General features: G+C 63.2%; 55 protein-coding genes and 1 tRNA gene (2 of these 56 running past the window's edge). 22 read left to right on the top strand and 34 right to left on the bottom strand.

Going from position 1 to position 57,671, the window contains the following annotated elements; translation table 11 throughout:
- A protein-coding gene (locus tag IWX88_RS07265) for a polyprenyl synthetase family protein (protein ID WP_196828693.1) crosses the window boundary here: on the top strand, positions 1-144 show its 3' portion. The gene continues 978 nt to the left of window position 1, outside the view; the window shows 144 of its 1,122 coding nt (coding positions 979-1,122); its start codon lies off the left edge, out of view; the stop codon is at positions 142-144.
- A gap of 26 nt (positions 145-170) precedes the next feature.
- On the opposite strand, the gene IWX88_RS07260 is transcribed toward IWX88_RS07265, so the two are convergent.
- On the bottom strand, positions 171-512 hold the full coding sequence (locus tag IWX88_RS07260) for an Rv2175c family DNA-binding protein (RefSeq protein ID WP_370568229.1): 342 nt from the start codon (positions 510-512) through the stop codon (positions 171-173).
- 281 nt (positions 513-793) lie between these two features.
- Between IWX88_RS07260 and IWX88_RS07255 the strand changes: the two genes are divergently transcribed.
- The 4 genes from IWX88_RS07255 to IWX88_RS07240 all read left to right on the top strand — a co-directional run bounded on the left by IWX88_RS07255 (position 794) and on the right by IWX88_RS07240 (position 6,781).
- The gene (locus tag IWX88_RS07255) at positions 794-2,134 is read left to right on the top strand and encodes a LysM peptidoglycan-binding domain-containing protein (protein WP_196828691.1); all 1,341 of its coding nucleotides are present in this window, start codon (positions 794-796) and stop codon (positions 2,132-2,134) included.
- 147 nt (positions 2,135-2,281) lie between these two features.
- Positions 2,282-4,228 carry a Stk1 family PASTA domain-containing Ser/Thr kinase gene (gene pknB, locus IWX88_RS07250; protein WP_196828690.1) on the top strand — a complete coding sequence of 649 codons (1,947 nt, stop codon included), beginning with the start codon at positions 2,282-2,284 and terminating at the stop codon, positions 4,226-4,228.
- 154 nt (positions 4,229-4,382) lie between these two features.
- Entirely contained in the window at positions 4,383-5,744 is a 1,362-nt protein-coding gene (locus tag IWX88_RS07245; protein WP_196828689.1) for a hemolysin family protein, read from the top strand.
- Positions 5,741-6,781 (top strand): hemolysin family protein, encoded by a 1,041-nt coding sequence (locus IWX88_RS07240; protein WP_196828688.1) that lies wholly within the window; start codon positions 5,741-5,743, stop codon positions 6,779-6,781. The genes IWX88_RS07245 and IWX88_RS07240 overlap by 4 nt, the downstream gene beginning before the upstream one ends.
- An 84-nt stretch (positions 6,782-6,865) precedes the next feature.
- Here IWX88_RS07240 and IWX88_RS07235 read toward each other — a convergent pair whose 3' ends face one another.
- From IWX88_RS07235 to IWX88_RS07225, 3 genes are all read right to left on the bottom strand, one after another.
- The gene (locus tag IWX88_RS07235) at positions 6,866-8,194 is read right to left on the bottom strand and encodes a class II 3-deoxy-7-phosphoheptulonate synthase (RefSeq protein ID WP_196828988.1); all 1,329 of its coding nucleotides are present in this window, start codon (positions 8,192-8,194) and stop codon (positions 6,866-6,868) included.
- Positions 8,195-8,391: 197 nt separating this feature from the next.
- The gene (locus IWX88_RS07230) at positions 8,392-9,081 is read right to left on the bottom strand and encodes a 1-acyl-sn-glycerol-3-phosphate acyltransferase (protein ID WP_196828687.1); all 690 of its coding nucleotides are present in this window, start codon (positions 9,079-9,081) and stop codon (positions 8,392-8,394) included.
- Between the two features lie 51 nt (positions 9,082-9,132).
- Positions 9,133-10,080, bottom strand: coding sequence for an ROK family glucokinase (locus IWX88_RS07225; RefSeq protein WP_196828686.1), 948 nt, complete (start codon positions 10,078-10,080; stop codon positions 9,133-9,135).
- A 178-nt stretch (positions 10,081-10,258) separates the two neighbouring features.
- Here IWX88_RS07225 and IWX88_RS07220 point away from each other — a divergent pair, with 178 nt between their 5' ends.
- Entirely contained in the window at positions 10,259-12,079 is a 1,821-nt protein-coding gene (locus tag IWX88_RS07220) for an AMP-dependent synthetase/ligase (protein WP_196828685.1), read from the top strand.
- A gap of 52 nt (positions 12,080-12,131) precedes the next feature.
- Here IWX88_RS07220 and IWX88_RS07215 read toward each other — a convergent pair whose 3' ends face one another.
- The 3 genes from IWX88_RS07215 to IWX88_RS07205 form a co-directional block, all read right to left on the bottom strand.
- Positions 12,132-12,620, bottom strand: a complete 489-nt coding sequence (locus IWX88_RS07215; protein ID WP_196828683.1) for a peptide deformylase — start codon at positions 12,618-12,620, stop codon at positions 12,132-12,134.
- A gap of 69 nt (positions 12,621-12,689) precedes the next feature.
- Positions 12,690-14,018 (bottom strand): MinD/ParA family protein, encoded by a 1,329-nt coding sequence (locus IWX88_RS07210; protein WP_196828681.1) that lies wholly within the window; start codon positions 14,016-14,018, stop codon positions 12,690-12,692.
- A gap of 151 nt (positions 14,019-14,169) precedes the next feature.
- A complete protein-coding gene (locus IWX88_RS07205) occupies positions 14,170-17,574 on the bottom strand; it encodes a pyruvate carboxylase (RefSeq protein ID WP_196828678.1) in 3,405 nt (1,134 codons plus the stop codon).
- A 122-nt stretch (positions 17,575-17,696) separates the two neighbouring features.
- Between IWX88_RS07205 and IWX88_RS07200 the strand changes: the two genes are divergently transcribed.
- The gene (locus tag IWX88_RS07200; protein ID WP_196828676.1) at positions 17,697-18,503 is read left to right on the top strand and encodes a ParA family protein; all 807 of its coding nucleotides are present in this window, start codon (positions 17,697-17,699) and stop codon (positions 18,501-18,503) included.
- An 85-nt stretch (positions 18,504-18,588) separates the two neighbouring features.
- On the opposite strand, the gene IWX88_RS07195 is transcribed toward IWX88_RS07200, so the two are convergent.
- The 5 genes from IWX88_RS07195 to IWX88_RS07175 form a co-directional block, all read right to left on the bottom strand.
- Positions 18,589-19,137, bottom strand: coding sequence for a MerR family transcriptional regulator (locus IWX88_RS07195; protein ID WP_196828674.1), 549 nt, complete (start codon positions 19,135-19,137; stop codon positions 18,589-18,591).
- A gap of 164 nt (positions 19,138-19,301) precedes the next feature.
- On the bottom strand, positions 19,302-20,003 hold the full coding sequence (locus IWX88_RS07190) for a MerR family transcriptional regulator (protein ID WP_196828672.1): 702 nt from the start codon (positions 20,001-20,003) through the stop codon (positions 19,302-19,304).
- On the bottom strand, positions 20,004-20,453 hold the full coding sequence (locus tag IWX88_RS07185) for an FHA domain-containing protein (protein ID WP_370568248.1): 450 nt from the start codon (positions 20,451-20,453) through the stop codon (positions 20,004-20,006).
- Positions 20,454-20,607: 154 nt separating this feature from the next.
- Complete coding sequence (locus IWX88_RS07180; protein WP_370568228.1) at positions 20,608-21,228, bottom strand: CDP-alcohol phosphatidyltransferase family protein; 621 nt, start codon at positions 21,226-21,228, stop codon at positions 20,608-20,610.
- Positions 21,225-21,419 (bottom strand): hypothetical protein, encoded by a 195-nt coding sequence (locus IWX88_RS07175; protein WP_196828670.1) that lies wholly within the window; start codon positions 21,417-21,419, stop codon positions 21,225-21,227. Before IWX88_RS07175 ends, IWX88_RS07180 begins: the two co-directional genes overlap by 4 nt.
- 17 nt (positions 21,420-21,436) lie before the next feature.
- Between IWX88_RS07175 and IWX88_RS07170 the strand changes: the two genes are divergently transcribed.
- Both IWX88_RS07170 and IWX88_RS07165 read left to right on the top strand, forming a co-directional pair.
- Positions 21,437-21,820, top strand: coding sequence for an RNA-binding S4 domain-containing protein (locus tag IWX88_RS07170; RefSeq protein ID WP_196828668.1), 384 nt, complete (start codon positions 21,437-21,439; stop codon positions 21,818-21,820).
- Positions 21,821-21,956: 136 nt separating this feature from the next.
- The gene (locus IWX88_RS07165) at positions 21,957-22,181 is read left to right on the top strand and encodes a hypothetical protein (RefSeq protein ID WP_196828666.1); all 225 of its coding nucleotides are present in this window, start codon (positions 21,957-21,959) and stop codon (positions 22,179-22,181) included.
- A 96-nt stretch (positions 22,182-22,277) separates the two neighbouring features.
- Here the strand turns inward: IWX88_RS07165 and IWX88_RS07160 are convergent, their stop codons facing one another.
- From IWX88_RS07160 to IWX88_RS07150, 3 genes are all read right to left on the bottom strand, one after another.
- Entirely contained in the window at positions 22,278-22,679 is a 402-nt protein-coding gene (locus IWX88_RS07160; RefSeq protein ID WP_196828664.1) for a fasciclin domain-containing protein, read from the bottom strand.
- A 159-nt stretch (positions 22,680-22,838) separates the two neighbouring features.
- Positions 22,839-23,816 (bottom strand): malate dehydrogenase, encoded by a 978-nt coding sequence (locus IWX88_RS07155; RefSeq protein WP_196828662.1) that lies wholly within the window; start codon positions 23,814-23,816, stop codon positions 22,839-22,841.
- A gap of 105 nt (positions 23,817-23,921) precedes the next feature.
- Positions 23,922-24,698 (bottom strand): spermidine synthase, encoded by a 777-nt coding sequence (locus IWX88_RS07150; protein WP_196828660.1) that lies wholly within the window; start codon positions 24,696-24,698, stop codon positions 23,922-23,924.
- A gap of 206 nt (positions 24,699-24,904) precedes the next feature.
- On the opposite strand from IWX88_RS07150, the gene adhP reads away from it, so the two are divergent.
- The 7 genes from adhP to dhaK all read left to right on the top strand — a co-directional run bounded on the left by adhP (position 24,905) and on the right by dhaK (position 31,558).
- On the top strand, positions 24,905-25,915 hold the full coding sequence (adhP, locus tag IWX88_RS07145; protein ID WP_196828658.1) for an alcohol dehydrogenase AdhP: 1,011 nt from the start codon (positions 24,905-24,907) through the stop codon (positions 25,913-25,915).
- A gap of 226 nt (positions 25,916-26,141) precedes the next feature.
- Positions 26,142-27,023: a PHB depolymerase family esterase gene (locus IWX88_RS07140; protein WP_196828656.1), complete on the top strand. Its 882-nt coding sequence runs from the start codon at positions 26,142-26,144 to the stop codon at positions 27,021-27,023.
- A gap of 227 nt (positions 27,024-27,250) precedes the next feature.
- Entirely contained in the window at positions 27,251-28,114 is an 864-nt protein-coding gene (locus IWX88_RS07135) for a LuxR C-terminal-related transcriptional regulator (RefSeq protein WP_196828654.1), read from the top strand.
- A 69-nt stretch (positions 28,115-28,183) separates the two neighbouring features.
- Positions 28,184-29,044 carry a class II fructose-bisphosphate aldolase gene (locus tag IWX88_RS07130; RefSeq protein WP_196828652.1) on the top strand — a complete coding sequence of 287 codons (861 nt, stop codon included), beginning with the start codon at positions 28,184-28,186 and terminating at the stop codon, positions 29,042-29,044.
- A gap of 1 nt (position 29,045) precedes the next feature.
- Complete coding sequence (locus tag IWX88_RS07125) at positions 29,046-29,873, top strand: HAD-IA family hydrolase (RefSeq protein WP_196828650.1); 828 nt, start codon at positions 29,046-29,048, stop codon at positions 29,871-29,873.
- Complete coding sequence (dhaL, locus tag IWX88_RS07120; RefSeq protein WP_196828648.1) at positions 29,870-30,514, top strand: dihydroxyacetone kinase subunit DhaL; 645 nt, start codon at positions 29,870-29,872, stop codon at positions 30,512-30,514. The genes IWX88_RS07125 and dhaL overlap by 4 nt, the downstream gene beginning before the upstream one ends.
- Before the next feature lie 48 nt (positions 30,515-30,562).
- Entirely contained in the window at positions 30,563-31,558 is a 996-nt protein-coding gene (gene dhaK, locus IWX88_RS07115; protein ID WP_196828646.1) for a dihydroxyacetone kinase subunit DhaK, read from the top strand.
- Between the two features lie 30 nt (positions 31,559-31,588).
- Here dhaK and IWX88_RS07110 read toward each other — a convergent pair whose 3' ends face one another.
- The 5 genes from IWX88_RS07110 to IWX88_RS07095 form a co-directional block, all read right to left on the bottom strand.
- Positions 31,589-32,779 carry an acyltransferase family protein gene (locus tag IWX88_RS07110; RefSeq protein ID WP_370568227.1) on the bottom strand — a complete coding sequence of 397 codons (1,191 nt, stop codon included), beginning with the start codon at positions 32,777-32,779 and terminating at the stop codon, positions 31,589-31,591.
- A 194-nt stretch (positions 32,780-32,973) separates the two neighbouring features.
- The gene (locus IWX88_RS14210) at positions 32,974-33,087 is read right to left on the bottom strand and encodes a hypothetical protein (RefSeq protein WP_370568247.1); all 114 of its coding nucleotides are present in this window, start codon (positions 33,085-33,087) and stop codon (positions 32,974-32,976) included.
- Positions 33,044-33,469, bottom strand: coding sequence for a hypothetical protein (locus IWX88_RS14205; protein ID WP_370568246.1), 426 nt, complete (start codon positions 33,467-33,469; stop codon positions 33,044-33,046). Before IWX88_RS14205 ends, IWX88_RS14210 begins: the two co-directional genes overlap by 44 nt.
- Positions 33,470-33,618: 149 nt before the next feature.
- Positions 33,619-34,281 carry a 3-oxoacid CoA-transferase subunit B gene (locus IWX88_RS07100; RefSeq protein ID WP_196828642.1) on the bottom strand — a complete coding sequence of 221 codons (663 nt, stop codon included), beginning with the start codon at positions 34,279-34,281 and terminating at the stop codon, positions 33,619-33,621.
- Positions 34,282-34,297: 16 nt separating this feature from the next.
- Positions 34,298-35,008, bottom strand: coding sequence for a CoA transferase subunit A (locus IWX88_RS07095; RefSeq protein ID WP_196828640.1), 711 nt, complete (start codon positions 35,006-35,008; stop codon positions 34,298-34,300).
- A 194-nt stretch (positions 35,009-35,202) separates the two neighbouring features.
- Here IWX88_RS07095 and IWX88_RS07090 point away from each other — a divergent pair, with 194 nt between their 5' ends.
- The 3 genes from IWX88_RS07090 (at position 35,203) to IWX88_RS07080 (ending at position 39,012) form a co-directional block, all read left to right on the top strand.
- Positions 35,203-35,991, top strand: a complete 789-nt coding sequence (locus tag IWX88_RS07090) for an IclR family transcriptional regulator (protein WP_196828638.1) — start codon at positions 35,203-35,205, stop codon at positions 35,989-35,991.
- Between the two features lie 202 nt (positions 35,992-36,193).
- Positions 36,194-37,111: an SDR family oxidoreductase gene (locus tag IWX88_RS07085; protein WP_196828636.1), complete on the top strand. Its 918-nt coding sequence runs from the start codon at positions 36,194-36,196 to the stop codon at positions 37,109-37,111.
- A gap of 209 nt (positions 37,112-37,320) precedes the next feature.
- Positions 37,321-39,012, top strand: a complete 1,692-nt coding sequence (locus IWX88_RS07080) for a formate--tetrahydrofolate ligase (RefSeq protein WP_196828634.1) — start codon at positions 37,321-37,323, stop codon at positions 39,010-39,012.
- Between the two features lie 88 nt (positions 39,013-39,100).
- Here IWX88_RS07080 and IWX88_RS07075 read toward each other — a convergent pair whose 3' ends face one another.
- The 3 genes from IWX88_RS07075 to IWX88_RS07065 form a co-directional block, all read right to left on the bottom strand.
- On the bottom strand, positions 39,101-40,108 hold the full coding sequence (locus IWX88_RS07075) for an alcohol dehydrogenase catalytic domain-containing protein (protein WP_196828632.1): 1,008 nt from the start codon (positions 40,106-40,108) through the stop codon (positions 39,101-39,103).
- Positions 40,109-40,730: 622 nt separating this feature from the next.
- A complete protein-coding gene (locus IWX88_RS07070) occupies positions 40,731-42,497 on the bottom strand; it encodes a DUF2075 domain-containing protein (RefSeq protein ID WP_196828630.1) in 1,767 nt (588 codons plus the stop codon).
- Complete coding sequence (locus tag IWX88_RS07065) at positions 42,484-42,804, bottom strand: nucleotide pyrophosphohydrolase (RefSeq protein ID WP_196828628.1); 321 nt, start codon at positions 42,802-42,804, stop codon at positions 42,484-42,486. The genes IWX88_RS07070 and IWX88_RS07065 overlap by 14 nt, the downstream gene beginning before the upstream one ends.
- Positions 42,805-43,257: 453 nt before the next feature.
- Between IWX88_RS07065 and IWX88_RS07060 the strand changes: the two genes are divergently transcribed.
- From IWX88_RS07060 to IWX88_RS07050, 3 genes are all read left to right on the top strand, one after another.
- Positions 43,258-45,846 (top strand): excinuclease ABC subunit A, encoded by a 2,589-nt coding sequence (locus IWX88_RS07060; RefSeq protein ID WP_370568245.1) that lies wholly within the window; start codon positions 43,258-43,260, stop codon positions 45,844-45,846.
- Between the two features lie 252 nt (positions 45,847-46,098).
- Positions 46,099-48,006, top strand: coding sequence for an ABC transporter ATP-binding protein (locus IWX88_RS07055; RefSeq protein ID WP_196828624.1), 1,908 nt, complete (start codon positions 46,099-46,101; stop codon positions 48,004-48,006).
- A gap of 308 nt (positions 48,007-48,314) precedes the next feature.
- Positions 48,315-48,674, top strand: coding sequence for a hypothetical protein (locus IWX88_RS07050; RefSeq protein ID WP_196828622.1), 360 nt, complete (start codon positions 48,315-48,317; stop codon positions 48,672-48,674).
- A 233-nt stretch (positions 48,675-48,907) separates the two neighbouring features.
- On the opposite strand, the gene IWX88_RS07045 is transcribed toward IWX88_RS07050, so the two are convergent.
- The 11 genes from IWX88_RS07045 to IWX88_RS06995 all read right to left on the bottom strand — a co-directional run.
- Positions 48,908-48,981 (bottom strand) — tRNA-Pro (locus tag IWX88_RS07045).
- Positions 48,982-49,167: 186 nt separating this feature from the next.
- Complete coding sequence (locus tag IWX88_RS07040; RefSeq protein ID WP_196828620.1) at positions 49,168-49,713, bottom strand: MOSC domain-containing protein; 546 nt, start codon at positions 49,711-49,713, stop codon at positions 49,168-49,170.
- Positions 49,714-49,770: 57 nt separating this feature from the next.
- Positions 49,771-51,105: an HNH endonuclease signature motif containing protein gene (locus IWX88_RS07035; protein WP_196828618.1), complete on the bottom strand. Its 1,335-nt coding sequence runs from the start codon at positions 51,103-51,105 to the stop codon at positions 49,771-49,773.
- Positions 51,106-51,348: 243 nt separating this feature from the next.
- Positions 51,349-51,837, bottom strand: coding sequence for an NUDIX hydrolase (locus IWX88_RS07030; RefSeq protein ID WP_196828616.1), 489 nt, complete (start codon positions 51,835-51,837; stop codon positions 51,349-51,351).
- A gap of 126 nt (positions 51,838-51,963) precedes the next feature.
- A complete protein-coding gene (gene der, locus IWX88_RS07025; RefSeq protein WP_196828614.1) occupies positions 51,964-53,487 on the bottom strand; it encodes a ribosome biogenesis GTPase Der in 1,524 nt (507 codons plus the stop codon).
- Between the two features lie 43 nt (positions 53,488-53,530).
- Positions 53,531-54,223, bottom strand: coding sequence for a (d)CMP kinase (cmk, locus tag IWX88_RS07020; protein ID WP_370568244.1), 693 nt, complete (start codon positions 54,221-54,223; stop codon positions 53,531-53,533).
- Between the two features lie 26 nt (positions 54,224-54,249).
- Positions 54,250-55,356 carry a prephenate dehydrogenase gene (locus IWX88_RS07015; RefSeq protein ID WP_231368935.1) on the bottom strand — a complete coding sequence of 369 codons (1,107 nt, stop codon included), beginning with the start codon at positions 55,354-55,356 and terminating at the stop codon, positions 54,250-54,252.
- Between the two features lie 72 nt (positions 55,357-55,428).
- Positions 55,429-55,791, bottom strand: coding sequence for a chorismate mutase (gene aroH, locus IWX88_RS07010; protein WP_196828612.1), 363 nt, complete (start codon positions 55,789-55,791; stop codon positions 55,429-55,431).
- Entirely contained in the window at positions 55,791-56,618 is an 828-nt protein-coding gene (locus IWX88_RS07005) for a pseudouridine synthase (protein ID WP_196828610.1), read from the bottom strand. The genes aroH and IWX88_RS07005 overlap by 1 nt, the downstream gene beginning before the upstream one ends.
- On the bottom strand, positions 56,608-57,267 hold the full coding sequence (locus tag IWX88_RS07000) for an SMC-Scp complex subunit ScpB (RefSeq protein ID WP_196828608.1): 660 nt from the start codon (positions 57,265-57,267) through the stop codon (positions 56,608-56,610). Before IWX88_RS07000 ends, IWX88_RS07005 begins: the two co-directional genes overlap by 11 nt.
- A protein-coding gene (locus IWX88_RS06995; protein WP_196828606.1) for a ScpA family protein crosses the window boundary here: on the bottom strand, positions 57,257-57,671 show its 3' portion. Its footprint extends 416 nt past the window's final position; only the last 415 of its 831 coding nucleotides appear in the window; its start codon lies off the right edge, out of view; its stop codon occupies positions 57,257-57,259. Before IWX88_RS06995 ends, IWX88_RS07000 begins: the two co-directional genes overlap by 11 nt.

The raw sequence follows: 57,671 nt of genomic DNA, 5'->3' as shown, positions 1-57,671 counted from the left end.
AGCGGTGCGGTCGAACATGTGGAGCGCATCATCGATCACAACGTGGCACTCGCGATTACCGCAATCGAAGATGCCCCGCTCAGTCAGGCATCGAAGCAGCAGCTCGTGCAGCTTGCCGACACTGTCATCAAGCGTTCCGCCTGACGGACCCTGCCGTCTCGGGCGGGACCTTAGAAACCGAGGGCCTGAGCCACCCGACGCACCTCGGCCTTGCGCCCGGCGCGCAGCGCGTCGATGGGGGCGATGCCGATGCTCTCTTCAACGGTGAGCAGCCACCGCATTGCCTCATCGTCGCTGAAACCGCTGTCATGCAGCACCAGAATGGTGCCACGCAGTTCGGACAGCGGCTCCGCATCCCGGATGAAGACCTCCGGCACTTTCCACACTCCGTCGACCTGGGAGGCCAGCAGGGTGTGATCCTCAATGAGTCGCCGCACCTTGGACACTCCTATTCCGAGCAGGTCCACAAGTTCCGGGAGGGTAAGCCAGCGAAAATCTGAAGCAGTAGTCACGGATCCAATGCTGCCAGACCCGCGCCAACACGCAAACCTCGAAGCCCATTTCATCCGCACATTTCGTCGTCTTATTTCGACTGTGTTAATTCAAATAACATGACTAACCTGAACAACATTGTTAACCCAAGCAACATTGTTAACTAAAGCAACATACTGAACTCAAGCCACATCCGTCTCACTAATTGACACTGCTATCGATCTGTGTCAGCGTTCTCCTGACAGTTCGAGTGTCTTCCCGGCTGGGATGTCTCGGGGCGGGTGACAATCGAGGTGTGGCGATGACGAAGACTTTCGACCAGGACAACGGCGGCGCCAGTCGTCGGCAGCCCATTCGGCCCGAACCCAACAAAATCGTCCGTGGCCTGTTCACCACTCTCCCGATCGTGCTCGTCGGCTCGATCGCGATGAGCCTCAACGCCACCGGTCCGATCCACACGACCGACCTGCGCCGCGATAAGCCGCGGGCCACTCCCGCTGAACTCGGTAAGAGCATCCGTGACGCCTTCACTGCCGCCGCTCGCGCCACGACCAGCCCGGAAGTCTCCTCGGTGTCGCACGGCACCGTCACTGCTGCAGTCGCTGCAGCACCTGCCACCTACCGCGTGGTCGCGGGCGATACCGTGTCGGGAATCGCCGGACGGTACGGCCTCGCCACCGCATCCGTTCTCGCCCTCAACGGCCTCAGCTGGAAATCCGTGATCTTCGCCGGACAGACTCTGAAACTTGGCACGAGCGGGGTGGTCGCCACAGCGGCTCCCGCCATCGCCGCCCCCACCGGTCGATACACGATCCAAAAGGGCGATTCGATCGGCGGAATCGCTGCGAAGTTCGGCCTCGCCACCCAGACGCTTTTGAGCGCCAACGGACTGGCCTGGACGAGCATCATCTACCCGGGCCAGACCATCGCGATCCCGGGATCTACCGGTGTGGCATCCGCTGCACCAGCAAGCCAGGTGCGGGTAGTCGAGGCTCCTTCCGCTCCCGCCGCGGCCAGGACGCCGGTGACCTATACGATCGCAAGCGGCGACTCCATCACCAAGATCGCCGCGAAATTCGGCGTGACAGTTCAGGCCATTCTCACGGCGAACAACCTCACCTGGTCGAGCATCATTTACGGAGGGCGCACACTCACCATCCCGAGCGCTCCCACTGTCGTGCCTGCCTCATCGAACAGCTCGGCTGTCGTGCCGGCTTCGCCGAGCGTCGTCGTTGCTCTCACCAGCGAGATGGCCACCAACGCGCGCACCATCGTGACGGTCGGTCGCTCACTCGGCGTGCCGGAGTACGGCCTGGTTGTGGCCCTCGCGGCAGCAGCCCAGGAGTCCGGGCTCCGCAACCTCAACTATGGCGATCGCGACTCGATCGGCATCTTTCAGCAACGCCCGAGCACCGGATGGGGCACTCCCGAGAAGATTCTGGACCCCACGTACTCAGCCCGGCTGTTCTTCGGTGGACCGAAGAACCCCAATGCCGCATTCACCCGTGGACTTCTCGACATCCCCGGATGGCAGACCAAGTCGGTGACGGATGCCGCCCAGGCGGTTCAGCTCTCCGGCTACCCGGCGGCCTACGCCAAGTGGGAAACCTCGGCGCGTTCCTGGCTCGCCACCATCCGCTGACCTACCGACCACCGCATCTGCTCGCCACCGCATCTGCCCGCCACCGCATCTGCCCAACATAACGATTGCACCACTGCACCCGACCGACGTGGCGCACGGCCGGTGTTTTAGCCAGATGATTCGGCAGTCGATCCCTAGACTTGACTCGTGACAACCAGCAGTACTGACCCCCTGATCGGGCGTCTTGTCGACGGTCGATACCAGGTGCGCTCACGCATTGCGCGCGGCGGGATGGCGACGGTGTACCTCGCCACCGACCTGCGGCTGGAACGACGGGTTGCGATCAAGGTCATGCACGGTCACTTGGCCGACGATTCACAATACAAAGCGCGTTTTATTCAGGAAGCGCGGTCGGCGGCCCGACTGGCACATCCGAATGTCGTGAATGTCTACGACCAGGGACAGGATGGCGAGACCGCCTATCTGGTCATGGAATACCTGCCGGGCATCACGCTGCGAGACCTGCTCATGGAGCACAAGGTGCTCACCACGATGCAGACGATGGACATCATGGAAGCCATCCTGTCCGGGCTCGCCGCCGCCCACAAAAATGGCATCGTGCACCGCGACCTGAAGCCCGAGAATGTATTACTCGCGGACGATGGTCGGATCAAGATCGGCGACTTCGGGCTCGCGCGCGCGGCATCCGCGAACACCGCTACCGGTAATGCACTGCTCGGCACGATCGCCTACCTCTCCCCCGAGCTGGTGACCCGTGGAGTGGCCGACACCCGGAGCGACATCTATGCCGTCGGCATCATGCTCTACGAGATGCTGGCCGGTGAGCAGCCGTTCAGGGGTGAGCAGGCGTTCCAGATCGCGCACCAGCACGCCAATGACACCGTGCCGACCCCGAGTACCAAGAACCCCCGGGTGCCGGCCGAGCTCGATGAGCTCGTGCTCTGGGCCACAGCGCGGGATCCCGAACAGCGCCCACGGGACGCCAAGGCCATGCTCGACCAGCTGCACGAGACGGAAGCACTACTGCGACTCGATGAGCCGACCACCGCGACTGTTGCCCAGCGCACGATGATCATGCCCTCTGCGGTGGCTGTGCCCTCGAACACCGGCGATACCCAGATCCTCTCGACCAAGCCCCGTCACCGCACCGGTCCGATCCTGACGGAATCGGCCACCCAGCTCGCGGGAAATAGTGACCGGAGGCGACGGAAGGGGTTCTGGCTGTTCGCGCTGGTCATTCTCATCGCGGCGCTTGCTGGCGGCACCGGGTGGTACTTCGGTGCGGGGCCGGGCTCACAGGTGGTGATCCCCGACCTTGCCGGGCAGTCGCCAGCGGCAGCATCCACCACCCTGACCGGTCTCGGATTTACGGTGAATCCCTCGATCGGACAGGCACCGTCAGTGAAGATCGCGAAAGGTGCGGTGGTTCGCACGACGCCCGCTATCGGCACCAGAGTGGCTAAGGCCAGCCAGGTGACGCTGCTGATCTCGACCGGGCCGCAGTTGCTTTCTGTGCCAGAGCTGGTTGGTCAGACGGAGAAGACTGCGATCCAGAAGATCGGCGATGCGCGCTTCACCTATGACCCGAAGGGCTCGAGCCGCCAGTTCGATGCGAAGGTCGCGAAGGACACCGTGATCGCGGCATTCGGCACCGGCGGCGTTGATCTGTCGACCGCCGCGACCTATAGCGAACAGGAGCCCATCACGCTGGTCGTCTCGGCCGGAGCAATACCGGACGTGGCCGGCCTCAGCGTCGCGGATGCCACCCAGAAACTCAAGGTTGTGAACATCACCGCCACCTCTGGCCGAAACACCTTCAGCGATTCGATCCCAGCGGGAAACGTGATTGGCATCGAGCTCGCCGACGGGCAGGTGGTGCGCCCCGGAAACTCCGTGTCCCTCACCGTGTCGAAGGGCAAGGAGCAGGTTGCGGTGCCGGATGTTGTCGGCCAGACCTGGGCAGTGGGGAAGAAGATGCTGACAGACGCCGGTTTTAAGATCAAATTCGGGGATGGGATTAGCGAACTTATCTCCGCGGCGCCGAACAGCGCGATCGTGAAATCGGTTCAGCCGGGAACGGGAACTCAAGTAGATAAGGGCTCGACAGTTGTTGTCACCCTCAAGATCAATTAATAGTTGACGCCCGATAGCCGGAGTTCGCAGGCGGTTCCCGGGGGGACCCAGCTTCGATCCCGTACCCTAATTGGACGATGGACGACTCCCACCAACCCAGGCCCCCGTATTCTGCCCGCCGCACACCCGGCGTGATCAGGACAGGGGGCGAGAAATGAACGAGTGGATCATGGTCGGTATCGGCCTGGTTCTCACCGTCGGCACCGGGCTCTTTGTAGCATCCGAATTCGCCCTCGTGAATCTGGACCGCAACGACCTCGAGGGTCGACGTGACCGGGGTGAGACACGGCTCGGCCCCACGATCCGGGCTCTCAAGATCACCTCGACCCACCTCTCCGGCGCACAGCTCGGCATCACACTGACGACGCTGCTCACCGGGTATACCTTCGAGCCGGCGATCAGCTCCCTGCTGGCCGGGCCGCTGAGGGGCATCGGTGTTCCCGAGGCCATCGTGCCGGCCATCGGTGGGGCGATCGGAATCCTCCTTGCGACGCTGTTTTCCATGGTCATCGGCGAACTCGTGCCGAAGAATTTCGCCCTCGCGGTGCCACTCGCGACAGCGAAACTCGTTGTGCCGTTTCAGACCGCATTCACCACCGTGTTCAAGCCGGTGATCGTTGGATTCAACAACACCGCAAACGCGATCATCCGTGGCTTCGGCATCGAGCCAAAAGAGGAGCTCTCCGGTGCGAGGACGGCAGAGGAACTTGGCTCACTCGTTCGGCGGTCCGCTCTCGAAGGTCTGCTCGACCAGGATCATGCAACGCTGCTCGGGCGCACCCTGACCTTCTCCGAGCATTGTGCAGCCGACGTCATGACACCGCGCGTGCGCATGTCCTCGGTAGCGACCACCGACACTGCGGAAGCGGTTGTGGCGCTCGCGCGCGCCACCGGATACTCCCGCTTTCCTGTCACGGACGACGGTGTCGACGACATCGTCGGCGTCGTGCACGTGAAGCAGGCCTTCGCCATCGCCCTCGATGAGCGCGCGAGTGTCGTCGCAGCCGACATCATGATCGAGCCACTGCGCGTGCCAGAGAGCATGGGTGTCGATACCCTGCTCGGCCTCCTGCGCCGCAGCGGATTCCAGATCGCTATCGTGAGTGACGAATACGGCGGAACCGCGGGCATCGCGACCCTCGAGGACCTCGTCGAAGAACTGATCGGCGAGCTGGAAGACGAACACGATCGCTCCCGTGCCGGTGTCATCCGCTCCGGCGGATCGATCTCATTCGACGCCGGTCTTCGCCCCGACGAGCTCCTCGATCGCACTGGCCTTGTCGTTCCGGACAACGCCGAATACGAGACCGTCGCTGGTTTTCTGACCGACGAACTCGACCGGATCCCCAAGGTGGGTGACGAGGTGAGGATTGCGACCGGCGCCATTCGGGTGGAACGCGTCGATGGTGCCCGCGTGCTCCGTCTCAGGTACACGCCGACGGCTGAAGAGGCCGACCCGTTGGCCGACAGCTCCCCTGACCACATCGTCTCCGACCTGAAAGCAGACCTCCGATGAGCGAGTATCTTCCCGGAATTATCTGGCTCGTCGTGCTGCTGCTCGTCAACGCGTTCTTCGTCGGAGCAGAGTTCGCTGTCATCTCCGCCCGTCGTTCGCAGATTGAACCGCGGGCCGATGCCGGCAGTAAATCAGCTCGGACGACACTGTGGGCGATGGAGCACGCGACGCTCATGCTCGCCACGAGCCAGCTCGGCATCACTGTGTGCTCACTGCTGATCCTCAACGTCTCGGAGCCCGCGATCCACCACCTGCTCGAGATTCCCCTCGGCCTTACCGCCCTCACCGCGGATGCCATCAGCGTCATCGCCTTCACCGCCGCTCTGCTGCTCGTCACTTTCCTGCACGTCGTGATCGGCGAGATGGTGCCAAAAAACCTGGCATTCTCAGTGCCTGACCGCGCAGCACTCATCCTTGCTCCGCCACTCGTGTTCGTCGCGCGGGTATTCAACCCGATCATCTGGACTCTCAACGGAGTCGCGAATCTCATCCTCCGGCTATTCCGGGTCACCCCGAAGAGTGAGGCGACCAGTTCGTATACTCTCGACGAGGTGGCCTCGATCGTCGAACAATCGACGCGGGAGGGCATCCTGAGCGATGCGACAGGCACCCTCGCGAAGGCCTTCGAGTTCACCACCCGCAAGGTGTTCGACGTGCAGGTTCCGATCGGCGACATGGTTGCGCTCGGTTCGCAATCGTCGCCCGCAGACATCCAGCGCGCCGTATCGGCGCACGGCTATTCCCGCTACATCCTCACGAACGACGAGGGTGACCCGACCGGCTACCTTCACCTCAAGGACGTCATGGACCTCACCGCACCGGATACGTTCACCGCTCCCGTGCCGGCCAAGCGCATCCGCCGACTCTCGGCGGTGCTTGCCAGCTCCGACCTCGAGGATGCCCTTGCCAGAATGCGCCGATCCGGCTCGCATGTCGCGCGCTCCCTCGACGAGAAGGGTATGACGGTCGGCGTGCTCTTCCTTGAAGACATCATCGAGGAACTCGTCGGCGAAGTCGAAGACATCACAAGCCGCTGAGGCCGGACCGCGCGCCCGTTCGTCAGCCGTGCGGCACAACGTCCGGCAGCACGGCTGACGAACGGGCGCATGGTGGTTGCGGGACTAGCGCGCTCCGAGTTCCTCTGCCACGAGGAACGCCAGCTCGAGCGACTGCATGTGGTTGAGCCGCGGGTCGCACAGGGACTCGTAGCGTGTCGCGAGAGTTGCCTCGTCGATCTGCTCCGAGCCGCCGAGGCATTCGGTGACGTCGTCACCGGTCAGCTCGATGTGGATGCCGCCCGGGTAGGTTCCGGCGGCACGGTGCGCCTCGAAGAAGCCCTTGACCTCGTCGACGACATCGTCGAACCGTCGCGTCTTGTAGCCGTTGGGAGTGGTGAGGCCGTTGCCGTGCATCGGGTCGGTGACCCAGAGCGGATTGGCTTCCACCTGGCTGATCGCTTCGAGCAGCGGCGGCAGAGCATCTCGGACTTTGCCTGCGCCCATCCGGGTGATGAAGGTGAGACGCCCCGGTTCGCGGTTCGGATCGAGTTTGTCGATGAGCCGAAGCATGTCGTCGACCTTGGTCGTTGGGCCAAGCTTCACACCGATCGGGTTGCGTACCCGGGACATGTAGTCCACGTGGGCACCGTCGAGATCGCGGGTGCGCTCCCCGATCCACAAGAAATGAGCCGAGGTGTTCAGCGGTGTCCCATTGCGCGAATCGATCCGCGTCATCGGTCGCTCGTAGTCCATCAGCAGGCTCTCGTGGCTCGTGTAGAAATCCACTCGCTTGAGTTCGTCGAAGTCGGCGCCAGCGGCCTCCATGAACTTGATCGCCTTGTCGATGTCGTGGGCCATCTGCTCGTAGCGCACGTTCGCCGGGTTGCGCGCGAACCCCTGATTCCAGCGGTGTACCTCGCGCAGGTCGGCGAAGCCACCCTGGGTGAAGGCGCGCACCAGATTGATGGTGGACGCCGAGGTGTGGTACCCCTGAACCAGGCGCCGCGGGTCCGCCTCGCGCGACTCCGGCGTGAAGTCGAAACCGTTGACGATGTCACCGCGGTAGGCCGGAAGGGTCACATCTCCGCGCGTCTCGGTGTCGCTCGAGCGCGGCTTGGCGAACTGCCCCGCCATTCGCCCCATCTTGATCACCGGGGTCGACGCGCCGTAGGTGAGCACGACGGCCATCTGCAGCACCGTCTTCACGCGATTGCGGATGGCGTCGGCTGTGGCACCGGCGAACGTCTCGGCGCAGTCACCACCCTGCAGGAGGAAGGCCCGTCCGCGCGCAGCTGCGGCGAGGTGCCCGCGCAGCACGTCAACCTCACCGGCGAAAATGAGGGGCGGGAGCGTCGCGATCTCGGCGGACGCAGCCTGAACTGCCGACGCATCCGGCCACTGGGGTTGCTGCTTGATCGGCAGTGTGCGCCAGTGGTCAAGGCCCGCGATCACGGAGGGATCTGCGAGTACAACCGGATCATCATTGCTGGCAAACACGGGGTGATTCCTCAATGCAACGGGCCTGATCAGTTGGGCGTATCGGGCGGGCGTGAGCGGATGGTAAGCGGATGAGCGTGAGCGGACGGTGAGCGGGCGAGCGTGAGCGTGCGCATGCACGCGTGAACGGACCGATGACCCGACTAGCCAGCCTACCGGCTGAGAGAAGCCTGCTTCTCCTTGGCTGAGGAAGCGTAGATGTCCACATACTCCTGACCGCTGAGGCGGTCGAGTTCGTACATGATCTCGTCGGTGATCGCGCGCAGAATGAACCGGTCACCCTCCATTCCCTCGAATCGGGAGAAGTCGAGCGGCTTGCCGATGACGATACCGATGCGACGGACCTTTGGCAGTCGCGATCCGATTGGCATGACCTTCTCGGTGTCGATCATCGCGACAGGAACCACGGGAACGCCGCTCTCCAGAATCATCCGCGCCACTCCGGTGCGGCCCCGGTAGAGGCGACCGTCCGGGCTGCGGGTGCCCTCCGGATAGATGCCGAGCACCTCTCCGCGAGCGAGCACGCCCAGGCCGGTCTGCAATGACGCTTCGGAGGCCTTGCCCCCGGAGCGGTCGATCGGGATCATGCCGGTGGCCGTGAGAAAGTTCTTGATCAACCAGGACTTGACGCCGCGACCGGTGTAGTAGTCGCTCTTCGCCAGGAAGCTGATGCGACGGTCCATCACGAGTGGAAGGAAGACCGAGTCGATGAACGACAGGTGGTTGGAGGCCATGATCACCCCACCGGTCTTCGGAATATTCTCGTGCCCGGTGACCCACGGACGGAAGGCCGTCTTCAACAGTGGACCAGCCACCAGGTTCTTCATGAACCAGTAGAACATTGAGAACCTACGCCTTCAGAGATTGCCTTACTCTAACGGCTTTCTTGAGCGCTACCGGTTCTCAGAGTGAACGCGGGCAAGGTCGGCAGCGCCGACCACGCCTGCATCATTCACCAGTTCGGCGATCACGAAAGCGGGTTCGGGATGGAATCCGCGCGCCGGAAGGTGGGCAAGATACGCCTCGCGGATCGGGTCGATAAGAAGGTCGCCAGCCACCGAGACTCCCCCGCCGAAGACGAAGACCTGTGGGTCGAGCACCGCGCTGAGGGATGCGCAGGCCTGGCCGAGCCAGGTGCCGAGTTCGCGCAGCGCCGTGAGTGCACCCGGATCGCCGGCAGCGATGAGCTCCGCGACATCCTGCCCGGTGAGGGTTCCGCTCTGCTCGCGCACCGCGGCGAGCCCGAGGCCGATGCCGCCGACATCCGCGATCTCGTTTGCCATGCGCATCAGTGCCCGCCCGGAGCCGTACTGCTCGATACATCCGCGAGCACCGCAGCCACACGGCAAGCCATCGGGCACGATTCGCATGTGGCCAAGCTCGGCACCCGCCCCGAAGCCGCCACGGAACAGTCGGCCCTGGCTGACGATGGCCCCACCAACACCGGTGCCGATCGTCAGCATCGTCATGTCGCTGTAGAGGCGCCCCGCACCGAAGCGGAACTCTGCCCAGCCGGCCGCGTTTGCGTCATTGTCGATCGTGATGTCCAGATCGAGACGCTCGGTGAGCCGCTGGCGCAACGGTTCACTCCGCCAGGGAATGTTCGGCGCGTAGTACACGGTCGACTGGGTTACGTCGATGAATCCGGGGGCGGCAACCCCGGCCGCCTCCACGTCTCGGCCATCGCTCAGGCGTTCGATCATTGCGACGACGGCGTCGATGATCTGCCCAGAACCGGTGGTCGGGGTCGGTACCCGATCTTCCACGATGATCTCGCCGAGCTCGGAGACGAGCGCTCCCGCGATCTTGGTGCCGCCGATGTCGATTCCAATTGCATGCACGAGCAATGACCTTCGTTCCGCGGGAGGGTTGTGGAAAAGCTATATGTTGTTGGAGCTTTGACCGCCCAACCACATAGAGTTTATGCAACGGGGGTGGCTAAGACCATTTGTCTCCCCCACCCGCTCACGCACGATACGGCTTCCCTGCGGAGCCCGTGCCGGCCCCGAAGGAGTTGCCGTGCAGGAATACGACGTACCCGCTCTGATCGCAGCAGATCCCGACGCGAACGCGACGGATCTGCTGGTCAACCGGGTGAAAGCCACCCCCGACCTCGCACTGTTCGCGCTGCCGACGGCGACCGGTGGGTGGGCGGATGTCTCGGCATCCGAGTTTCTCGCTCAGGTGGTTGCCCTCGCCAAGGGCCTCGCCGCCGCCGGTATCCAGCCCGGAGACAAAATCGGGCTCATGTGCAAGACGCGCTACGAGTGGACACTCATCGACTTCGCCACCTGGTTCGCCGGCGCGGTGCTGGTGCCCATCTACGAGACATCCTCCCCCAGCCAGGTGCTCTGGAACCTCACCGACTCTGGTGCGGTCGCCATGATCACCGAGACGCCCGACCACTTTGCACGCTTTGATGAGGTCTACGCCGACCTTCCGCTCATCCGCAACGCCTGGAAGATCAACCTCGGTGATCTCGACAAACTCGCCAGGAGCGGAACGGAGGTGACGGACGAGGAAATCGAACGCCGCCGCGTGATCGCCCGCGGATCCAACCTCGCCACCCTCATCTACACGTCTGGTACGACCGGGCGCCCCAAGGGCTGCATCCTCACCCACTCGAACTTCGTTGAGCTGTCACGCAATGCAGCACTGGCAATCCCCGAAGTGGTGAACACGCAATCCAAGACGTTGCTGTTCATCACCACCGCACATATCTTCGCCCGATTCATCGCCGTCCTCAGCGTTCACGGTGGCGTGAAGGTCGGTCACCAGGCGGATACCAAACAGCTGTTGCCGGCCATGGCGTCCTTCAAGCCGACCTTCCTGCTCGCCGTACCCCGCGTGTTCGAGAAGGTCTATAACTCGTCGGAGCAGAAGGCCGAGAGCGGGGGCAAGGGAAAGATTTTCCGTCGTGCTGCCGCGGTGGCGATCGCACACTCGAAGGCCCTCGATGCCGGCAAGGTGCCCCTCCCGCTCGCGCTGCAGTTCGCGCTGTTCAATCGTCTCGTGCTGTCGAAGATCCGGGCGGCGATGGGTGGCAACGTGACATTCGCCGTCTCCGGATCAGCGCCCCTCGGCCTGCGCCTCGGTCATTTCTACCGCAGCCTCGGCATCACGATCCTCGAAGGCTACGGGCTCACGGAGACCACCGCGCCGATCTCGGTAGGCCGTCCATCCAAATTCAAGATCGGCACGGTGGGGCCGCCCCTCCCCGGGGTCTCAGTGCGAATTGCCGCTGACGGTGAGATCCAGGCCAAGGGCATCAATATCTTCGCCGGCTATTGGCAGAATCCCGAGGAGACGGCCAAGGTGTTCGATGGCGAGTGGTTCGCAACCGGTGACATCGGTGAATTCGACGACGACGGCTATCTCTCGATCACCGGACGCAAGAAGGAGATCATCGTCACAGCGGGAGGTAAGAACGTCTCGCCGGCCCAGCTCGAGGACCCGATCCGCGCAAACCCCATCGTTGACCAGGTGATCGTGGTTGGCGACCAGAAGCCGTTTATCGGCGCCCTGATCAGCCTCGATAGCGAAATGCTTCCGGTGTGGCTGAACAACAACGGCGAAGATGCCACCATGCCGATCCACGAGGCCGCGAGGCATCCGAAGATCGTTTTGGAGATCCAGCGAGCAGTGGATGCAGCAAACGCGATGGTGTCGCGCGCGGAGTCCATCCGCAAATTCGTGATCATCACTCGGGAACTCACCGAAGCAAGTGGGCACCTCACTCCCAAGCTCACCATCAAACGCAACACGATTGTCACGGACTTCGCGGCAGAGATCGAGGGCATGTATCAGGGAGCCCCGGCGACCGAGGGGATCTCGATTTAGCTGATCAGCTAGCCGATCAGCTAGCCGCAGCCTGGCCTACCCACGCCGCCGGCTAAAACCAATCGCTGCTTCGAATCGCCTGCATCGCCTCGCGGCGCAGTGTCTTCTCGAGACCGTCGATGTAGAGCGTGCCATCGAGATGGTCTGTTTCGTGTTGGAGCGCCTGAGCCATGACGCCTTCGCCACTCAGCTCGATCGCGTTGCCCTCGAGATCGACCCCGGTGACGCGCGCAAACGGGTAGCGCATGCGCTGAAAATAGAAGCCGGGCACCGACAGGCACCCTTCATCCACGAGCTCCGGATCCCCGGACAATTCCACGACCACCGGGTTGATGATGTATCCGATCTCACCGTCAACGTTGAAGCTGAATGCACGCTGGTTGACACCGATCTGCGGTGCAGCAACGCCAGCCCGACCGGGGATTTTCACGGTGTCGAGCAGGTCGGTGATCAGCCCGGCGACATCGTCAGTCAGTCGGATCGGGTCAGACACCGTCTTCAGCACCGGATCACCGAAAATACGGATCTGTCGCTCGGTCATGCTCGGTGGCTCACTTTCAAGGGTCGTGGGTGGTTACGCTCACCGACAGGGACGCCGGACCGTTCTCGCTCAGGCTCCCCGGCGGGACGGCAGCCCGTCGACGACAAGCGCGGCGAGCTCGCGGGCGGATGCCCTGGTCAGTGGCTTGAGATCGCGGTAGTTGATCACCGAACCGGCAGCGAGATGCGGGTCGTAGGGGATTCGCACTATTTCTCGCACGCGGGATTTGAAGTGTGCCTCGATCTCCTCGAGCTTCACGAGGTTGGTGCCCTGGGTCGCGGTGTTGAGGGCGACCACCGCGTTTTTAACGAGTTCCTGGTACCCGTTTGCCTCGAGCCAGGTCAGGGTCTCAGACGCGAGTCGTGCCTCATCGACACTGCCGCCGGAAACGATCACCACCGAGTCCGCCCGCTGAAGGGTCGCTCGCATCACCGAGTGCACGATGCCCGTGCCGCAGTCCGTGAGAACGATCGTGTAAAAACGTGCGGCGAGGTCGGCCACCACGTTGTAGTCGTTCTCGTCGAAGGCCTCGGAGAGCAGCGGGTCGGTATCGGACGCCAGGATGTCCAATCTCGTCTCATCGCGTGACACCATCGTGGTGAAATCATTGAAGCTGTTGATGGTCGGCGCGAGCGTGACGACATCCCGAACGGTGGAGCGTGTCTGCTTGTTGACGCGCTCAGACAGCGTGCCACGGTCGGGGTTGGCGTCGATGGCGATGATGCGGTCATCGCGGATGTCGCTGAGCGCCATCCCGAGCAGAGCTGTGATCGTCGTCTTGCCCACGCCACCCTTGCGGGTCAAGACCGGGATGAAACGCGCGCCACCCTCAAATCTCTTGTCGACTCGAGCCTCGACGGCCTTGCGGGCGGCAACACGTGGGGAGTCTCCACGGTTCACCGCATGAAAAGTGGCGGTGTAGAGAACGGCATTCAGGCCACCCTCCGGTTTGACGCGCTTTTTCTTGCGCTCGTTGATCAGCCGGTCTGCCGTGAGCATATTGGCCGGCTCCGGCGTCGCAGAGACCTCGCCACTGAGGCGATCGCGCCGGCTGATATCCCGGCGGATCAGGGCCCGGTCGTCGGTACCCGGCAACTCCGGAATGACAACTGGCGCGGGTGCAGCCTCCGGTACCGGAGCCGGTGCGACGACGACGATTGACACCGTGGAGGGTCGCACCACCTCCACCGAACCTGGATTCACCGGCACTGCAACGATCGACACCGCGAGTTCGTCATCCGGTGCAGCATGAACGGTCGTCGGCAGAGAAACCTCAATCGACAGGCTCTGCGGAAGGCTCACGGCGAGATCATCCGCAGCACCGCCGACGAGGTCGTCACCAGCATCGGGGTCGGAAAACGGTTCCCGGCCCTCCGGTTGCCTGCCTGTGGTCGACATGCCGATCCCCTTCGTCGTGCTGAATGCTCCGCGGCAATAACGTTTTACTTTACATCGAGGAGTGAGTAGACGAGCGCGGAGACGACTGCATCCGCGAACGACCCACTCCGAACCGGCCCCTCACCAGGGTCGATTCGATCAGGCAGCTCGATCAGGCCGGCTCGATCACCACCAGGAGGTCACCGGCATCCACCTGCTGAGTGCGCGGGATGGCGAGTCGCCGCACAATTCCGGCGACAGAGGCGGTGATGGCCGCTTCCATCTTCATCGCTTCGATCGACGCCACACCCTGGCCGACGGAGACGATATCGCCTTCGGTGACCTGCAGCGTCACCACACCGGAGAATGGCGCAGCGACCTGGCCGAGAACAGTCGGATCCGCCTTCTCCGCGGACTTGCTGTCGACGGTGATGCTGCGGTCCCGGGCGAACACCGGCCTCATCTGGCCGTTGATCACCGTCATGACGGTGCGCATGCCCTTGTCATCGGCATCCCCGATGGCTTCCAGACCGATGTAGAGGCTCACGCCCTTCTCGATGTCGATCACATGCTCCTGGCCCTGACGCAGCCCATAGAGGTAGTCAACGGTGTCGATGACGGAAAGGTCGCCGTACTGCTCGCGCACCGCCTCGAAGTCCTTGGTGGGGCCGGCGAAGAGCAGTCGGTTGAGGGTGGATCGGCGTGACTCCGCATCGCCAGCAAGACCCGTGCGGTCGGCATCCGTGATCTCCTGGACACCGATCTTCACCGTTCGTCCCGCAAGCACCTTCGAGCGAAACGGCTCCGGCCATCCACCCGGCAGGTCACCGAGCTCTCCGGCCATGAAGCCGACCACCGAATCGGGGATGTCATAGCGGTCGGGGTTCTGCTCGAAATCGACGGGATCGGCGTTCGCAGCCGCAAGGGCAAGGGCGAGGTCGCCAACGACCTTCGACGAGGGGGTGACCTTGGGCGGACGACCGAGCATCTTGTTTGCCGCGGCGTAAAGGTCCTCGATCTTCTCGAATTGATCGGCGAGTCCAAGGGCGATCGCCTGCTGGCGCAGGTTCGACAGCTGGCCGCCCGGGATCTCGTGGTGATAGACGCGGCCCGTCGGACCCGGAAGTCCCGACTCGAATGGTGCGTAGGCGTGACGAACGGCTTCCCAGTACGGTTCAAGGTCGCACACGGACTGGAGCGAGATTCCGGTGTCGCGCTCGGTGTGGGCGAGGGCAGCGACAAGAGCGGATGCGGAGGGCTGGCTGGTCGTTCCGGCCATCGGCGCACTCGCCACGTCTACGGCGTCCGCCCCCGCGCGAGAAGCGGCGAGCAGTGTGGCGAGCTGGCCGCCAGCGGTGTCGTGGGTGTGCACGTGCACGGGAAGGTCGAACCGGTCGCGCAGGGCGATCACGAGCTTCTCGGCGGCGCTTGCCCGCAACAGCCCCGCCATGTCCTTGATCGCAATGATGTGGGCGCCGGCGTCGACGATCTGCTCCGCCAGCCTCAGATAATAGTCAAGGGTGTAGAGATCCTCGGCCGGGTCGAGCAGGTCACCCGTGTAGCAGATGCCGACCTCGGCAACGGCGCAACCGGTCTCGAGCACGGAGTCGATTGCCGGGCGCATCTGGGACACGTCGTTGAGAGCATCGAAGATGCGGAAGATGTCAACACCGGTCGAGGCTGCTTCGCGCACGAAGGCATCTGTCACCTCGGTCGAATACGGCGTATAGCCGACCGTGTTGCGACCGCGCAGCAGCATCTGGATGGCGATGTTCGGCAGCGCCTCGCGGAGGGCTGCAAGGCGATCCCAGGGGTTCTCCCCCAGGAACCGGAGGGCGACGTCGTAGGTCGCACCGCCCCACGCTTCAACCGAGAGCAACTGGGGTGTCATGCGGGCGACATAGGGCGCGACGGCCACCAGGTCCTTGGTGCGTACCCGGGTGGCGAGCAGCGACTGGTGGGCGTCGCGGAAGGTGGTTTCTGTCACCGCGAGCGCGGTCTGGGCGCGCAGAGCGGCGGCAAAACCGACCGGGCCGAGTTGGAGCAGGCGCTGGCGTGATCCGGCCGGCGCGGGCTCGGTCGGGTCGATAGCCGGAAGCTTGAGGGCCGGGTTGATGATGCCGGCGCCATCACCGTTGGGACGGTTGACCGTGACATCCGCAAGCCAGTTGAGGATTTTCGTGCCCCGGTCCTTCGACTGGTAGGTGTCGAAAAGCTCCGGGCGCTCCTCGATGAAAGCGGTGCTGAGGTCTCCGGCCTGGAAAGACGGGTCGTCGAGAACGGCCTGGAGGAATGGGATATTGGTGGAGACACCGCGGATTCGGAACTCCGCGAGTCCACGCTTGGCGCGGGCCACCGCCGCCGCGAAGTCCCGACCACGGCAGGTCATCTTCACGAGCATTGAGTCGAAGTGCGGGCTGATCTGGGTGCCGGGGTTGATCGTGCCGCCATCGAGACGGATGCCGCCACCGCCCGGCGAGCGGTAGGTGGTGATTTTGCCGGTGTCGGGTCGGAAACCCGCGGCCGGATCCTCGGTCGTGATGCGGCACTGGAGGGCGGCGCCACGCAGGTGGATATTTTCCTGCGTGAGCCCGAGCTCGGCAAGCGACTGCCCGTAGGCGATACGCATCTGTGACTGCACGAGGTCGATGTCGGTGACCTCTTCGGTGACGGTGTGCTCCACCTGGATGCGCGGGTTCATTTCGATGAACACGTGCTGCCCCTTGCGCGCCCCCGCGGTGTCGAGCAGGAATTCGACTGTGCCAGCGTTGACATAGCCGATCGACTTGGCGAAAGCGATCGCGTCGCGGAACATGGCGTTGCGGGTAACCTCGTCCAGGTTCGGAGCCGGGGCGATCTCGATCACCTTTTGGTGACGACGCTGCACCGAGCAGTCGCGCTCGAACAGGTGCACGGTCTCTCCCGTGGCATCCGCAAGAATCTGCACTTCGATGTGGCGTGGTCGCACCACGGCCTGCTCGAGGAACATGGTCGAGTCGCCGAAGGCGCTGTCGGCCTCGCGCATCGCTTCGAGGAGAGCGGCACGCAGATCGTCCTTCTTCTCGACCCGGCGCATCCCGCGTCCGCCGCCACCTGCCACGGCCTTTGCGAAGATCGGGAACCCGATCGCATCGGCGCCGGCAAACAACTCGTCGACATCCTTGGACGCCGGGGTGGATGCCAGCACAGGCACGCCGGCAGCGATCGCGTACTCCTTTGCCGTCACCTTGTTTCCGGCCATCTCCAGCACGTGCTGGCCTGGGCCGATAAAGGTAATACCGGCGGAGAAGGCCGCTTCGGCGAGCTCCGGGTTCTCCGAAAGAAACCCGTAACCCGGGTAGATGGCGTCAGCACCACACTCGAGGGCGACACGGATGATCTCCGAGACATTCAGATACGCTCGCACCGGATGCCCCGGCTCACCGATCTGGTATGCCTCGTTCGCCTTGAGGCGATGCATCGAGTTGCGGTCCTCGTAGGGGAACACCGCCACGGTCTGGGCGCCGAGTTCATAGGCGGCACGAAAGGCACGAATGGCGATTTCGCCACGATTGGCCACGAGGATCTTGGTGAACATCTGGTCCTTTCGAATCTCCCGCCAGCTTAGGGCCGAGAGAAGCGGTCAATTTCCCTAAAAGGTGCTGTGCAGGCCGTTGGGATTTAGGTTCTCGAAGACTAGTGACGGTATCGTGGTCACTCATGCATGTACTCAGCGTCAGCTCTCTCAAGGGTGGGGTCGGTAAGACCACTGTGACACTCGGACTGGCGTCCGCTTCCTTCTCGAAGGGGTTGCGCACCCTGGTTGTGGACCTCGACCCCCAAGCCGATGTATCGACCGGGATGGACATCACTGTCGCCGGCCATCTCAATGTTGCTGATGTGCTCGCCTCGCCGAAAGAGAAAACCGTGCGGGCAGCGATCGCACCAAGTGGCTGGACGCGGGGTCGCCCCGGCAAGATCGATGTGATGATCGGCAGTCCGGCAGCGATCAACTTCGACGGTCCGCACCCGAGTATCAAAGATATTTGGAAGCTCGAGGAAGCCCTGTCCACCGTCGAAGCGGACTACGACCTCGTGCTGATCGACTGTGCCCCTTCACTGAACGCGCTCACCCGCACGGCATGGGCGGCGTCGGATCGCGTCACCGTCATCACCGAGCCCGGGCTGTTCTCCGTGGCTGCCGCAGATCGTGCTCTTCGGGCGATCGAAGAGATTCGACGCGGCCTCTCCCCTCGCCTCCAGCCCCTCGGCATTATCGTGAATCGTGCTCGGGTGCAGTCGCTCGAGCACCAGTTTCGTATCAAGGAATTGCGCGATATGTTCGGCCCGCTTGTGCTGAGCCCGCAACTGCCGGAACGCACATCGCTCCAGCAGGCACAGGGGGCCGCCAAGCCGCTGCACGTGTGGCCGGGCGAGAGCGCTCAGGAGATGGCTCACAACTTCGACCTGCTGCTCGATCGCGTACTGCGCACCGCCAAGATCTGCGAATACGCGGTCACCTCGTAGCGCGGTCACCTCGCAGCGCGGTCACCTCGTAGCGCGGTCACCTCGCAGCGCGGGGCATAGTCGCAACAGCCCGCGAAGTGCGGCTCTAGGAGGCGCGGATGGCCCGGCGAGCGGCGAGCTCGTCTGCAACATCCGGACGCTCGGAATCGAGCTCCACGAGGCTGTTCTCCACCTCGCGCAACACCTTGCCGACCGCGATGCCGAAGACTCCCTGTCCACGGCTGACCAGGTCGATGACCTCATCGTTGGACGTACAGAGGTAAACGCTTGCACCGTCACTCATCAGCGTGGTCTGCGCGAGGTCGCTCACTCCAGCCTCACGAAGCTGATTCACGGCTGTACGGATCTGCTGCAGCGAAATCCCGGTATCAAGCAATCGCTTGACCAGCTTGAGCACGAGAATGTCCCGAAATCCATACAGACGTTGCGAGCCGGATCCGGCGGCGCCGCGCACTGTCGGCTCGACGAGCTCTGTTCGGGCCCAGTAGTCCAACTGGCGATAGCTGATGCCGGCCGCGCGTGCGGCGATCGCACCGCGATAGCCAGCCGTGTTGTCGAGGTCGGGCAGTCCGTCGGTGAAGAGCAATCCGAGGTCGTAACGAGAATCCTCGTTACGGTTATGGAGCTCACTCATCTGACTGCCTTTCACGTGTTGTCCACCACTCTCAAGTCTCAAGGAGTGGTTGATACTTCTGTCTCAACCCACGTTACCGAGAGGACCACCCAGTTGGGCCGCTTTGTCGATCTGAGGTGTCGGCGTGTCGGCCGATTATGCTCTCGGAGTCGAGGGATTTCAGCTTAGGGGTCGAGGCGCGACAGCGCCGAGCGAATTAAGCTCGATCGCACGATCTCGAGCTGCCCGGCGATTTCGCGCGCGAGTTCGCCTGCTTTTGTGCGACTTGACGCGTCTTTTCGGCGTGCCGCCGGGATGAGAGCGCTTTCGATGAGCCCGAGCTCACGCTCAGCAGCGGCACGGAAGCCTCGGAGGTGTCGAGGCTCGATTCCGGATCGCTGCAATTCCGCAAGCGAGGTGAGCACCGCAAGGGCTTCCTCGCCATACAGTTCGGCTGGGGCGACGAGCGACGAGGAGACGGCGTCGTTGAGCAGCTGCGGGGTGGCCCCGGCCTCGCGGATCAGCTCGTCACGAGGCATACGCCGCTCCGCCGAGAGGATGGACGGCGACGCGAACGTCGACCCGCCGGGAAGTGTGGGCGGGCGTCCGGCATCCAATTCGTCCAGATAACCGCGAATCACCTTGAGCGGCAGGTAGTGATCGCGCTGCATGGTGAGCACAAACCGCAGGCGGTCGAGGTCACGCGGTGAGAATTTGCGATACCCGGATTCGGTGCGCGCCGGAGCGATGAGTTGTCGTTCCTCGAGGAAGCGGAGCTTCGACGGTGTCAGATCAGGGAACTCGACGGTGAGCCGGGCGAGCACTTGGCCGATGCTGAGAAGCGGTGCAATCCCCGCCAGTCTGGCTTGGGTAGAGGAGCGAGCCAATTACTTACTCGCCTGGTACGCGAGATCCAATCGGGAGGCATAGAAGGTGAGACGGAACTTGCCCACCTGCACCTCTGCTCCATCACGAAGACGGGCGGTGTCGATACGCACTCCGTCGAAGTAGGTGCCGTTGAGCGAGCCGAGATCCCTGATCTCGAATGCCCTGCCCTGGCGGAGAAACTCGGTATGACGCCGCGATACGGTCACGTCATCGAGAAGAATGTCGGCATCCGGATGTCGGCCAGCCGTTGTCACGTCGGCGTCGAGCAGGAAACGCGCACCGGAATTCGGGCCGCGGCGCACCACGAGCAGCGCGGATCCGGAGGGAAGTGCGGTGATCGCCGCCTTTTCTTCCGCAGAGACGTCGCCTCCGAGAGCGGCGAGCTGGGCCGCGAATTCGCTGGTGAGGTGGACCGTGGTCTCAGTGTTCGTAATCTCAGCGTTCGTAATCTCAGCGTTCGTAATCTCAGCGTTCGTAATCTCAGTGTCACGAGGCCGGTTTCCTGCTGCGCCATTCCGGTTGCCTGAATCGACCACGTCGCGCCTCCAATATTTTCCACACTCAGTCGAGCGAAGTGTCCAGATCCGCTGATCAGACGACGCTCTAGTAGTGACCCAGCGTATCCGATTCGATGCCCACACCGGGTCGCGGAATTCTTGAGACTCGCACGGTTTCGCGCAAATAAATAAAACCCGCCCACCAGTACAGGAATGCGCCCCAGAGCGCAAAGGCCCAGCCGCACGGCGCCGTGATCCATGCCAGCGCAGGGAATGCCTGCCCGATCATGAGGATCGGGAGTGCGTAGAACATGCAGAAGGTGGCGAGCTTTCCGAGGTGATGCACGGGAAGAGGGCCATAGCCGAAGTTCGCCAGAAGAATACCGAGAATTGCGAGCATCGCATCGCGGCCCACGATCACGATCACGAGCCACCACGGGATCACCCCGCGAACGGCGAGCCCGATCAGTGCGGTGAAGATGAAGAGACGATCCGCTGCCGGGTCGAGCAGTTGACCGAGACGGGTGATCTGGTTGAGCCTGCGGGCGATGACCCCGTCGAGAAAGTCGGTGATGCTCGAGATCACCAGCACAAGGAGGGCGAGACCGTCTTCGCCGCGCACGATGAGGACCAGAAAAACCGGTACGAGCAGCAGGCGCACGAAACTCAGGATGTTGGGAATCGTGAATATCCGAGAACTCACCTGGTCGCTCTGCTGGTGCTTCACGACCCAAAGTCTATCGGCGGCCAAATCAGTGCCGAGCTGGACTGCCCGAGCCCGCCGGCGTGCACCGGGTCGTCGCGGCGGGTCGTCATGCCGAGCAGTCGCGGCGAGTAGTCGCGCCGAGCAGTTGCGCCGAGCAGTTGCGCCGAGTGGTCGCGCCGAGCAGTTACGCCGAGTGGTCGCGCTGGGGGCATGGTCGTAGAGTCATCAGATGGATGCCGCGACCAGCACGCGCGTCGACAGCTGGATTTGGGCAGTTCGGCTGGCGAAGACCCGGTCCGCGGCAACGGCAGCGTGCCGCGCCGGTCATGTGCAGGTGAACGGCGAGCGTGCGAAGGCGGCACAGCCGGTGCGCATTGGCGACGAGGTGCGACTGCGCACCACTGACCTCGAACGCACCGTTCAGGTGGCACGTCTCGTTGCTAAGCGCGTCGGCGCATCGGTCGCGGTGGACTGTCTTGTCGACTTGACTCCCCCGCCACCGCCGAAGGAGGAGGTGGCGGTCACAGTGCTACGTGACCGGGGAGCGGGACGCCCGACCAAGCGAGAACGCCGTGACCTGGAGAAGTTGCGGGGCCGATCGGTCGACGGATGACAGCAGGCCGCAGTGACCGGGGCGGAGGACCCGGCGGTCGTGGTCGATGGCCGAAGACGGCGGTCGAGGTCGGCGGCCGAAGACGTCCTCAGACCGGTGCGGATACTCTGGAAACGACATCGAAGGAATGGATCACATGACTGACGCCGCTGAACTCAATGAGCCCGTGCAAGACGGGAGCACTGATGCGACCCGAGAGCAGAAGATCTCGGGGCTCATCGGACGGGTTGCCGCGGATCTTGCCCTGCAGCCGCAAAAGGATCTGCTCACCGAGCTGCGGGTGCGATTCTCCGACGCGGGCATTGCCGTGGACGAGACCGAGCTCGGCCGAATCGCTGGCTCCATCCGGCCGGGTAAGTAACCTCCGGCGGCAGGGCATCCGCTTTCGCGGCAAGACGGCCGAGAACCTTCACCCGGTCGGGCGCTGGAATGCCAGCCCCCGACCGGGTAGGGCGGGTCAGGCGGGGAGCAGAACCGTGTCGATGACGTGGATGACGCCATTCGACGCCACGATGTCGGCCTGGGTGACCGTTGCACCGTTGACCTTGGCACCGTCTGAGGTGTCAAAGGTCACGTCGGTTCCCTGCACGGTGGTCGCGCTGGGGGTGCCGACGAGGTCGGCTGCATGCACCGCTCCTGGCACCACGTGGTACGTGAGGATCGCCGTCAGCTTGGGGATGTCAGCGAGCAGTGATTCCACGGTTCCGGCGGGGAGCTTCGCAAACGCCTCATCGGTCGGTGCGAACACAGTGAATGGTCCAGGACCGCTCAGGGTGTCAACAAGTCCAGCGGCCTGAACTGCGGCGACGAGCGTGGTGAAGCTTCCGGCGCTTACTGCGGTCTCAACGATGTTAGCCATGATGTGCTCTTCTTTCTGTCGGGGTGAATCTGTCCGATGCAAGATTTGCTTGAACGGTCTCCACGCTATCCGCGGATTCCTGAGAGCCGCACATCGATCAATGGGAATTCTCCGTGCGATCGCCTGCGTTTCCTGAGGTCGACATCCACAGCCTTGCCGTTAAGGATGATTCGGTAACAGCCCAAGCGCCGCGACAGCAGCGCGCTCATCGAGCAGCTCCGCAACCGAGCTATCGATGCGTGACCGGGAGAATGCGTCGATCGACAGATCGGGAACGACCTGCCAGTTTCCACCCGATGAGGTGACGGGGAATGAGCACACCAGTCCTGCCGGCACACCGTAGGCGCCGTCGGAAACGATGCCGGCCGAGGTCCAGTCGCCATCCGCGGTGCCCTGTATCCAGTCGCGCATGTGGTCGATGGCAGCGTTGGCTGCGGATGCCGCCGATGAGGAACCGCGCGCGTCGATGATCGCCGCCCCGCGCCCTGCCACCGTAGGAATGAACTCGCGCTCGACCCATGCGTGATCCACCGCGACGGGATCGCCGGACAGCAGTGCGTGGGTGAGATCCGGATACTGCGTGGCGGAGTGGTTACCCCAAATCGTCATCCGCGAGAGCGAGGAGACGGGTGCTCCGGTATGACGGGCGAGCTGCGAGAGTGCCCGGTTGTGGTCGAGGCGGGTCATCGCGGTGAACCGGGCGGAAGGCACATCCGGAGCATTGGATGCGGCGATCATGGCGTTGGTATTGGCGGGGTTACCCACCACGAGCACCCGGATGTCGGACGCGGCTCCATCATTGATCGCCCGACCCTGCGGCCCAAAAATACCCCCGTTAGCCGCAAGCAGGTCTCCCCGCTCCATGCCAGCCGTACGTGGGCGGGAGCCCACCAGGAGCGCCACGTTTGCTCCGTCGAATGCGCGCGCGGCGTCATCGCAGATATCGACAGACTTCAGCTGCGGGAAGGCGCAATCATCCAATTCCATGGCTATCCCCTCCGCGGCGCGCATGGCCTGCGGCACCTCGAGCAGGCTCAACTCCACCGGTTCGTCGGCGCCGAGCATCGCGCCGGATGCGATGCGAAAAAGGAGGGCGTAGCCAATTTGTCCGGCTGCGCCGGTCACCGTGATTTTCATATCCCGACAGTACCCCGCAGCGCTGCGCCGGCAGAATGCGCTGCGCTGACCGAATGCGCTCCGGGCAGGGCTCCAGGTCAGTATCTCCGGATCAATATCTCCGCATCAATGCTGAGTTGCGACGTACACGGTGTTGGATGAGACACCCGAGGTCAACGGATTATCAAAATCGACGACGTGCGCCACCACACTGTCGAAGACGACAGATGCCAGCGCAACGAATTCTTCGTCAGGCGGGTCGTCCGACCACAGGGCAAAGACCCCACGGTGCGTCAGATGTCGCACCAGTGCCCGCAGGCCATCCTCGGTATACAGGTCGGCATGGCTCGGGTCTAGCTGGTGGCGTGGCGAGTGATCGACGTCGAGCAGGATCGCATCGTAGCGAGCGGATGCCTCGGGCTCACGTCGCATACAGGCGAAAAAGTCACCGGCCACCAGAGTTGTTCTCGGGTCATTAACCAGTGTCGCCGAGACGGGAAGCAAGCCTCGCCGGTGCCAGTCGATCACTGCGGGCAGGGTGTCGATCACTCTGACCGACCGCACTCGGGGGTCGGCGAGGGCAGCGACGGCGGTGTATCCGAGACCGAGACCGCCGACCAACACATCGAGCTCCGTCCCGTCAGCAGCCGTCCCGTCAGCAGCCGTCCCGTCAGCAGCCGTCCCCTCGGCAGCCGTCCCCTCGGCTTGGGGTGTCTCAAGCGCCGCGAGGCCGAGGGTTGCAAGTTCCTCCTCCGCGACGGTGAAGAGACTGGACATGAGAAACTCCTCCCCCAGTTTCACTTCAAAAACATCGACGCCGAGGGTCGGTTCGATCCGCCGCCTCAGCGTGAGGTCTCCCATCGGTGTCGGCTGAAAATCCAGTTCCTCGAAACGCAAGCTCATTTGGTGTCCTCACTGGGTGCCGTCACTGCGTGCCATCACTGGGTGCCATCACTGGGTGCGCCACAACGCGGTGCACACCTCGCGAATCCCACCGTAGCCGTCGCCGCGGTCGTCGACTTCGCCCGACTGCCGACGATTCTGGGACCTTCGACCCCCTCCGCGACCGCACTGGCGAGGAGGGTAGAGGCCCAACCAAAGGACATCCCATGAAAGCCGCCGTCGTCACCACATTTAGTGAAGCGCTCACGATCGAAGACCGCCAGATACCCGAACCGGCGGTGGGGCAGGTGTTGGTACACCTCGAGGCATGCGGACTCTGCCACACCGATATCCATGCCGCCAATGGCGACTGGCCGGTCACGCCGACGCTTCCCCTCGTGCCCGGTCACGAAGGGGTCGGCATCGTGGAGAAGCTCGGGGAGGGCGTCACACGCCTTCGAGTCGGCGACCGCGTTGCCATTGCCTGGCTCGGATTCGCCTGCGGCGACTGCCGGTACTGCATCGACGGCCGTGAAAGTCTCTGCGAACAGCAATTGAACAGCGGCTATTCGGTCGACGGAGCCTTTGCCGAGTACACCCTTGTGTCGGCCCGCTTCGCAACCCTCGTGCCCGAAGGCATCACCGCGATGGATGCTGCACCTCTCAGTTGCGCAGGAGTCACCACCTACAAGGCGCTCAAGGTCGCGTCGATCGTACCCACCGAGCGCGTCGCCATCTTCGGTATCGGGGGTCTCGGCCACCTCGCGGTGCAGTACGCGCGCATCATGGGCGGATCCGTCATCGCCGTCGACATCGAGAAGGAGAAACTTGATCTCGCCGTGTCGCTCGGCGCCGACTTCGTCGTCAATGCCGCCGAGGTCGATCCTGTCGAGGCGATACACGAGCTTGGGGGCGTGGATGTTGCGCTGGTTCTCGCCGCATCTCCACGGGTCTTCGAGCAGGCCTTCGCCTCACTGCGTCGCGGTGGCCGGCTCATCTGTGTCGCACTTCCTGCCGAGGGCACCATGAGCATCCCGATCTTCGACACGGTGCTCAAGGGCATCTCGATCATCGGCTCGATCGTGGGAACGCGGCAGGACCTCGCCGAGGTATTCGCCCTTCATGCCGCCGGACGCACACAAGTGATCTCCGAGAGCCGACGACTAGACCAGGTCAACGAGGCGATGGCAGAGGTTTTGTCGAGCAAGGTACCCGCCCGGCTCGTATTCGAGTTCTGAGCCAGCGGCGTCACGGCCGCTTCCGTCGCGCAATGGCGGCGCGATCAGCGGACGGACGCGGGGAGCGGATCACTCCATGCGGTACTGCGATGGAAATAGTGAAGTGCATCCCCGTGGAGGTCGCTCCAATGACGGTGATGCGAGAATTTGGGAGTGCGCGCATCGTGCGCGCACAATCCATCGCTGACAATCCATCGCAGACAACCCATCGCAGAGGAGCAGCTCCGTGTCATCCGCTGTCAAGAGGTCGGTACTCGTCGCGGGGATGCGTCGCACCTACCTTCGAGTCGCCCCGGCAGCTGCTGCGACTGCAAGTGCGACTGGCCGCGCCCTCGTGCTCGTGCTACACGGGTCCAACCAGTCGGCGAACACGATCCGCCGCTACTCTGACCGAACCTTCGACTCGCTCGCGGGCCGGGGTGCCGTCGTTGCCTACCTCGATGGTTTCCGTGGGGATTGGAACGACGCGAGGGTCAGTTCAATTTCTGCCGCGCGTCGGAATGAAATTGATGATGTCGCCTTCGTCACCGCCGTAATCGATGACCTGGCCACACACGACAGGGTGGACCGGGATCGAGTTTTCATTGTGGGGTTTTCTGCCGGAGGCTACATGACAATTCGGGTGATTCATGAAATCCCCGACCGCATCGCGGGAGCGGGTCTAATCTCGGCAACGCACGCAGACGCGGCAAACTTCTTCGGCAGCCGGTACGAATCCGCGCCAATCTCGGTCACCATGTTTCACGGCACCAGCGATCTTTTCGTCAAATATGGCGGCCAATCCGCCAGGCGATGGGGGCCATTCCGCGGTGGTGGGATGCTTTCAGCACCAGGGACTGCGAAGTATTTCGCGCAGCGCAACGGCATTCTGACCCCGGGGGCACAACGTCAGGTCTCCGCTGATGTCGTAGAAACGGTCTATGCGGACGGCGTCAAACCCCAGGTGAGGCTGTTCAGCATCACCGGTAAAGGCCACACGATACCGGGTGCACGAGGGAACCTATTTGCGGGCCACTCGACCAGATCGATCGTCGCGGCCCAGGTATTGGCTGATCACTGGGCTTTGCCGTCGGCAGTGGAGCGAATGGTGGTTCGGGATCGGATCTGAGCGGTGACACATAAGGACCGCCAGGACGGCAAACGGTGGGAAATGTGACGCCATGGATCTTTTCCTACTGTCACGTTTCCTCGATGTCACGTTTCCTTGATGTCACGTTTCCTCGATGTCACGTTTCCTTGATGTCACCGTGAATACAGCCGAAACACTCGCACCCCGGCGGGGTCTGGCACAGGATGGGAGCGGACCTCGCACCGGCGCGAGGCAGGGAGATATCGATGACTGTTCCATCGCTTGCATCAGACCATATCCACGACATCAGTGCGGCTGCCAGCCACACCGCGGTCACCCGCAATAACGGCAATAACGGCAATAACGCCAGTTACGCCAATAACGCCAGTAACGCCAATAACGCTCGGATTGAACAGGATTCTCAGCCCGTCAGCCCGCTGGCCACTCTGTCGCTGCTGGCGAGCGACCTGGCCGGGGAGTTTGCACTCGAACCGCTGCTGCGCCGCATCCTCCGCAATGCTGTCGAGTTGCTGCACTGTCACAGTGGATCGATCTGCACGATCGACGCCACTGCGGGGCACTACCGCAAGGAAGTGGACCTCGACGTCGGATGCCGGTCAGGCGAGGTCTTCCCACTTGACGAGGGCGTTACCGGAGCCGTCGTGCGGGCGGGCGGACCCATTGGGTTTGACCAGTATTCGCTGGTGCCCGGAGGCCACATCCAACCGAGTGACCTCCGATATTCCCGCGCGGTTATCGGCGTGCCAATTCGTCTCGGACCCGCCATCGTCGGTGCCTGTGTCGTGTTCGGGGATGCCCCCTCCCGCCGCTTTGATACCGACGATGTGCAGCTTCTCGAGCTATTTGCCATTCATGCCGCGGTTGCCATAGCGAATTCGCGCGTACTCAACGTACCGACAGCCGCGCAGATACCGGGCCTGACAACCCGCGAGCTTCAGGTGACTACATTCCTCGAGCGCGGCTGGCCCGACAAACTCATCGCGCGGGAACTCGGGATTTCAGCGAAGACCGTCGAGAAGCACGTCGGCACAATCCTTCGCAAGTCCGGCGCACGCAGCCGGGCGGAAGTTGCGGCGCGTGTCATTCGAGGCGATCCGGGGATCCAGTAGGGAAACTCCCCATAGCCGCTGTCCCCGCTGCGATCTAGGTTCGGAACTACGCAACATACGGAGGCCAATGTGGGTGTCGTCTCGCTCAAGGAGATCGTGGATCGGGCGTTTGGCGAGCGGTACGGCGTGCCAGCGATCAACATCCTCAACGATCTCACCCTGCAATCGGTGCTCGCGGGTGCGATGGAAGCGAGATCTCCACTGATCGTTCAGACCTCGGTCAAGACCGTAAAGTCGATCGGCGCTCCGGTGCTGTTCGCGATGTGGAAAAGCATGACCGAGCACGTCGACGTTCCCGTCACTCTTCACCTCGACCACTGCCCGGATCGTGCGATTATCACCCAGTGTCTCGATCTGGGCTGGAACTCAGTACTCTTCGATGCGTCCCAGTTGCCAGTGGAGGAAAACCTGCGGCAGACGATTGAGGTTGTGGCCGAAGCTCGCGCCCATGGCGCTCACGTCGAAGGGGAAATCGAGGCCATTACCGGAGTCGAAGACGGCCATGGTTCTGACGAGGTCGGAGCACGCCAGACCCTTGAGGTCTCGCTCGACTTCATCCGACGAACCGGGGTGGATGTGTTCGCACCATCGATCGGGAATGCACATGGCGTGTATGCCTCTGAACCGGTACTCGATTTCGACCGCGTGACGGCCCTGGTTGGTGCCGAAACCGTGCCGATCGCGTTGCACGGGGGCAGCGGCATGACCGACGACCAGTTCCGCGACCTCATCAGCCGTGGCTGCGCGAAGGTCAATATCTCGACAGCACTCAAGATGCTTTACCTGCAGTCCTCACTGTCACACACGCAAAAATCAGCGGCCGCGGGCAAGTGGGATCCGCCGACTGTCTTCGCCGCGGTATCCAGTGATGTCAGGGCAATGACAACAGCGCTAGCAGAAACCTTTGGCAGCGCCGGGAAGGCGTGGTGAGATGCCGGCCCTGATTTTCGACTGCGATGGCGTGCTCGCAGACACGGAGCGTTTCGGGCACCTGCCGGCCTTCAACCAGGCCTTCAGGGAATTCGGTATTCCAGTGGAGTGGAGCGATGCGGATTACGCCCGAAAAGTGCTGATCGGTGGGGGCAAGGAGCGGATGGCGAGTGAGCTGACCGCTGACCTGGTCTCCCGGGCCCGATTGCCGGCGGATGCCGCGGGGCAGGCCGCACTCGTCGCAGAGTGGCATCGGCGCAAGACGGAAATTTACACTGGCCTCGTCGCATCCGGGGCGCTCCCGGCTCGGCCGGGTATTTTGCGGATTGTGAACGAAGCTCTCGTGGCGGGCTACACCCTGGCGGTCGCCTCGACCTCAGCGGAAGCATCCGTCCGGGCTGTGCTCACACACGTGGTCGGTGTAACCACTGCTGCGCAATTTCGTATTTTTGCCGGTGACTCGGTCGCGGCAAAAAAGCCGGCACCGGACATTTATCTGCTCGCCCTTGATCAGCTTGGTGTCACTGCCGATGATGCGGTCGTCATCGAAGACAGCGCCAATGGGCTCCGGGCCGCACTCGCAGCCGGCATCTCGACTGTTGTCACGGTCAGTGGCTACACGCGTGACGAAGATTTCGCCGGCGCATCCCTCGTTGTCACTTCCCTCGGTGAACCCGATGGCGAAGTCACCGCTGTGCTGGTTGATGCCGCCGGGGTGCATCCACGGGCTTACATCACGATTTCAGACATCGATGCAGTTCTGGCGGGAGCATCACCCGGTGCGGTCGAACCGGAACGCTCCGATGGACACGAGAGGAAACACCTGTGAGCAGCAGTCTTGACACGACCGAATTCGTCGTCCGTACCATTGCGACGACCTGCGTCGAGAACGAGAAATATTTCGGAGACCTCGACTCGGTCGTCGGCGATGGGGATTTCGGATATTCCCTCGCCCGCGGTTTCGAGCAGGTGCTTACACAATGGGATCAGTTCGACCGTGATGATTCGGGCACGTTCCTGTTGAAGGTGGCCATGTCAATCACGAGTCGAATCGGGGGCACGTCCGGGCCGATCTGGGGAACCGCCTTCTTGCGAGCGGGGACCCAGCTCAAGGGAAGCGAAAATATTGCGGTCGGCGATGTCGTTACCGCCCTGCGCTCGAGTATCGAAGGCATCAAGAAACGCGGAAACTCGGATGTCGGTGACAAGACTCTGCTCGACGCGCTCGCGCCTGCCGTGGACGCCCTGGAGCAGGCGCACGATGCCGGCGAATCCGTGGCGGATTCTGTGCGGGCGATGGCGACGGCGGCTCGCACCGCAGCCGAACATACGAGCACAATGCAGGCGAGACGCGGGCGGGCCAGCTACAGCGGCGAGCGCAGCATCGGGTCTGCAGATGCAGGAGCGCTCGCCGTCGCCGTATTGGCCGAACGGCTTGCCGAGACGTGGAATAGCCGCCAGCCCGTGTGAGGCACCCTCGATATTTTCCATCCCACCACCCGACAACTGGAGAAGCAAATGAAGAAGTTTATCAACGACCCGCAGCAATTCGTTCCCGAGATGTTGAAGGGTATTGCACTGGCAAACCCGGCGACCCTTGTCTACGTTCCGAAGTACAACCTCATCCACCGCGCCGATTCGCCTCGGGACGACAAGGTGACGATCATCCAGGGGTCGGGCTCCGGCCACGAGCCGGCCCACGTGATGACCGTGGGAAAGGGAATGCTCGACGCAGCGTGCCCCGGCGACATCTTTGCCGCACCGCCGATGGACTACGTCTACGAGACGACGAAGTTGCTTGCCTCCCCCAAGGGTGTTTTGCTGCTGGTGAACAACTACACCGGCGACCGGATGGCGTTCGATATGGCCCAGGAGATGAGTGAAGCCGACGGCGTGAAGGTGAAAACGCTGTTCATCAATGACGATGTGTCGGTCGAGGACTCCACCTACACGGTCGGACGCCGCGGGGTGGCCGGAAACTTCTTCGTCATGAAAGCCGTCGGTGCAGCGGCTGAAACCGGAGCGGAACTCGACGAACTGATCCGGATCGGCGAAAAAGTCAACTCTGTCACCCGTACGATGGGTATCGCCCTCACGGCCTGCACGCCCCCGTCCAAGGGCTCGCCACTGTTCGATCTGGCCGACGATGAGATCGAGATCGGGGTGGGAATCCACGGAGAACCCGGACGACGACGGGCCAAGTGGATGCCGGCCAACGAGATCATCGATGAGCTGCTGGGAGCTGTCGTACCCGACCTCCCCTTCGCCAGCGGCGACCGGGTGGCTCTGATGATCAACGGTCTCGGGGGAACCCCGATCAGCGAGCTGTATATCCTCTACGGGATCGCACACGAAAGGCTGGCAGCCCAGGGAATCACAGTGGGGCGAAACTATGTCGGTGAGTACTGCACGTCTCTCGATATGGCGGGTGCCTCGCTCACGCTGGTGAGGCTGGATGACGAGATCGAACAACTGCTCGAAGCTCCAGCCGAGGTGGCCGTGCGCATCTTCTAGGGAAGAGTTCGATTACGCCGCCGGCGCGGTTCAGCGCGCTCTGTGCGTCTCGAGCCGGGCCGTCACCACGCCAGTAATGCTTCGGGCCAACCGGTGCGACGGACGTTCGACGGCCCAGTGGAATCCCCACGCCGCAAGCAGGGCGAGCGGCAGTGTGAGAATCGCAACGAGCCACCACCGGTCGTCGCCGAACAGAAAGGTGAGGGAGGCCAGGATCGGGATGTGTACAAGGTAGAGGCTGAAGGAGACTTTACCGAGCCACTGTATGCCCCGGGCTTCAAGAACGGACCGAACCGGTCGCACCGCGATGGCTGCGAGTACGAGACCGGCGGCACCGAGCACTGACGACTGAGAGAGCAGGGTGTTCACGACGCTGCCCACCGGAAACAGTGGGCGCAGCATCCACTCGCCAATCAGCAGGAGAAGGGATGCGGCCACGAGGGCCACGCCGGCGAGACCGGCGCGCGGCCGCAGAAGGCGGCGCTGCGTCCACTCGCGGATCGCTTCCAACCGCACTGCCATCAGGGTTCCGATGAAGAACACCGGGAGGTAGCGCAGAGCATCGACCTCGTTGATCGCACCGAGCGTGCTTATTGCACAGACCACCGCGAGTGCGATGACCCAGTAGCGCGACAGCAGGATTGCCAGTGCCACGAACAGAGGCAACAGCACCGAAAAGACCAGTTCCCAGCGCAGCGACCAGAGGACATTGTTGATCGGGTACGACCCGGCGGTGAGGCTGGCTTCAGTGAAGATCGATCCCCAGCCGACGGACGTGGCCTGCGCCTTATCCATCCAGGTTCCCTGAGTGATCACCGAATCGCTGCGCGGCAGGAGCAAGATGAACGCCGTGCCGATTACGAGCGACGCCCACACAGGCATGTACAGGCGAGCCAGACGTCCAGTCAGAAAACCGGCCCACGAGAATCCGCCCGGCTTCAGCGCGGGAAGTGCCACCACAAGTCCACTGAGGACGAAGAAAACGAGCACAGCCTCCGACCCGGCGGTGAGCAGTTTGAGCGGCGTCTGCGATATCCACCAGAGCACGCTTCCCACGCCCGTCCCACCCTGCTGGCGCAGCACGGGCTCGGCCACAAGATAGAGGTGATGGAACACAACGACAAGGGCTGCAACTCCGCGCAAACCGTCGAGAGAGGCGAGTCGCGAGCCGCGTTTTTTGCCTTCTAGAGCGGGAGAATCCGCGGCGCGAGACACAGACACTGGCGTTTTCACGGCACTCGCAGTGGAAATCATCCTGCTAACCCTAGGGAGGATTTCTGTATGGCGCGTCTGAAGAGCGCATTTCAGTGGCGTTCGACGCCTCGGGAATGTTCAGTTGCGCTCAGCCGATTCCCGCTATTTGCACCAGCACAACCTCGGCCCACGCACACAGCGCATCCGTCACAGCGCATCCGTCACAGCGCCGTGAGGACTAGTGCGGCGCCCTGCCCGCCACCACCGCAGATACCGGCCGCACCCACCGAATCAGAGCCGAGCGCAGCAAGCCGAAGAGCGAGGTGCCCGACGATACGAGCACCGGATGCTCCGATGAGATGGCCGAGGGCGACCGCTCCGCCGAAAAAGCGGTGATCGCGAGCGCCGGTTGCGAGTGCAGCGATACGTCTGGGCCGGCAACGAGAGCGTGCGAGACCACGGTGGCAATGTCGTGATGCCAAGCGCATCGGCGGCGGTGCTGCTCATCAGGACAATGGCCGCCGCACCATCGGCGATCTGCGATGACGTACCCGCGGTGATCGTTCCGGATCTTGCGAACACCGGGCGCAGAGCGGCAAGCGTCTCGACAGTGGTCGAGGCACGAAGCCCGTCGTCAACCGAGATGAGCGTCGGTCCCCCGCGCCCGGCAATTGACCATGGTGCGATTGGCAATGGTGCGATTTTTAACGCCTGCACCGCGACACCGGCTCGGGCAAGTACGGCCGAGATCGCGTGCGCGCCCAGCTCGGTTGCCGGTACCGATGCGAATGCGCCATTGAATTTTACGAAGGAAGTGCGGGCCTAGCCCACGATCACCGCGCTCATTCCGTGACCCTGCTCTCGTTCTATGATGCCGGGAGCCCCAGCACTGGCAGCAGTTCGACCGTGAACGGGGCTCCCGTCTTACCGGTGAGTTCATCCAGACTGACGCCGGGAGCCGTAGCCCGCAGCACCAGCCCCTCATTGACCACGTCAAACACGGCCAGGTCGCTGATGATGCGCTGCACCACCCTCGCCCCGGTCAGCGGGAGGTCGCATGCGGCCACGATCTTCGGGCTACCGTCTTTGGCCACATGCTCCGTAATCACAATGACTCGCGGTGTGCCGGCGACGAGATCCATCGCCCCTCCCATACCTTTCACCAATTTGCCCGGGATCGTCCAGTTAGCGAGATCACCATTACCCGCGACCTGCAGCGCCCCGAGGATCGCAACCTGAACATGCCCGCCTCGAATCATCGCGAATGAAGTTGCCGAGTCGAAGAAGCTCCCGCCAGGGGAAAGGGTGATGGTTTGTTTGCCCGCGTTCACCAGGTCGGCATCCTCCTCGCCATCGATCGGGAACGGACCCATGCCGAGTAATCCGTTCTCGCTCTGCAGGGTCACAGACACTCCGTCGGGGAGGTGGTTGGCGACAAGGGTCGGGATCCCGATTCCAAGATTCACGTATTCGCCGTCATTCAATTCGCCTGCGGCAATGGCCGCCATTTCGTCGCGAGTCCACACCATGTCGTCTCTCCCTTTCCTACACTTCAACCGTGGGGCGCGGCCGAACGGTCCGCTGCTCAATCGCTTTGACCCGCGTCGTAGCGAGCACGAGGCGCTGAACGAAGATTCCCGGAGTGACGATGACTTCAGGGTCGAGGTATCCCTCGCTGATCTCCTCGGCTTCAACGATGGTGACCCGGCCGGCAGTTGCGACGTTGGGATTAAAATTGCGTGCGGCGAAATGGTAAACGAGGTTGCCGGCCCGGTCAGCGCGGTGGGCGCGCACCAGTGCAAGATCGGTGATGATGCCGCGCTCAAGCACGAACAGCTCACCGTCGAACTCGTGGAGTTCCTTTCCCTCGGCGATCGGCGTTCCGACCCCCGTTTTTGTGTAAAAACCGGCGATTCCCGCCCCGCCCGCGCGCAGTCTCTCCGCCAACGTGCCCTGCGGCACGAACTCCACCTCCAACTCTCCGTTCAAAAATTGAGCGGCGAACAGCTTGTTTTCGCCAACGTAGGAGGCCAGAACGCGCGTCACCTGGTGGTTCTCCAGCAGGATCCCCAGGCCCTGCCCATCGACACCCATGTTGTTCGACACAATCGTGAGGTCTCGCGCACCGCTCTCACGAACCGCCTCGATCAGATCGCTCGGATTACCGCTCAACCCGAAACCACCCACCGCGATCGTGGATCCATCGTGGATCACATCGTGGATGGCTTCTCTCGCGCTTGACCACTGCTTCGTCATGCAGACTCCCTCGTGTGGTGACGAACGATCACAGTCCACAAAGTGGGCAATACGTCCTGTCCCCACGCTATAGAGACCGATCGATACCCGTCAAAGCCGAACAGCAAAGTGGGCGCAGTATGGTCAAAAACAGTGAGTTGATCCACCATGTGGATAGTGAGAGACTGACATCGGGAGTTTGAGCAAGGGGACTGATGGCCGAACCCATTCAGGGCGCACAGGTGATCCGGCGCGTCGGACGGGTGCTGCGAGTGGTCAGTGAGCACGCACCGCGAGGTGTCTCGACCACCGAAGTTGCTCAGCAGACCGGGCTGACCCGCCCCACTACCCACCGGCTGCTTACCTCCCTCGCGGCCGAGGGTTTCCTCGACCTCGACAATTCACACGGCCGATGGTTCCTCGGTCCGGAGCTGTATCTGATGGGTGCCCTCGCCGCTGAACGGCACAACATTTCTGATTTTGCCCAGTCCAGCGTTGAGCTTCTTGCCCGCGAGACCGGTGAGAGTGCCTTTCTCTCCGCCCGGCAAGGCTACGAAACGATTTGCCTCTTGCGCGAAGAGGGTAGTTTTCCCGTTCGGTCGTTCGTGCTTCACGAGGGTGTTCGGTTCCCGCTCGGTGTGGCCTCAGCCGGGCTGGCAATCCTCTCGTTTCTCTCCCCCGCCGAGGCCGAGGCCTATCTGGCACGGGATCTGTTGGAGGCGGAGTGGGGCGCATCGCATGCAATTCCCGTCTTGCGACAGCGCATCGTTGAGACGCGGCAACACGGCTACGCGGTCAACCCGGGACTCATCGTGGAAGGGAGCTGGGGTATGGGGGCGGCCGTCTTCGATGAGTACTGCCGCCCCGGATGGGCGCTCAGCCTCACCGGGATCGAGTCGCGCTTCAGCACTTCACGCAGGCCAGAACTGGGCCGGCTGCTGCTGGAACAGGCACACGTGATCACCAAAAAACTAAAGAATCGATCGACCGTCGGACGACGGTGATGTGATGCGGGTTGCCCAGTCACGCTCGCGAGGTGAGTGCGGGTTTCGGTGCTCAGCCGGGCCGGGTACATCGGCGGGCTGCGGGACAGCTGCGGAATTTCTGTCGTGGTGCCCGGTTGTCCTGAATAAGTGTCCGTGGAGACGGCCCGGAGCTGTGGGCTGTTTCCATCCTGCCGAAATCAACGGAAAGAAGCGTGCTCCAATGCATTCAACGACTCCCGATCTCACCACCCCCAATCCCGCCGCCTTTGATATCACCGGCCATGATCTCACCGCCCATGATCTCAGCGCCCTGGATCTCAGCGCCCTGGATCTCACCGCCCGCCACGGGATCATCACGGGCGCAGGACAGGGCATTGGCCGTGCACTCGCGCTTGAATTCGGTCGGCGCGGGGGTCACTTGCTGCTCGTCGGGCGACAGCAGAACACTCTCGCGGAAACAGCCGGGCTTGTGACCGCTGCCGGCGGAACATCCGAAATTCTGGTCGAAGACCTCACTCAGCCCGGTGCGGCCGAGCGGATTCTGCAGGCGGTCGCATCCTGGGACACGGTTGATCTGCTGGTAAACAACGCCGGCAATGTTCGCGCGGGGCGGCTCGAATTGGCCAGCGATGCGGATGTCCACTCCATGATCACTCTGAACCTCACTGCCCCGATTCTGCTGACCAAAGCCATGCTTCCCGCTCTTCGTCAGAGCGGAACTGGCCGAGGGAGCATCCTTCTGAACATTGCCAGCGGGATTGCCCTCGTCGGTATGCCGTTCTACTCCGTCTATGCGGCCACGAAGTCAGGCCTTGCCCGCTTCGGCGAATCTCTTCGCCGTGAGTTGATTGGCACCGGCGTGCATGTCGCGACGGTCTACCCCGGTGCCACCGAGACGGCGATGATGAGCTCGCAGAATGCCGGTGCCGATCTCGGGTGGGAACGTCGATCGCTGGACGACGTCATCACCGACCTGATGGCTGCTCTGCACGCTGGAGAGCACGAGATCAATACCGCACCGAGCGATCGCCGGGCGATGCAGCAGCTCAACATCACCGATCCCATGGAAGTGGATGCTGCCCTCGCACCCGGGCTCGTGGCCCTCGAGTTGGCCGTTCGCGACCACCGCAGTATCTGAGCGACAGGTGCCACCCGGCTGATCGCAGAAACCAGATTCCGTACTGGTCAGCTGTGCCCCGTCGGTACGATCACCCCGATCGAGTTTGAGACAATGAAGGTGGCGCTTACAGCCGCGTGACACCACCAACCCACCGAGTCAACTGCGCTGCGGGCGGGTACAACTCAGGAGGCATCATTCTCAAGCCATCTCGATCACGCGGCGCGGCCATGCCTTCGGATCTCGCTATTTCCCGTGCTGCGACCCGTCGTCCGCTGACCGAGGTGGCAGCCGACATGGGCATCGGTGCACACCTGCTTGAACCCTACGGAAACGCGGCAACGAAGATCTCCCTCGACGCGATCGATGAGCTGCGAGACCGTCCCCGGGCCAAGTATGTCGTCGTCAGCGCCATCACGCCCACACCACTCGGGTCAGGCAAGACGACCACAGCGATCGGGCTCGGCCAAGGCTTTCGGCAGATCGACAAGCTCGGGATCGTCGCCATCCGCCAGCCGTCGATGGGGCCGGTGTTCGGTATCAAGGGTGGAGCCGCTGGTGGTGGCTACGCCCAGGTGGTGCCGATGGAGGCACTCAACCTGCACCTGACCGGCGACATGCACGCCGTGACCGCGGCCCACAACCTACTGTCGGCGATGATCGGCAACCATATCCACAAGGGAAACCGTCTCGGGTTGGATCCGCATGAGATCACCTGGCGGCGCGTCCTCGACGTCAACGACCGCGAACTGCGCAACATCATCACCGGGCTCGGCACTCCTGATGATGGCAATCCGCTGCAGACCGGATTCGACATCTCCGCAGCCAGCGAGGTGATGGCGCTGTTGTCGCTGTGCACATCACTGCGTGATCTCCGTGAGCGGATGGGAAGAATCGTCGTCGGCTACAACGGCGATGGCGATCCGGTGACGGCTGAGATGCTCAAGGCGGCGGGTGCCATGACGGTGATGCTGAAGGATGCCATCAAGCCGAACCTGATGCAGACCGTCGAGCAGACGCCAGTTCTCGTGCACGCGGGTCCGTTCGGCAATATCGCCACCGGTAACTCCTCCGTCGTCGCCGACCTGATCGGCATCCATGCGGGTGACTACCTCATCACCGAGGCTGGCTTCGGAGCAGATATCGGCGCGGAAAAGTTCTTCAACATCAAGTGCCGCGCGTCCGGGCTGACACCGGATGCTGCCGTCATTGTCGCGACGGTGCGTGACCTGAAAACCCACTCGAGCAAGTACCGGGTCGTCGCCGGTCGACCGCTGCCCGCGGAGATGCTGGCCGAGAATCCCGATGACATCTTCGCCGGGGCGGCGAACCTCCGCCAGCAGATCGCCAACATCCGCAAGCACGGAGTCACACCGGTCATTGCCGTGAATGCGTTTCCCACCGACCACGACAGTGAGCACCGGGCGATCATGGACATCGCAGCGGAGGAGGGTGTGCGGGTGGCCATCAGTCACCACTTCACCGAGGGCGGCAGCGGTGCGGCCGAATTGGCCGAGGCGGTAGCCGAGGCGTGCGCTGAACCGTCGAGCTACCACCGGCTCTATCCCGACGAGCTTCCCCTGGTCGACAAGATCGATCTGATCGCGCGCGAAATGTACGGCGCCGACGGGGTGGACATCTCACCGCTGGCCGCGCGGCAACTCGACAGGTACGAGCAGGCGGGATTTGGCAATCTGCCGGTATGCATCGCCAAGACACACCTGTCCCTGTCGGCCGATCCCCGCATCAAGGGAGCACCCACCGGGTGGCGACTGCCGGTGCGTGAGGTACGTGCGTCAATCGGGGCTGGATTCATCTACCCCATCTGCGGCGACATGCGCACCATGCCCGGTCTCTCGTCTGCACCAGCGGCCGAGCACATCGATATCGACGAGAACGGCGAGATCGTCGGGTTGTCCTGACGGGCAGATTCCATCTGGCAGATTCCGACTGACGGATGCTGTTAGGTGACTGTGCTGTTTCCGGCCCCCTGACGCGGCTCGGTGAAAATCAGTTCTTGAGCACGGCGCGCGAGCGCAACTCTCCACTGGTGAGCTTCAGCAGAACCTCGGCTGCATCGGCCATCGGGAAGCGGTCGACCACGGTGCGGATCTTCCCGTCCGCGGCGAGACGCAGTACCTCGTTCATCTGCGCGCGGTTGCCGAGGATCGTACCGATCACGGTCTGGCTCTTATTGAAGGGGAACCCCTCGAATGTCAGGGGAACACCAGTGACAAGAGTGCCGCCCCACTTGAGTGCCCGGAGTGCGCCGGCGTTCACTGCGTCGGAGGGCGCGAAGGTGAGCACCGCGTCGAGTGAGTCTTCCAGGTATTCACCCGGATCGACCTTCGTCGAGTCCACCGCCTCCGCTGCGCCAAGTTCTTTCGCTACCTCGAGGTGACCAGCGCTGCGACCCACGGCGATGACGTCGGCTCCGGTGAGTACCGCAAACTGCAGGGCCATATGACCAACGCCGCCGATGCCGAACACTCCGACACGCTTTCCGGGCCCGAGGTCGAGCTTTGAGACGGCGCTGAACGCGGTGATTCCCGGGCAGAACAGCGGAGCAGCATCAACCAGGTCGATGGACTCCGGCACGTGATAGCTGTGCGCCGCATACGAGAGCATGAACTCCGCGTAGGCGCCGTTCACGTGCTCACCCGTGATCTTGCGCTCATGGCAGAGCTCCTCGCGGCCGGAGAGGCAGAACTCGCACTCCTCGCAGGTCCACCAGAGCGGCTGCACGCCAACCCGGTCACCGACTTGGAATGTCGTCACACCCGCACCAAGCGCGGCTACGGTGCCAGTCGCCTCGTGCCCGGGGATGATCGGGCTGATGGCAGGCACTCCCCCATCGACCCAATCCCCCTCGATCATGTGCAGATTGGAGCGGCACACCCCGCACGCTGCTACTTTGATCAGCAGCTGCCCTGGGCCGGGCTCGGGGGTGGCGATCTCGCGCCAGGTAAGTGGATGTTCAGACAGCGGGGCAGGAGCATCTAGCTCAATGGCGTACACACTTCTCAATTTATCAGGGTCGCCAGCCCGAGGGAGACTTCGGCCCGTCTTCTTGCCGCGAGCGCCGTGCGGACCGGTTTGCGGAGTATCCGCACGGGGTAATGCCCGGCGATATGTTCGTGCAGAGATACTGTGCGCAGCTCATAATTCTGCAGTGTCCCAGCAGGCGGAATCGACGGACCGCGGCTGCCTCCTAGTGCGTCGATTCAGCCGACAGCTGTTTCCAGTTGGGCCGGACCAGCCATGCCACGTATGCACTAGCCGCAAAGACAGCACCGAGCGCGATTGGAATCCAGGTCTGGATCGAGGCGTCCGAACCCAGGCTGGCTGGCAGTACCCATATGAGAGATGCAGCAGAGGCGACCGAAATAGTGAAGAAGACTAGAAATCTCGCAACAGATCGTTTAGTCATGCCAACACCCTAATTGAAGCAGCCCATTAGGGCCGCAATCGAGGTGTCAGCCAAGATCAGATCAGTCGGGCAGAAGAGTGAAAAACACTCCGGTCGGGCATACGGAGCATTCGTCTGTTCGCTGGTAGGTCCGGATAAACATGCAGATGCCCGCCAAGGTCGAGTTCAGGCATAGTCGGTTCAGGATCTGTCTGCCACGCGTCATAGGTGCTAGCTAGATTGCTGCGGGATGAACTGCCGCAGGTACGCGCGAAGCGCCGGGTCGCATACGTACACGTAGGTGCCCAGGATGCCGCGGGTGAGCAGCACCGCATAGATATTGCTGATGAATCGCAGGAGATCATCGTCCGTGTACTTCTTCCCCAAGACGTCATTGTTCTCCTTGCCCTTCGTATCGAAGTACGAATCCCGATCGACGATCAACGTGCCGTTGACAGAGTCGTAGCGAAGATCCAGGCCGATGATCACACCCGCGTAGTTGAGGTCGTAGCCCTGAACGGTATGGATGGAGCCGACTTCGTCGATGGCTTTTGGCGAGGCAATCCAGTCGACCTGCTTGCTGTTCCAGCGAAGCTGCACGCCGTCCAGTGAAATGTCGAATGCCGTCTTGTCGTTCTTCGTTTTCCACACCCATGCATACCCGGCGAGCAGGCGACAGAGCCCGACCTCGGCATCCTTGCGCCGGATTTCCTCACGCATCTCAGCAAGGTTGTCGAAGAGTCGAAACCCGTAGCCGTCGAACCCCTCAGGAGCCACCGGTGCACCCGAACCGAGGATGCGCCTGATGTAGGACACGTAGTCTGACCCGGCCTGAACCCGCATCTGGGAGAGCAGCGGATAGTTGCGATTCACGGCCTTCGCCTCCCGCACGAGTTCACTCAGCATCTCGGGAGGCAGGTCGGCTGGCCGAACGCTCTGGGCCGCATCGAGCAGGAAGATCTGGTGCGTGCTCTTCGCCTGGATCCAGTCGAGCTGGGTCTTCGTCTTGTCGTCGTGTCCGAAGAGCTTCTCGGTGATTTCTCTGAATTTCTTGTTCTGCACCCCTGAAGGTTGATTCGCGCGCTGGTTGAGACGGTGCGCTTCGTCGACGATGAGCAGGTCGAAGTGCTGATCCGAGAAGCCGACGTCGAAGGCGGTCATCACCATCGACGGATGCAATCCCGGGGTCTTCTTGAACACCTTCTTGATCGATTCGCGCAACGACTGCTGCGGCACGACAAGGCCGATCCGAATGTCCTTGAGAAGGTCTTGGTAGCCCTCGACGAAGAAATCGGAGAAGAGCGTGTCGCTATCGAGGTCTTCAGCGGGAGCGGTGAACGCGATGTCCACGAGCAACTTGAGCATGTAGATGGCGACGACGGTCTTGCCGGTCCCCGGCTCACCCTGGATGACGGTCGTGCTCTTCGCGCCCGACTCGAGGTCCTCGAAGAGGCCCTCGAGGATGTCCTCGACCGCGATCGCCTGGTCCGGTGTCAAGGCTTTGAAAGGTGAGAGTTTGAAGAGGTCGCTGTTCTCGATCTCGGGAATGGTTCGGGTGAAGACCCCGTCCCGCTTCAGCTGATCGAACACCTCGAGAAAGGACTCGCGGTACTGCTCGCGATCGTAGTAGTCGGCCTCGGTGATCCCGTCGTTCCTGTTCAGCACCCGGTACGAGCCATCGCCCGCCAGCATCCGGATCAGGTACGACTCCAGGTCGAGACAGACCGACTTGTTGAACGTCTCGTCGACGATCACCCGGATGGTACGCAGGTGCTTCTTTTCCGGTGAGTCGAAGTGCTGCCGCATCCGTGCCGCGGCATTGCGGGACTCCCCCACATAGACGTCGTTGAGACCGCCCCCAATAGCAGCCCGGCCATCGCCCTTGACGTCGTCCAAGACGTAGACAACGGGCCAGTTGGTGTTGCGGTGATCGAGGGACGCCCATGTCTTGACGGCATCCGGGGTGAAGTCGAGCCGCCCGATGTTAAAGGGCGTCATATTTGGCGCTGCGCCCCCGCGCCTTGTCCACCGGATACTTCGCTCGAGTGGCGGCCAGCTTGTCGAGGATGATCTGCTCCGGATCCGCACCAATGCGCTCCGCGAGCAGCAAGCAGTACGTGAGCACGTCGGCCAGTTCCTCGCGCACTCTGGCCTCGTCGGCATCTGCGTTCCACTGGAAGCACTCGAGCAACTCGCCCGCTTCAATCACGATGCTCTTCGCCAGGTTCTCGGGGCTGTGGAACTGCGCCCAGTCCCGCTCGGCAACGAATGCCGCGATCTCATCGCGAACTGACTTGTCGACCATCCCGCCAACCTAGCAGGCAGGAATTTCTCATCTACATTTTGCCGAGTTTTCGGCCACTACCGCGGTTACCGATCCCGCATTCGACCATTTTCTCACCTCAATGGAGTTTGGAGAGCTTGGACCGTTCATCCCCTACGGTGGACCGACAAGTACGCGATTCAGCTTGCATCTGAGACAACTGAATCCGGGACGGTTCATAGGCTGCGAAACCTGAGCGCGTCATCGTCGAAGGATCGATGGCGGCGATCTTCGCGACGACCATCGTGGTGTGAAGAAGTGCTGTGAAGCACGACTCCATCAGGCGATGGCTCCCATGGAATCGGTTGGGTCTATTCCACCCGAGCACGCGTCAAAAATGAAGTTGTTAGGGTTTAAGCAGCAAATTTGCGCAGCAAATTCGTACTTGCTGGTCAACGAACCGAGCACCCTTCAGAATCTGACGACATCGAGGAGATGCGCGGGATGAACACAATGGACAGCTCTACAGCCGGGACACGTCTCGACCAGGTGAGCGTTCGCGGAGCCCGCGAGCACAACCTGCGTTCCGTAGACGTCGACATTCCGCGGGATGCCCTCGTAGCATTCACCGGCGTCTCAGGATCAGGAAAGAGTTCGCTCGCCTTCGGCACCATCTATGCCGAAGCACAGCGCCGATTCTTCGAATCCGTCGCTCCCTACGCACGGCGCCTCATCGACCAGGTGGGTGTACCCGACATCGATTCGATTGAGGGCCTCCCACCCGCGGTCGCCCTTCCACAGCGCAGAACTGGTGGCTCTGCACGCTCGACTGTTGGGAGCGCGACGACGGTGGCGAACGTCGTCCGCATGCTCTATTCCCGCGTCGGGACATATCCGCTCGACGCCCCAATGTTGCTCGCCGAAGACTTCTCCGCAAACACTGTCCAGGGCGCGTGCCCCGCATGCCATGGCATCGGTCGAATATACGACGTGCCCGAGCAACTCATGGTCCCCGACGACTCCCTGTCGATTCGCGACCGGGCGATTGCGGCCTGGCCGACCGCCTGGCACGGTAAACAGCTTCAGGACAGTCTGATATCTCTCGGATACGACATCGACGTGCCCTGGCGGGAACTTCCCAGCGACCAGCGGGACTGGGCCTTGTATACGCAGGAATCACCGCAGGTGCCCGTGTTCACAGACCGCTCCCCCAGCCAGGTGCGCGAGGCCGTGGCATCCGGGGCGGAACCGCGCTATATGAGCACGTTCATCGGGGTCAAACGCTATGTTCTGGAAACATTTGCGAACTCGAAGAGTGCCAGAATGCGCCAGAAAGTTGCTGAGTACATGATCAGCGTCCGGTGCCCCGTCTGCGGCGGGAAGCGGCTCAAGCCGGACGCCCTCGCCGTCACGTTCGAAGGCGCCGACATCACCGAGATCTCGAGGATGCCGCTGGACGACGTGGCTCGCTTGATGGAACGCGTGCTCCTCCCTGAGTGGAGGTCGACCGGGCAGTCCGAGGACGACTATCTCCCTCCGGAGAAGCGTCTCGCCGCACAACGGCTAGCATCCGAGCTGCTGGGACGGCTGTCACCGATCATCGACCTCGGCCTGGGCTACCTGACGCTCGACCGCACGACTTCCGCCCTGTCGTCCGGAGAATTCCAGCGTATACGCTTGGCAACTCAGGTGCTCTCACGCCTCTTCGGTGTGGTGTTCGTCCTGGACGAGCCTTCCGCCGGGCTCCATCCCGCCGATACCGAAGCGTTGCTTCGCATTCTCAGAAACCTCAGGGACTCTGGCAACACCGTCTTCTACGTCGAACACTCTATCGACGTCATCCGGGAGGCTGACTGGATCGTCGACATCGGTCCCGGCGCCGGCGCTTCCGGCGGGACCGTTGTCTATTCGGGAAGGATCGACGGTCTTCGCGAAGTGGAGGAGTCCGTGACCCGTCGCTACCTCTTCGGTGGCTCCAACTCGGCTTCCGATCAACCCCGTGAGCGCCGGGTCGGCGACGGCCGGCTCACACTCCATAACGTCACGCGGAACAACCTGTCAGATGTCACCGTGGCCTTTCCCCTGGGAGCCTTCACCGCCATCACCGGCGTGTCCGGTTCGGGTAAGTCGACTCTTATCAATCACGGCATTCCGGACCTGCTCCGCGCGGACCTCGCCAGTGTCACGAGTGAAGCCGAGGCGGATCTGGAAACCACCTCGGAGGATCCGCTCGACTCGGCCTCGCCTGTGACGACGGCCGGCCGCGCATCAGGCCCAGCCGATCGCGTTCGTCGGATCGTGCACGTGACCCAGAAACCCATCGGACGAACGCCCCGGTCAAATGTGGCGACGTATACGGGCGTCTTCGATCGCATCCGCAGCTGTTTTGCCGCGACCCCCGAAGCGCGGCGACGCCGCTACGGAGCCAGCAGGTTCTCCTTCAATCTCCCCAGCGGTAGATGCCCGATCTGCAAAGGTGAAGGCGTGATCGAGGTCGAGCTTCTGTTCCTGCCGACGGTGCATGCCCCGTGCACCGCGTGCGGGGGGACGCGATACAACGCCGAGACGCTGGAGGTCCGGCTGGATGGCAAGACCGTGGCCGAAGTACTCGCGATGAGTGTCAGCACGGCGCGGGAGTTCTTCGACGCGGAGAGCGACATCGTCCAGCACCTCGACGCGCTCCTGGACGTCGGACTTGGCTATATCTCGCTCGGCCAGTCGGCTACAGAGTTGTCGGGTGGAGAGGCGCAGCGCGTCAAGCTGGCGGCAGAGCTACGCCGCGCCCAACTGGGCGACACCCTTTATCTCCTCGACGAGCCGACCTCGGGCTTGCACCCGGCCGATTCCGATCGTCTCATCGGGCACCTCCAACGCCTCGTCGACGGGGGAAACACCGTGATCGTCGTTGAGCACGACATGCGCGTCGTGGCCGAAGCCGATTGGGTCATAGACCTCGGACCCGGAGCAGGAGACGCCGGCGGACAGGTGGTGGCCACGGGGACACCGGAGGAAGTCTCCGTCAATGGAGCGAGCCGAACAGCACCGTTCCTTAGAGCCGCGCTGGTCAGCCGGGGTCAATACTGAGTCGGGGCTGGAATGCAGTAAGCGGCTACTCCGGGTTTGCGAACCGTGAGCAACCCCCGTTTGGTGTCGGGTCGGGTGTGTGACAGCGTCTTTGCTTCTGCCTCAGAGCCGGCACACAGTCCTCGAATGACTGCGGATCCGACGCAGTCCATAACGCTGACAGGCGCACCGCGCTACACCTCGGCAGCCGCGTCGCAAAGCTCGGATAATTCGCCATCTAAGCTGGGCCTTCTGCCCACGAAAGGGAACTGAATGAGCATGGAAGGCGCGGCCTGGAGCTCGCTGTACAAGATCTCTAGTGCCAAAGACGGCAAGCACGGCATCTCGCGTGAGTCCGTGCGGCGGATCATGACGTTCGCGGTGCCCTACCGGTCCAAGCTGCTGATCTTCATCGCCCTCTCCATCGTCGGAGCTTTCCTCGCGGTCGCGACGCCGGTACTCGCCGGCCAGGTGGTCGACGTCATCGTCGCCCAGGGCGAGGTCACCACGATCGTGTGGCTCGCCATCGCCATCGCCGTCGTGGCCGTCGCCGATGCCGCCGTGTCACTCGTAACGCGCTGGTACTCGGCGCGGATCGGCGAAGGCGTGATTTTGGACCTCCGCACCTCCGTCTTCAACCACGTGCAGAAGATGCCGATCGCGTTCTTCACCCGCACGCGGACGGGCGCCCTCGTGAGCCGACTCAACAACGATGTGATCGGCGCCCAGCAGGCCTTCAGCGGCACGCTGTCCGGCGTGGTCACGAACCTCGTGGCGCTGACCCTCACCCTGATAGTCATGCTCAACACATCCTGGCTTGTGACGGTTCTCGCCGTGATCATGCTCCCCATTTTTCTGATACCCGCGCGCCGCATGGGCGGCCGCCTCGCCGCGCTGCGTCGCGAGGCCGCCGATCACAATTCCGCCATGAGCAGCCAGATGACCGAGCGCTTCTCCGCGCCCGGTGCCACCCTCGTCAAGCTGTTCGGCCGTCCCGACGAGGAGGCCGAGGAGTTCCGCGTCCGCGCCGCCCGTGTTCGAGACATCGGGGTCCGGACCGCGATGCTGCAGTTCGTCTTCTTCACCGCACTGATGCTCGTCTCCGCTCTCGCCCTCGCACTCGTGTATGGGCTCGGCGGCTTCCTCGCACTCGCCGGCCAGCTGAATACCGGTGAGGTGGTCACCCTGGCGCTCCTCCTCACCCGCCTCTACGCGCCGCTCACCAGCCTCGCAAACGCACGGGTGGAGATCATGAGCGCGGTGGTCAGCTTCGAGCGCGTCTTCGAGGTGCTGGACCTCGAACCGCTCATCAAGGAGAAGCCCGACGCCGTCGCCGTGCCCGAAGGCCCAGTGGCCGTCGAGTTCGACAACGTGCGCTTCGCCTACCCGTCGGCGGACAAAGTCTCCCTCGCCTCTCTTGAGGAGGTTTCCACGCTGGACACCCGCGGCGGCGAGGAGGTGCTGCATGGAGTGTCCTTCAGGATCGAGCCGGGGCAGACCGTTGCCCTCGTTGGTACGTCCGGTGCCGGCAAGTCCACAATTGCGCAACTACTCGCACGCCTGTATGACGTCGACAGCGGTGCCGTGCGCCTCGCGGGGACGGATGTTCGCGATGTCACATTCGTCTCCATGCGGCACAGCCTGGGCATGGTCACGCAGGACGGCCACCTGTTCCACGAGACCATCCTCTCAAATCTGCGCCTCGCGAGGCCGGAGGCGTCCGACGACGAGGTGTGGGACGCCGTGCGCCGTGCGCGGCTCGAGCCGCTCATCCGGTCCCTGCCGGACCAGCTGGACACCATGGTGGGAGAGCGTGGCTACCGGTTGTCCGGGGGTGAGCGCCAGCGGATGACTATCGCGAGGCTCCTCCTCGCCCAGCCGCGCGTCGTCATCCTCGACGAGGCGACGGCGGCGCTGGACTCGACGTCTGAGGCCGCCGTGCAGGCGGCGCTCAGCGAGGCGCTCAAGGGACGGACGGCGATGGTGATCGCACACCGCCTCTCCACCATCCGCAGCGCGGACCTGATCCTCGTCGTTGAGGACGGCTCGATCGTGGAGCGCGGTACGCACGAGGAGCTGCTGGCTGTGGGTGGGCGGTACGAGGAATTGCACCGGACCCAGTTCGCCGTGCAGAAGAATGTCGCGACCGACGAGGAAGCGCTGAGCCGACCCAGTCACTGAGCTCGGCGCCCCTGCCCCGAGCGTCTCGGAAAGTCGTCTCATCAGGTGTCATGTCTCATCGCTCTACATTGGGTTTTTCGAAGCGGAACAGGAAAGAGGGATCGGGTTGTCGTTGTGGCTGCCCAGCACTCGGCGACAGCCCCACCGTCACCTGCCCGCTCCGATAGCTCTCGAAGAAGGCCGCGAACCAGGAACGTCCCGCCGTCGAACAGGGCGACCTCCCCGAATTTCTTGACCGCATCTGCAAGCAGCATTCCGTCTCTTTCACCAAGGAAGACACCCTGCGGCAGAAGCAAGCGTTCCCGTTCATGAGCCCGGAATGGGATGAGTTCCACGACCACGCCCGCCAGTCCATCGAGTCCCTGCACAGCGGCTTCAAAGACGACGGCAAGGAGCTTGTCGCCTCCTCCGGACGTCGACGGGTTCGAGGCTTCGCCGCTGGCCAGATCCTCATCACCATCATGCTCATCAACTTCAACTTGCGCACCATCGCAAAGTTCCTCCGCGACGAAGTGGAAGCCGAAGCCGAACCGGACCGCGTTCGCGCAGACGCTATCGTGAGGCGCCGGGACCGCGTCTGGGACAACCTCTACACGAAGACCACCGCACGCGATTCGATCCTCGACATCGCGGCCCGCGGCGAGCTGGAATCCCCGCTGCGAACCTAAAAAACACGGGCTTTCTGACACCGCCGCACGGCACCCACCACCGCAGACCGGACAATCCAACGCGCCCACAAACGGGCGCGTTTGCCAGTTAACTAGAAAAAGCACCGATCAGTACTTACTGGGCCTGGTTCAGACCGACAACAGAGCCGGAAAAGACGAAACGCTCCCGAGAATCCTCGGGAGCGTTTCACTTTCAGGCAGTTCTTAGAACAGTTCTTAGAACAGCCCTTCCGTCGGGCTGACAGGATTTGAACCTGCGACCCCCTGACCCCCAGTCAGGTGCGCTACCAAGCTGCGCTACAGCCCGCGACGTTGATTTTCAGTTGTTCGAGCCGACCGAAGAGTGGTAAACCACTTAACCCCCAGTCAGGTGCGCTACCAAGCTGCGCTACAGCCCGCGACCGGCCGCCATCATCGTGAAGTTCTCCCGACGATTTCGACCTTCGACAGCTTATCGCGAACGCGTGGCCGGCGAAGACACCGCCCGGACGCTCTAGGCGCGGAACATCTCGAGTACGGTCTGGGCGCCATTCGGAACCGTTAGTACCTCGACGGTGTCTCCGGACTGGACCTTCCCGGTGCGGATGACTCGGAGATAGGCACCGAGTCGGCCCTCGAGCGCGAACCGCTTGACCCAGCCCCGCTCATCCGATCCCCCGACCCAGCGAGCGAAGGTTGCGCAGGGCGTCCTCGGCATCGTCACCTCGACCTCCACCGTGTCGCCGATGCGCCAGCGTTCCCCAACCCGGGCATTGCTGACATCGATCCCCGATACGCGCAGGTTCTCGCCGAACCAGCCTGGATCGAGATCACGGCCGAGCTTGGACGCCCAGAAGTCAGCATCCTCTTGCGCGTAGGCATACAGCGCCTTGTCTTTTCCGCCGTGATTCTTGCGATCCGTCTGCACGTCGGCGAAAAGGCCCAGTTTGCGAACCTGCACCGGCCCGTCGACAGCCCGTTTGTCGATCGCCGTGATGCCGACCAACCCGGCATCCGCACGGAGGGCATTGACGACGCACGGAGCAAGAAGGATAGCCATCGCATCAGTGTAGTTACCGGCCGGATTCAGCAAACGACTGACGCGCAGATCAACAGATCAGGCGTGCGCGGGAAACAAGATCCTCGGGATGCTGTGTCCACGCCGTGGCGTGCGGTAAATATCGACGGCAGAGGGCGGGATGAACCAGGGCACTCCGTCTTTCGTCGTGATCTCCCATCCGTTGTCGTGCACCGCGTGATGATCGGACGAGCAGAGCGGGATCGCGTTGGCAATATCGGTGCGCCCGCCGTCACGCTGGTACCACCGGATGTGGTGCACCTCGGTCCACTCCGGTGGTCGCCCGCAGGCCGCACAGGTGGGGTGGATCTCGAGAATGGCGAGCTTCTGCTTCGGCGTGAACAGTCGCTGTTCCCGCCCGAGATCGAGGATCTCACTCGGGCCGCCCATCACGATCGGGATGATCCCCGCCTCCGCGGCCATCCGGCGAGCAGTGCCGGCAGAGATCGGCTGCTCAACGCCATCGACGGTGGCCTCACCGAGGCCGGTGAGCAGGCTGTCAAGCGTCATCCGCACGACGAGGGTCCTCTTCGGCATCGGGGATACGGTTGTGGAGCAATTGCTCACATGCGCGAATAGCTCGAGCATGCCATCTGACGCCATCTGCTTGCGAGTGCGGATGTCACGCAGCGCATTCAGATCCGTCTCTCCGTCCGACTGGAAGTCGAAGAGGCTCTGGCTCTTCTTTCCCGTGTGATGAAGGGTGTTGATGTAGGTGTCGACGAAGCCGCGCACGGTTGCCGCGCTCAGTGGATCGAGATCCCAGGTGAGTCGGGACATACCGCTGGCCAACTCGACGAAGGAGAGTGCTCGACGCGAGACCAGATCCTCTTCGCGCGAGGCGATGCCATCGGAATCGAGCCTGTCTCGGCAGCAGATCGCAAACCGACGCACGAGGTCGGCCGGCTGAGAACGGGCGAATTCTGCCATTGCTGCTTCAGCAACGACGAGGTCATCATCATGCGCGCGCGGACTGGCCTGATCCGGGTTCGAGATGATGACGGCCGCGGCATCCATCGGAATATCGCCGGTCGCGAGGGCGTCTGCCAGATACGGGTACCGGGGCTCCAGCGCTTGGCCGGTGATGCTCACCCGTGCAGCGGTGGCTGAACCGACCGTCACGTAGCGAGCCGCGTCTACCCGGGTTATGCGCCCGATGGTCACCACCAGTGCCGCAGCACCGGATGCTCGCATTCGTGATGCGAGAGAGTTCGAACCGAGACTGGACCGGGATCGTTCGGCTATTTCTGCGCTGAGGCGGGCGATATCCGCGTCGTCACACCGGCGTCTTTCGCACCGGTCGGCGAGGGTGCGCATCAGCTCACTGTCGGTGAGTCTCGCTGCGCTCACGTCGGTCACGCTCGGGGTTGCCATGCCATAACTATCGCAGTGACCACTGACATTGTCGGAGCTAAACAGGGTGCTGACCAGGACTTCCTGTGGATAATGGTCAAGCTGATCTTCCACAGGAAGAGAGGTCAACCTACGCGTAACAAGCGCCTGCCCGCATCGCCCGTTCAACTGTCAAAGAGTGCCGCGGACGGGCCCGTTAGACGACATTCTTTGACAGTTGAACAGCGGGGAGGGAGCGCAGACGGCACTACTCGACCGGCGAAATCACTCAGCGAGATAGGTGCGGAGACCAGCCCAGGCCTCACCGAAACCTGGGTGCAGAGGAAGAGACTCGACCTCAGACACCGGTACCCAACGCAGCTCGGCGCTCTCGGCATCCGCAATGATGGGTTCGAAAACCTCGGTCGCCTCCGCTACGACTGTCGTGTAGGACCAGTACCCGAGGTCGAGCACAGAGGTGTGGATGATGCGCAGCAGGTGTGCCGGCACCGTCGCCTCTTCCGCCGCCTCGCGCAGTGCGCCGTCGACCGCACTCTCGCCCTCTTTGCGTGCACCGCCGGGGAGTCCCCAGGTGCCACCGAAGTGGCTCCAGCCGACACGATGCTGCAGCAGGATACCGACAGACGGATGCCAAACCAGCAACCCAGCAGCACCGAAGAGCCCCCAAAATTTGGCACCGTCGGGGCCGTAGACCCAGGTATCCCCTGGATCACGGATGTATCCGGGCGGGAGTGGCGGGGGTCGGTCAGACATCTGTTAAGTGTGCACCACCAGGGGTCTCGATACGGTCACTAAAGCGACCTACTCGACCAACGGGAGGGGCGCAGGGGTCTCGATACGGTCGCTGGAGCGACCTACTCGACCAAGGGCCAGCGGGGGCTAGGTGCGCTTACGACGCTCGCGCACGCGCATGTTCACGTTGATCGGGCTGCCCTCGAAGCCGAAGATCTCACGCAGACGTCGCGTGATGAAACGACGGTACCCGGGGTCGAGGAATCCGGTGGTGAACAGGACGAATGTCGGCGGACGCGTCGCGGCCTGGGTGCCGAATAGGATGCGCGGCTGCTTTCCGCCGCGAACCGGGTGCGGATGCTCGGACGCGAGTTCTGCGACTAGAGCGTTGAACTTGCCGGTGGCGATGCGGGTGTCCCACGATGCAAGCGCGAGCTCAAGCGCGGGAACCAGCTTTTCGAGATGACGGCCGGTCTTTGCGGAGATGTTGACCCGCGGTGCCCAGGCCACGTGGGCGAGGTCCTGCTCGATCTCACGTTCGAGATAGCGACGGCGGTCGTCATCCATCAGGTCCCACTTGTTGAACGCCAACACGAGCGCACGGCCCGACTCGAGCACGAGGTCGATGATGCGCACGTCCTGCTCGCTGATCACGTCACTCACGTCGAGCACGACAACGGCGACCTCGGCCTTTTCGAGCGCCGCGCTGGTGCGTAGCGATGCGTAGAAGTCGGCGCCCTGGGCGAGATTCATGCGACGACGGATTCCCGCGGTATCGACGAAACGCCATACCTTGCCACCGAGCTCGACCTGCTCATCCACCGGGTCGCGAGTGGTTCCGGCCATCTCGTTGACGACGACGCGCTCTTCGCCGACGGCCTTGTTGAGCAGACTGGACTTACCGACGTTCGGGCGGCCGAGAATCGCAACCCGGCGCGGTCCACCGACCTCTTCCTTCGCGACCGTCGAGACCTCGGGGAGGATCGTCAACACATGGTCGAGCAGGTCGGCGACGCCGCGACCGTGGAGGGCGGAGACCGGCCATGGCTCGCCAAGGCCGAGGCTCCAGAGGCTGGCGGCTTCCGGCTCCTGGCGGGCGTCATCCACCTTATTGGCGGCGAGGATCACGGGCTTGCTCGTGGAGCGCAGCATGCGTACGACGTGCTCATCCGTGCTGGTGGCACCGACCGTGGCGTCCACGACGAACAGCACGGCGTCGGCGAGGTCGATCGCGATCTCGGCCTGGGCGGCGACGGAGGCGTTGATGCCCTTGGCATCCGGCTCCCAGCCACCGGTGTCGACGAGGGTGAACCTGCGTCCGGCCCACTCGCCCTTGTAGGTCACGCGGTCGCGGGTGACACCGGGGGTGTCCTGCACCACAGCTTCGCGACGGCCGAGGATGCGGTTGACGAGCGCCGACTTGCCCACGTTGGGGCGACCGACGATCGCGAGCACCGGCAGGGCCGGCAGGTAGGTGACGGCATCCGGATCATCCGATGCGGAATCGAGGATGTCGCGGTCTTCGTCGTCGAGGTTGTAGTCCTCGAGGCCCGCACGCAGGGCATTCGACCGCATGAGCGCATCGGACTCGTCGAGCACGGCAAGCTTCTCGCTCAGCTTGGGATCGAGATCGCCGTATTCGTCGTGCTCTTGGTCGTTGTTGTCTGGCATGGGGGTTTTCCTCTTGAGGGTCTCGATACGAGCGCTGGGCGCTTTACTCGACCGGCGGAGCCACCAGGGCTACAACCGCCTGGACGGTCTGGTCAAAGTCGAGATCTGTTGAATCGAGGGTGGTCACACCCTCGGCGGCGTTCATGAAGTCGACAACCCGGGAGTCCTGGGCGTCTCGAGAACTGAGCTTTTCGGCAACGGCCGCAGCCGACTCCGACGGTAACTCAGCGGAACGCCTTACCATTCTAGCTTCTTCGGATGCGGTGAGCAGTATCCGAATATCCGCGCCCGGGCAGACGACGGTCGTGATGTCCCTGCCCTCGGTGATGATGCCGGGCCGCGCACTGCGTTCGATCACCGTGCGGAAGAGGTCGACGAGGTGAGCGCGCACCACAGGAACGCGCGCGACCAGGCTCACCACGGCGGAGATGCGGGGGTCACGGATCGCGTGCGTGACATCCACTGCCCCGACCCGCACGAAGTAGTCGTCAGGATCGATGCCGATCTCATAGTCGAATGCGGGGAGCGACGCGATTACGGCCTCGGCATCCGCAGTATCGATGCCGTTCTCCAGCGCAAACCAGGCGAGCGCCCGATAGGCTGCACCGCTGTCCTGATAGTCGAATCCGAGTATTCGAGCGGATGCCCGGCTCACGCTGGACTTGCCGCTTCCGGCCGGGCCGTCGATGGCCACGACCACGCGTGCAGCACGCCCTTGGCGAGGGCCACCGCTCACAGACCCGCCACTCACAGTCTCGGCGCTCACGCGCCGACCTGCGCAATGCGCCAGCCTCGAGCCTCGAGATCGGCGACCAGCCCCGGCTCGGCCTCGGGCACCACTGAAATCTCGGCGAGGCCGATCTGCTGCCCCGGCGAGTGCTCGAGTCTGAGATCTTCCATGTTCACTCCGATATGGCCGATCTCGGTGAGCAGCCGCGCGAGCTCCCCCGGCGTATCGTCAACCAACACGACGATCTGGCTGAAGCGCCGATCCTGACCGTGTTTCCCGGGGATGCGAGCAACCCCCGTATTGCCACCGGCCAGCAACTCGGCAAGGGCGCGTCGAGCACCGGGCAGCTCGGGTGCGTCGAGTGTCTCGATGGCCCGGTCGAGATCGGCGCGGTATTCCCTGAGCACAGCGGTGACCGCCGCAGCGTTTGCACCGAGAATCTGCACCCACAGCTCGGCATCGCTCGATGCGATCCGGGTGGTGTCGCGCAGGCCCTGCCCGGAAAGAGAGAGGGCGGATTCGTTGCCTCCGTTGAGGCGCCGGGCCAGTAGAGAGGCGATCACCTGTGGCACATGCGAGACGAGGGCGACACTGGAGTCGTGCTGCTCGGCGGTCATGATCACGGGCACCCCTCCGAGGTCGAGCACCAGGTCTTCGATCACGCCAACCTGCGCTGCCGGCATCCCGTCGTGCGGGGTGATGACCCAGGGTCGCCCGAGGAACAGGTCACCCCTGGCCGAGATCGGTCCACCCCGTTCGCGACCGGCAAGCGGATGCGACCCGACATAACGGTTCACGTCGGCTTGGTGCGATGCGGTTGTGACTGCACGAACTCCGGCCAGCACGGCCACTTTGACGCTCGAGACATCCGTGACCAGAGCATCCGGAAACGCAGCGAGCTCATCAGCGATCACACGAGCCGTGACATCCGGGGGCACCGCAACGACGATGAGCCGCGGGTTATCGGTGTCGCGGGGGGCACGCCCGGCACCATAGTCAATCGCCAGGCTCAGGTTGGCGGGCGAGGAGTCGTGCACGATCACGTCTACGCCGAGGGCTCGAAGGCCGAGACCGACGCTCGCTCCGAGCAGGCCGGTGCCGACGACGCGCACCTGGCCGATCATGCGGCTTCCGTTCATTGTCTGGGGTTCCCGTTGTTCTCGAGGGTGTGTGGTGAGGGTTTATTGGGCACGGGTTTATTGGGCACGTTTTTATTGAGCAAGGTCGAGCCGCAACGCGACCGCCCCCCGCAGATAGGTGTGCACGATGTACTTGCGTGGTGTCTCCGACTCGACGAGGGCCATCAGTCGGATGACACGCGGCATCGAGCCCGCGACATCCATCTCCACGGCGCACATGAGCGGCACGTCGCCGAGCCCGAGCTCCCGCGCGGCGAGAGCGGGAAACTCACTGGTGATATCCGGTGTCGCGGTGAACATCACCGAGATGAGTGCGTCGGTGTCTATCTCGTTGGCGTGTAGCGACTTGGACAGCAGTTCGGCGGTGGCATGCATCACCTCGACCCGATCGTCCCGGTCGAGCTGAATCGCCCCGCGGATCGCCCGCACCGCCATCAGTCCGCCTCCTCGGAGTCGCTCGGAGCGTCAGCGGACGTCGCGTCTCGGGAGATGGTCAGCAGAGCGCCGAGCTCGGCTTTGGTGAGGTCGCGGATGTCTCCGGCGGCGAGCGATCCGAGGTGCAGCGGACCGAACTGGCGCCGCACGAGGTCGATGACCGGGTGGCCCACCTCCTCGAGCATCCGCCGCACGATGCGGTTACGCCCGGAGTGCAGGGTGATCTCCACGATCGTCTCGCGAGCGCCGGCCTGGCCGACGATGCGCGCCTTGTCCGCCGCGATCGGGCCGTCTTCCAGATCGATGCCGCCGGTGAGCTTCGCCACGGTCTGGGGTGACACCCGACCCTCGACCTTGGCGATGTAGGTCTTCAGCACTCCGAACGACGGATGCGCGAGCACGTGGGCGAGCTCGCCGTCATTGGTGAGAATCAGCAGGCCGGAGGTCTGCGCATCCAGCCGGCCCACGTTGAAGAGCCGCTCATCAAACCGGGAGACGAAGCGCTGGAGGTCGGGGCGCCCGCGGTCATCCTGCAGCGAAGAAACGATGCCGACGGGCTTGTTCAGCATGAGGTAGCGCCGGGAGGTGTCGAGTTGGATGGCGACCCCGTCTACGGAGACGAGATCCGCTGCGAGCACGCGACGGCCGAGCTCCGTGACGACCTCGCCATTCACTTCGACTCGTCCGGCCTCGATCATGTTTTCCGAGACGCGCCGCGAGGCGACGCCGGCCGCCGCCATGAGTTTCTGCAGGCGTACTCCGTCGTCGGATGCTGGGGTGGAGGCGGTGCCGGAGGGAGAGTCAGAGCCGTGCTTATCAGATGACATCGGCGAAGCCGTCCGATCCGTCGGAGAGAAGGAGCGAGATCGCCGGCAGCTCATCGATCGAGTTGATTCCGAGCTGGGACAGGGTGAGATCGGTCGTTGAGTAGTGGATCGCGCCGGTCTCGCTGTCGGTGAATGCCTCGGTGATGAGTCCGCGACCGAGTAGCGTGCGCACGACGGAATCCACATTCACCGCTCGGATCGACGCAATGGCGCCCCGGCTGATCGGCTGTTTGTACGCGATCACCGCAAGCGTCTCGAGTGCGGCCTGCGAGAGACGCGACGGGTTCTGCGTGAGCACGAAGTCCCGCACGACGGCGTCATATTCGCCGCGCACATAGACGCGCCATCCGCCGCCCACCTCTCGAAGCTCGAAGCCGCGGCGGATGCTACCGCCGGGGGCAGCCGCAAAGTTACTGTCTGCGCCGCCGTCTGCACTGCCGTCTGCACTGCCGTCTGCGCCACCGTCATAGTCGGCGACGAGCCGCTCGATCGACTCCCGCACCACGGCGATGGGCACACCGAGTGCCGTCGCGAGGGAGACGAGAGTTTGCGGCGCATCCGCGATCATCAGGATCGCTTCGAGGCTCCGCTCCACATCCACCGGCGCGGTGACGGTTTCGGCGGTGCCGTCCAGCATGTTAACTTCCATAATCTGATCCCAGGCTCGCGAGGTTTTCTTCCGACCAGTGTTCGGCCGTCCAGCGCACGGTGAGCTCCCCCAGCGGTTCGAGCTGCTCGAAGGCGAGGGATTCCCCCCGGTACAGCTCGAGAATCGCCAGAAAACGCGCCACGATCACGCCCCGCTGCTCGACACCGGCGATGAGCTGGCGAAAGGTCATCGGCTGCCCCCGCCGCAGGAGCGCGACGACATGGGCCGCCTGTTCCCGGATGCTGACCAACGGTGCGTGCAAATGGTCGAGTCCGACGGTCGGCAGCTCTCGGGGCGCGAACGCCAGGGCAGCAAGCGCAGCGAAGTCCTCCAGGCTCAGCGTCCAGACGAGTTCAGGTGTCTGCGTGCGAAACTTCTCCTCCAGCCGCACCGAGCGCACGTGG

This window comes from Frigoribacterium sp. CG_9.8, assembly GCF_015751965.1.
GTDB lineage: Bacteria > Actinomycetota > Actinomycetes > Actinomycetales > Microbacteriaceae > Lacisediminihabitans.
The sequence above is the reverse complement of the archived record's forward strand: the minus strand, read 5'-3'. Positions and strand labels throughout refer to the sequence as shown.

Bases quoted from the DNA above. Each gene is read 5' to 3' on its own strand.
- IWX88_RS07255 (WP_196828691.1), top strand. From the start codon at position 794: ATGACGAAGACTTTCGACCAGGACAACGGCGGCGCCAGTCGTCGGCAG.
- IWX88_RS07245 (WP_196828689.1), top strand. From the start codon at position 4,383: ATGAACGAGTGGATCATGGTCGGTATCGGCCTGGTTCTCACCGTCGGC.
- IWX88_RS07240 (WP_196828688.1), top strand. From the start codon at position 5,741: ATGAGCGAGTATCTTCCCGGAATTATCTGGCTCGTCGTGCTGCTGCTC.
- IWX88_RS07230 (WP_196828687.1), bottom strand. From the start codon at position 9,081: ATGTTCTACTGGTTCATGAAGAACCTGGTGGCTGGTCCACTGTTGAAG.
- IWX88_RS07215 (WP_196828683.1), bottom strand. From the start codon at position 12,620: ATGACCGAGCGACAGATCCGTATTTTCGGTGATCCGGTGCTGAAGACG.
- IWX88_RS07210 (WP_196828681.1), bottom strand. From the start codon at position 14,018: ATGTCGACCACAGGCAGGCAACCGGAGGGCCGGGAACCGTTTTCCGAC.
- IWX88_RS07205 (WP_196828678.1), bottom strand. From the start codon at position 17,574: ATGTTCACCAAGATCCTCGTGGCCAATCGTGGCGAAATCGCCATTCGT.
- IWX88_RS07200 (WP_196828676.1), top strand. From the start codon at position 17,697: ATGCATGTACTCAGCGTCAGCTCTCTCAAGGGTGGGGTCGGTAAGACC.
- IWX88_RS07195 (WP_196828674.1), bottom strand. From the start codon at position 19,137: ATGAGTGAGCTCCATAACCGTAACGAGGATTCTCGTTACGACCTCGGA.
- IWX88_RS07175 (WP_196828670.1), bottom strand. From the start codon at position 21,419: ATGCCCCCAGCGCGACCACTCGGCGTAACTGCTCGGCGCGACCACTCG.
- IWX88_RS07170 (WP_196828668.1), top strand. From the start codon at position 21,437: ATGGATGCCGCGACCAGCACGCGCGTCGACAGCTGGATTTGGGCAGTT.
- IWX88_RS07165 (WP_196828666.1), top strand. From the start codon at position 21,957: ATGACTGACGCCGCTGAACTCAATGAGCCCGTGCAAGACGGGAGCACT.
- IWX88_RS07160 (WP_196828664.1), bottom strand. From the start codon at position 22,679: ATGGCTAACATCGTTGAGACCGCAGTAAGCGCCGGAAGCTTCACCACG.
- IWX88_RS07155 (WP_196828662.1), bottom strand. From the start codon at position 23,816: ATGAAAATCACGGTGACCGGCGCAGCCGGACAAATTGGCTACGCCCTC.
- IWX88_RS07150 (WP_196828660.1), bottom strand. From the start codon at position 24,698: ATGAGCTTGCGTTTCGAGGAACTGGATTTTCAGCCGACACCGATGGGA.
- adhP (WP_196828658.1), top strand. From the start codon at position 24,905: ATGAAAGCCGCCGTCGTCACCACATTTAGTGAAGCGCTCACGATCGAA.
- IWX88_RS07135 (WP_196828654.1), top strand. From the start codon at position 27,251: ATGACTGTTCCATCGCTTGCATCAGACCATATCCACGACATCAGTGCG.
- IWX88_RS07125 (WP_196828650.1), top strand. From the start codon at position 29,046: ATGCCGGCCCTGATTTTCGACTGCGATGGCGTGCTCGCAGACACGGAG.
- dhaK (WP_196828646.1), top strand. From the start codon at position 30,563: ATGAAGAAGTTTATCAACGACCCGCAGCAATTCGTTCCCGAGATGTTG.
- IWX88_RS07100 (WP_196828642.1), bottom strand. From the start codon at position 34,281: ATGGTGTGGACTCGCGACGAAATGGCGGCCATTGCCGCAGGCGAATTG.
- IWX88_RS07095 (WP_196828640.1), bottom strand. From the start codon at position 35,008: ATGACGAAGCAGTGGTCAAGCGCGAGAGAAGCCATCCACGATGTGATC.
- IWX88_RS07090 (WP_196828638.1), top strand. From the start codon at position 35,203: ATGGCCGAACCCATTCAGGGCGCACAGGTGATCCGGCGCGTCGGACGG.
- IWX88_RS07085 (WP_196828636.1), top strand. From the start codon at position 36,194: ATGCATTCAACGACTCCCGATCTCACCACCCCCAATCCCGCCGCCTTT.
- IWX88_RS07080 (WP_196828634.1), top strand. From the start codon at position 37,321: ATGCCTTCGGATCTCGCTATTTCCCGTGCTGCGACCCGTCGTCCGCTG.
- IWX88_RS07070 (WP_196828630.1), bottom strand. From the start codon at position 42,497: ATGACGCCCTTTAACATCGGGCGGCTCGACTTCACCCCGGATGCCGTC.
- IWX88_RS07065 (WP_196828628.1), bottom strand. From the start codon at position 42,804: ATGGTCGACAAGTCAGTTCGCGATGAGATCGCGGCATTCGTTGCCGAG.
- IWX88_RS07060 (WP_370568245.1), top strand. From the start codon at position 43,258: ATGCGCGGGATGAACACAATGGACAGCTCTACAGCCGGGACACGTCTC.
- IWX88_RS07055 (WP_196828624.1), top strand. From the start codon at position 46,099: ATGAGCATGGAAGGCGCGGCCTGGAGCTCGCTGTACAAGATCTCTAGT.
- IWX88_RS07050 (WP_196828622.1), top strand. From the start codon at position 48,315: ATGAGCCCGGAATGGGATGAGTTCCACGACCACGCCCGCCAGTCCATC.
- IWX88_RS07040 (WP_196828620.1), bottom strand. From the start codon at position 49,713: ATGGCTATCCTTCTTGCTCCGTGCGTCGTCAATGCCCTCCGTGCGGAT.
- IWX88_RS07035 (WP_196828618.1), bottom strand. From the start codon at position 51,105: ATGGCAACCCCGAGCGTGACCGACGTGAGCGCAGCGAGACTCACCGAC.
- IWX88_RS07030 (WP_196828616.1), bottom strand. From the start codon at position 51,837: ATGTCTGACCGACCCCCGCCACTCCCGCCCGGATACATCCGTGATCCA.
- der (WP_196828614.1), bottom strand. From the start codon at position 53,487: ATGCCAGACAACAACGACCAAGAGCACGACGAATACGGCGATCTCGAT.
- IWX88_RS07015 (WP_231368935.1), bottom strand. From the start codon at position 55,356: ATGAACGGAAGCCGCATGATCGGCCAGGTGCGCGTCGTCGGCACCGGC.
- aroH (WP_196828612.1), bottom strand. From the start codon at position 55,791: ATGGCGGTGCGGGCGATCCGCGGGGCGATTCAGCTCGACCGGGACGAT.
- IWX88_RS07005 (WP_196828610.1), bottom strand. From the start codon at position 56,618: ATGTCATCTGATAAGCACGGCTCTGACTCTCCCTCCGGCACCGCCTCC.
- IWX88_RS07000 (WP_196828608.1), bottom strand. From the start codon at position 57,267: ATGGAAGTTAACATGCTGGACGGCACCGCCGAAACCGTCACCGCGCCG.